The sequence below is a fragment of the Burkholderia sp. Ac-20392 genome (genome assembly GCF_017104585.1).
Classification (GTDB): domain Bacteria; phylum Pseudomonadota; class Gammaproteobacteria; order Burkholderiales; family Burkholderiaceae; genus Burkholderia; species Burkholderia lata.
Genome location: NZ_JAAGPB010000016.1, coordinates 1 through 52,693 on the forward strand (window position 1 = coordinate 1; position 52,693 = coordinate 52,693).

A 52,693-nucleotide genomic window follows, 5' to 3' on the forward strand; every position below is an offset into this window, starting at 1 on the left:
CCAGCGCTCGCGCGACCGCCGCCCAGCGCGCATCTTCCGGCCCGCCCGCCAACCCGACCGGCTCCCGCTCGAGCCCTTCGACGCATACCTCCGCACCGCGGCCGCGCCGGCTCAGCACGACCATCCTCACCTCGTCCGCACCGACGTCGATTCCCGTCGACCGGTTCCCGCCCTGCGCAAACCGCGCTCTCCATCGTCCCGCCATCCCAGCCTCCCGAAATCGTCGCGGCCCACGCCGCGTTTCGAGACCTGATTCTGCAAAGCGGAGCGTATGGCCGACAGTCAGCCTAATGGCCAGCACCCGCTCGCGACGGGCGCGCGCGGGCTATGCTGGAAAGACGCAAACCCGCGGCTTCGCGGCGGGTAGCCCCCGCGTCAGGACCGGTCTTACCGGGCAGCTATAATCGCGGGACTGTTTTCCGGTATGCCTATGCAATCCACGACTCCTACGTCCCCGCCTCCCGCCCCGGAGCCGAAGAAGCGGCCCTGGTGGCAAAAAGTCCTGCTCGGATTCGCCACGATGTGCGTGGCGCTCGTCGTGGCCGGCGGCCTCGTGCTCGGCTACGCGCTCGTCGTTGCGTGGCCGAACATGCCGTCGCTCGACGCGCTCACCGACTATCGGCCGAAGGTGCCGCTGCGCATCTATACGTCCGATCACGTGCTGATCGGTGAATTCGGCGAAGAGCGCCGCGACGTCGTCCATTTCAAGGACGTCCCCGACTCGCTGAAGAAGGCGATCCTCGCGATCGAGGACGCGCGCTTCTACGATCACGGCGGCGTCGACCTTACCGGCATCGTCCGCGCCGGCTTCGTCGCGCTGACAAACGGCCACGCGTCGCAGGGTGCGAGCACGATCACGATGCAGGTCGCGCGCAACTTCTTCCTGTCGAGCGAGAAGACCTACACGCGCAAGATCTACGAGATGCTGCTCGCGTACCGGATCGAGCGTGCGCTGACGAAGGATCAGATTCTCGAGGTCTACATGAATCAGATCTATCTCGGCCAGCGCGCGTACGGCTTCGCGAGCGCCGCGCGGGTCTACTTCGGCAAGGACCTGAAGGACATCACGCTCGCGGAAGCAGCGATGCTCGCGGGGCTGCCGAAGGCGCCGTCCGCGTACAACCCGGTCGTGAACCCGAAGCGCGCGAAGGTGCGCCAGGAATACATCCTGCAACGGATGCTCGAGCTGAACTTCATCTCGCGCGAGCAATACGACGAGGCCGTCGCACAGCCGCTCGTCGTCAAGGGTCCGGGCCGCGATTTCAGCGTGCACGCCGAGTACGTCGCGGAAATGGTCCGACAAATGATGTACGCACAGTACCGTGAGGAAACCTACACGCGCGGCTTCAACGTCGTCACGACGATCGACTCCGCGGACCAGCAGGTCGCGTACACCGCGCTGCGCAAGGGCATCATGGATTACGAACGCCGGCACGGCTATCGGGGGCCGGAAGGCTTCATCGAGCTGCCGGCCGGTGCCGACGACCGCGAACAGGCGATCGACGATGCGCTGCTCGAACACCCCGACAACGGCGAACTGATTGCCGCGGTCGTCACGGCCGCCAGCGCGCGCCAGATCACGGTTGCGTTCATCGACGGCAGCAATGCGACGATCGAAGGCGACAACCTGCGCTTCGCGTCGGGCGCGCTGTCGGCCAACGCGCAGCCGAATCGCCGCATCCGCCCGGGCGCGATCGTCCGCGTCGTGAAGAGCGACGCCGGCAAATGGTCGATCACGCAGTTGCCGCAGGTCGAGGGGGCGTTCCTGTCGATCGTCCCGCAGGACGGCGCGATCCGCTCGCTCGTCGGCGGCTTCGACTACAACAAGAACAAGTTCAACCACGTCACGCAGGCGTGGCGGCAGCCGGGTTCGTCGTTCAAGCCGTTCATCTATTCGGCGTCGCTCGACAAGGGCCTCGGGCCGGCAACCGTGATCAACGACGGCCCGCTGTATTTCAGCGCCGCCGAAACGGGCGGCCAGCCGTGGGAGCCGAAGAACTACGGCGGCGGCTTCGAAGGCCCGATGTCGATGCGCACCGCGCTGCAGCGCTCGCGCAACCTCGTGTCGATCCGGATCCTGAACCACATCGGCACGAAGTACGCGCAGCAGTACATCACGCGCTTCGGTTTCGACGCCGAACGCCATCCGGCCTACCTGCCGATGGCACTCGGCGCGGGCCAGGTCACGCCGCTGCAGATGGCGGGCGCGTACTCGGTCTTCGCGAACGGCGGCTACCGCGTCAATCCGTACCTGATCGCCGAAGTCACCGATCCGAACGGCGCGATCGTCGTGCGCGCGCAGCCGCTCGTTGCCGAGCAGAACGCGCCGCGTGCGATCGACGCGCGCAACGCGTACGTGATGAACAGCCTGCTGCAGAGCGTCGCGCAGCGCGGCACGGGCGCGCGGACCAACGTGCTGAAGCGCACCGACCTCGCGGGCAAGACCGGCACGACGAACGACTCGCACGACGCGTGGTTCGCCGGCTACCAGCACACGCTCGCCGCGATCGCGTGGATCGGCTACGACAACCCGCGCAGCCTCGGCGATCGCGAAACCGGTGGCGGCCTGTCGCTGCCGGTCTGGATCGAGTACATGGGCGCCGCGCTGAAGGGCGTGCCCGAGTTCAAGCCGACGGTGCCGGACGGCGTCGAATCGCTCGGCGGCGAGCTGTACTTCACCGAGTTCGCGCCGGGCCACGGCTTCGTGTCGACGGTTGGCGTACCGCAAGCACCGGCCGCGCAGAACGTCGACGCAACCGTGCCGCATGTCGACGAGCAGGAAAAGCAGGACATCATGAACCTGTTCGCGCACTGACCACCGGCCCGGCCATGAAAAAAGCGCCCCGCGGGGCGCTTTTTCTTTGGCACGACGCGTCGGAGCGCGGCCCCGGCTTCGGCCTGGGCGGTTACGGCGCGCTGAACGTGATCGGCAGGCCGGCCTGCTGCGTCGCGTATTCAGTGAGCGCCGAGAAAAACTCGGTGCCCGTGCGCGTATCGCGCCATTCGCCGTCGATGAAACGGTAGTGGAAGCCGCCCGCTTTCGCGGCGATCCACACTTCCTTCATCGGCGGCTGCAGGTTGACGATGATCTTCGAGCCGTTCTCGAACGTCAGCGTCAGGACGCTGCCGTTGCGCTCCAGATCGATGTCGTGATCGCCGTCGTTGGCGTCGTCGACGGTACGCTCGACGGCCGCCAGCACGGCCTCGGCACGGGTCAGGTATTCGGTATCGGACATGCTAAACTCTATCGGTTCAATTGTTCAGGGACGATCATGCGAGTCGTTTTCCGGATGAGCGCGATTGTAGCGGCTTTGGCGATTCTTGCCGGCTGCGGTCAAAGCGGCGCGCTCTATCTGCCCACCGTGCCTCCGATGCCCAAGCCACTCCAGCAGCAGGACACGCCGCCGTCGGACGTGAAGCCGACCGATGAAAACGCGTCGTCCGACAGTGTGCCCGATTCGTCCGGCACGCCGCTCACGCTGTCACCCGAATTGTCGTCGAGCGGGGCATCGACCACGCCCGCACCGGCGTCGAGCCCGGCTGTCGCGAAGTAACGACGCACCGCCTGCACGGCTCACGAAACAAGGCGATGACTTCCCGGTCATCGCCTTTTGTTTTTCAGGCTGCGCCGTCACGCGCGCACGCGCCGCCATCCCCATGCAATGAGCCGCCAGCCGAGTAGCACGGCCACGATTGCCGCATACACCTTCGGCTGCGCGAGATTGTGCTTGCCGGCTCTCATCCACCAGAAGTGCAGCACGCCGAACAGCGCGATCGCATAGATCGCGCTGTGCAGCGTCGCCCAGTGACGCCCGAGCCGGCGCACCATCGCGCGCGGTGACGTTGCCGCGAGCGGAATCAGCAGCACGAACGCGGCGAAACCGACCGTGATGAACGGGCGCTTGCCGACGTCCTTCAGGATCGCGACGACGTCGAACCACTTGTCGAACCACAGGTAGGTCGTGAAGTGCAGCGTCGCGTAGAAGAACGCGAACAGCCCGATCATCCGGCGAAAGCGCAGCAGCGTGGCGAAACCGGTCATGCGCCGAAGCGGCGTGACGGCAAGCGTCACGCACAGCAGCACGAGCGTCCAGAGGCCCGTCGAGCGCGTGATGAACTCGATCGGATTCGCGCCGAGCCGGTCGGTCAACCCGAACAGCACGAGACGGGCGAGCGGATAAAGGCCGGCCGCGAAAACCAGCACCTTGGCCGGCGCGAGCCAGCGCGGCGCAGCGGGACGGACCGTGCCGCCCCGTGCGGCACGTGCAGCGCCTTGGCCGGCGCCGGCTGTGCGCGCCGGAGTCAGCGTCGAAGAGGGCATATCGTTTCTCACCGTCGCCCTCAGAAATTCTTCTTCAGGTCCATGCCCTGATACATCGACGCGACGAGATCGCCGTAGCCGTTGAACATCAGCGTCTTGCGCTTCGGCGTGAAAAAGCCGTCCTCACCGATGCGCCGCTCGGTCGCCTGGCTCCAGCGCGGATGATCGACGTTCGGGTTCACGTTCGAATAAAAGCCGTACTCGTTCGACGCGTACGTGTTCCAGCTCGTCTTCGGCTGCCTGTCGACGAAGCGGATCTTCACGAGCGACTTCGCGCTCTTGAAGCCGTACTTCCACGGCACGACGATCCGCACCGGTGCGCCGTTCTGGTTCGGCAGCACCTGCCCGTAGACGCCCATCGTCAGAAGTGTCAGCGGATTCATCGCCTCGTCCATCCGCAGGCCTTCCGAGTACGGCCAGTCGAGCACCGGCGTCGAGAGGCCCGGCATCTGCGACGGATCGGCCAGCGTGATGAACTGCACGTACTTCGCGTTGCCGGTCGGCTGCACGCGCTTGATCAGCTCGGACAGCGGCACGCCGATCCACGGGATCACCATCGACCATCCCTCGACGCAGCGCAGCCGGTACACGCGCTCCTCGAGCGGCGCCAGCTTCAGCAGTTCGTCGAGATCGAACACCTTCGGATGCAGCACCTCGCCCTCGACGCTCACGCGCCACGGGCGCGGCCGCAGCGTGCCGGCGTTCTGCGCGGGGTCGCTCTTGTCGGTGCCGAATTCGTAGAAATTGTTGTAGGAGGTAATGTCCTTGAACGGCGTCACCTTGTCGGCCGCGACGAACTTCGGATTCGTCTTCGCCGCGAGCTTCGCGGCCCGCGCGTCGGGCGACGCATAGGCGGCGAATGCTGCGCCGCTACCGCCGAGCAACCCGCCCGCCGCCGCGAGGCCGGCCGCCTGCAATACGCGCCGCCGGTTCTCGAAGACCGCACGCGGCGTGATTTCGCCGGGCGCGATATCGCCGCCGGTCAGTACGTTCCGCAAAGGGCGTTTGATCCACATCGTGCTGCTCCTCCTGCATGCGCCGCGCGCAGCTTCATGAGCGTTCGACCCGACCCGTCTTGCGCCGTTCGACGCCCGGACCGCCCGCCCGTTACAAAAGAAAACCGCCGGGCACGCAGTGCACCGGCGGTCTCATAGTCGGACGAACAGCGGAAATCTTACAGCTTGCCGTAGCTGTGCAGCCCGGACAGGAACATGTTGACGCCGAGGAACGCAAAGGTCGTCACGAGCAGGCCCGTGAGCGCCCACCATGCGGCCACCGTGCCACGCAGGCCCTTCATCAGGCGCATGTGCAGCCACGCCGCGTAGTTGAGCCACACGATCAGCGCCCAGGTTTCCTTCGGGTCCCAGCTCCAGTAGCCGCCCCATGCTTCGGCGGCCCACAGCGCGCCGAGGATCGTCGCGATCGTGAAGAACGCGAAACCGACCGCGATCGACTTGTACATCACGTCGTCGAGCACTTCGAGCGTCGGCAGGCGATCCGCGAGCACGCCGCGCTCCTTCATCAGGTAGGCGACCGACACCATCGCCGACAGCGCGAAGCTGCCGTAGCCGATGAAGTTCGCCGGCACGTGAATCTTCATCCACCAGCTCTGCAGCGCCGGCACGAGCGGCTGGATCTGCTGCGCATCGCGCGCGACCGAGTACCACATCAGGAAGCCGACGGCCGCGCTGATCACCAGCAGCACGAACGCACCGAGCGCACGCGTGCCGTAGTGGCCTTCGTAATACAGATAGAGCAGCGCGGTGATCAGGCTGAACAGCACGAACACTTCATACAGGTTCGACACCGGGATGTGCCCGACGTCCGCACCGATCAGGTAGGACTCGTACCAGCGCACCATCAGGCCGGTGAAGCCCATCAGCACGGCGACCCACGTGAGCTTCTGGCCGATCGCGGAGCCCGACTCCGAGCGCGCGAGCAAACCGATCCAGTAGAAGATCGTCGCGAGCACGAACAGCGCGCTCATCCACAGGATCGCGGACTGGCTCGACAGGAAGTACTTGAGGAAGAACGCCGAATCGGCGCGCGCGAGATCGCCCTGGTAGATCTGGATCGACAGCAGCGCCAGCACGGCGATCGACGCCATCATCAGCCGCGCGGGCTTCCAGCGCCAGCCGAGCGTGACGAGCGCCGGCACGGTGCCGATCATCACTGCCTTGTCGTAGTAATCCATGTGCGCGTTGTAGTGCACGAGCGCATAGCCCGCGCCCACCACGAGCGCCAGTGCGAACAGCCAGTCGAGCAACGACAGGCGCGCGAGGAACGGACGGTCGTCGAACAGCGGCGCCACAACTGGAGCCTGGGCCGACGCCCGATGGGAAGAGGAAACTTGCGTGAGATCCATGATGTTACCGGGTGGAATTCTCGGAATCGGAACCGCCGCCGGCAGGCGGACGGGCCGTCGATGCCGCACCGGCCGGCGCGGCGTCGCGAGGTGAGGCGTGCAAGGCGGCACCGGCCGCGTCGCGCGTCTGCACGAATTCTTTCTCGAAATCGAAGGTCTTGCGGGCCGTGGACATTGCCATCACCACATCGACGCCCGAACCGGCGTCCTTCAGCCAGAACCAGAGGCGCCGCTCGCGCACGTAGAACATCGAGAAGATGCCGGCGACCAGCAGCAGGCTGCCAAGATACACCAGATTCTTGCCGGGTGCGCGCGTCAACTGAAATACCGAAGCTTGCACCTGCTTGAATGAGTCAAGCTGCAAATAGACCGGCGATCCATACAAAAAGCTGTCAGATAGCGCATTGATGGCGTTCTGCACGAAACGGATCGTGTCGGTGCCCTGCTGCGCCGCCGGCTCGCCCGCACGCTCGCGCGCGATCTGCCAGACCTCCCACATCGAGCCTTCGAGCATGCGCAGCAGCAGGCTCGCGGCCTTCTCCTGCTCGGCCTTGGGCACCGAGCGGTCGATGAACGTCGCGACGGCCTGGAAGCCGCCGATCGGCTGGCCATCGGCGCCACGGCCGACGCTGTCGTCGCTCGCTGCAAAAAGGGTCAGCACCTTCAATGCACTGTCCTGCAGGCGGCTGCGCAGCGATGCGTCGGTGCCCGGCAGCGAACGCTGCGCGAAGCGCGCGGCGGCTTCGGCGCGCGCGGACGGATCCTCGAGCGCGGCACGCAGGTGCATCCATTCGCCGATCGAATCCTGGCTGTCGGCCGGAATCCGCATGTAGCGGAACGGGTCGTTCGGGCTCGCACGCACGCCGGCGAGGAACACACGCTCGCCGTTCATGTCGACGGGCAGCATGTAGTTGTTGAATTCGCGCGCCTGGCCGTCCTTGCCGCGGATCTTGTACTGCACGGACGGGCCGATATTGTGGAGCTGTGTCGGCTTCGACGTCTTCGCGCCGGAGCCGAGGCGTTCGTCGAACACTTCCTTCAGCGAGTTCGTCGTCGCGACACCGCGCACGTCCGGCTTGCCGTTCGCGTCAGCCATGTTCTCGACGTTGATCGCGCGGAAATCGGAAAACTCGATCGTGTCGCCGTCGTTGCCCGGCATCTGCAGCGGCGCCGAACTGCCGATCGTTCCCTTCACGGGGAAGGTCTTCGCGTTGCCGCCCGTCATCGGGTAGGCCGTCATCTGCATCTGCGAACCGCCGTCCTGGAAGCTCGACTGGTAGATCGACACGCCCTTGTACGTGAACGGCTTGTTGACCTCGACGCGCGCCGGGATCTTCTGGCCCGTCTCGCGATCGATCACGACGATGTCGCTCGCGAACAGCTTCGGCATGCCCGTCGTGTAGTAGTCGACGATGAACTTGTTGAGCTGGATCGAGAACGGCAGGTCCTGGATCAGCGAGCCGCTCGGCTGGTTCAGGATCGCGGTCGACACGAACTGCCCCTCGGGCACCCACGCGTAGCCGCGGAACGTCGGATTCGACGCGGACAGGCGATGGTCGGGCGAGATCTCGCTGATCGTCGCGCTCGTGTTGACCGGGCTCTTGCCGAACATCCACATCTGGAATTTGATCGGCAGGTTGCTGTCGAGCAGGCCGCCGATACAGATCACGACGATCGCGATGTGCGCGGAGATGTAGCCCCACTTGGTCATCGCGCCGCGCTTCGCGGAGATCAGCGTCGCGCCGTCGTTCTCACGCACGATGTGCTTGTAGCCGGCCTTGGTGACGAACGTGGCAAGCGTCGCCGCGACCGTCGCGCGCGTGCCGGAAGCCGTGTATTCGGCCTTGTGGTGGAACGCGCGCAGGCTGCCTTCGCGAACCTTGTCCTTCCAGCTCTTCGCATCGGCGAGCATCTTCGGCGCGTTGCGGATCACGCACAGCGAGATCGAGATGACGAGGAAGATCAGGATCAGCATGAACCACCACGCGCTGTACACGTTGTACAGGCCGAGCGAGCGGAAGATGTCCGCCCAGAACGGCCCGAACTGGTTCACGTAGTTCGGATACGGATCGTCCTGGGTCAGGACCGTGCCGATGATGCTCGCGATCGACAGCACCACCAGCAGCGCGATTGCGAAGCGCATCGAGCTCAGCAGCTCGACCGCGCGCTTCGACGCACCCTGACCCGACTTCGACTGCAACCCCGACGTGGTAACGCTCATTCAAACTCCGACTTAGGGGAAACAGCCCCTCGCTTACTGTGTTCGCTTGGGGGGCGCAGCCCCCCATCTCGCGCAAGCCTCTCCATCCTGGCCAGGCCCGGCGCGTGCCGACAAAAAAGAAGGGCGAGGCAACCGCAACGATGCGGCGCCCCACCCTTTTCTTGTTCTGACTCCGGCCGCCCTTCGGGCGCCCGGTCATTCCATTCGCGGCTGACCGCTCAACGCAGGCCCGCGATGTAATCCGCGACGGCCTTGATCTCGTTGTCCGACAGCCGCGTCGCGATCTGATGCATCGCCTCGTTGTTGTTGCGCGCGCCGGCACCCTGCTGGAACGCGGTCAACTGCGCGACCGTGTAATCGGCCCATTGCCCCGACAGACGCGGGTACTGGACCGGAATCCCTTGCCCTGTCGGCCCGTGGCAACTCGCGCAGGCGGGTACGCCCTTCTCCGCGATGCCGCCGCGATAGATCTTCTGGCCGACCGGCACGGTTGCCGCATCGCGCGCGGTGCCGAGCTTCGTCGTCTGCGACCCGTAGTACGCGGCGACGTTGCGCATGTCGTCCGCGCTCAACGCGCTCGCGAATCCGACCATCACCGCATTGGTCCGCACCGGCCCCTTCGCGCCCGGCTGCGTCTTGAAGTCGTTCAACTGCTTGACCAGATATTCGGGATGCTGGCCGGCAAGCTTCGGGAAACTGCCCGACGCGCTATTGCCGTCGGCGCCGTGACACGACGCACAAACCTGCCCGGCAATTGCCTTGCCACGGTCGAGATCCGGCTTTGCCGCATCCGCCGCGTTTGCCTCCGCTACGAAACCTACGAACCCTGCTGCAACCTGAAGCACCATCAGAGACTTGCACAGTCGATTCATTCGCACACCCTGTTTCGTCTTGTGGGAATTTGAGGTTCTGCAAAAAACGACGGCGTTCAGTCTACCGCAGAAGCTACATAAAAGCGCGAGGCAGGCGCCCGGTAGCCTTCGGTAAAACCGCCGTATTGTACAATATCGTGTTGAAAGCTCCCGCGCCTATCGGGGCTACCCCGCCTCCACCAAGCGGCTCGCGCCGCCCGTCCTTCCGGTTCCCATGGCCTTTCTGCTCCATCAAGCCCGCTTCTACACGACCGTCAACCATCTGCGCGACCTGCCGCCGACGGTCCAGCCGGAAATCGCGTTCGCGGGCCGCTCGAATGCCGGCAAGTCGACGGCGATCAACGTGCTGTGCAACCAGAAGCGGCTCGCCTTCGCGTCGAAGACGCCTGGCCGCACGCAGCATATCAACTACTTCTCCGTCGGCCCGGCCGACGAGCCCGTCGCGAATCTCGTCGACCTGCCCGGCTACGGCTACGCGGAAGTGCCCGGTGCCGCCAAGGCCCACTGGGAAATGCTGCTGTCGTCCTACCTCGCGACCCGTTCGCAGCTTTGCGGCCTGATCCTGATGATGGATTCGCGCCGCCCGCTGACCGACCTCGATCGCCGCATGATCGAGTGGTTCGTGCCGACCGGCAAGCCGATCCACACGCTGCTGACGAAGTGCGACAAATTGACGCGGCAGGAAAGCATCAACGCGCTGCGGACCGCGCAAAAGGGTCTCGATGCGTATCGTGACCAGGGCGTCCAGGGCAAGCTGACGGTTCAGCTGTTCTCGGCGATGAAGCGCGTTGGGCTCGACGAGGCGCACGAATTGATCGAAAGCTGGGTGCGGCCGTCCGTCGCCGACGAAAAAAGCGAGCCTGTAGCACAATGATCGGGCAACGCGCGGCCGGGCTCGGCGGCGCGCACCTGACGGCGCCTGCGGTTTCGGCCGGCTCATAAAAAAACCCGCCGTTGAACGGCGGGTCAAACAGCCTAATCGAAAAACGACAGGCACCCGCTCAGGGAGGAGAAGCGGGGAGCTGCACGCGACGCGTGCCGCTCGATCGCTATCATATACCAACGCTCCCGAAAATGACCTAAGGGTTCCGTAAGGTCTTACTGCCCCGATTTCTACCCAATCGCCATGAGCTTCCATCCGCTTCATCGTCCGCGCCGGATGCGCCGCGACGACTTCTCCCGCCGCCTGATGCGCGAAAACCGCCTGACCACCGACGACCTGATCTATCCGGTGTTCGTCGTCGAAGGCACCAACGAACGGCAGCCGGTGCCGTCGATGCCCGGCGTCGAACGCGTGTCCGTCGATCTGCTGATGCAGGTCGCCGAGCAGTGCGTCGAACTCGGCGTGCCCGTGCTGTCGCTGTTCCCGGCCATTGATCCGTCGGTGAAAACGCCTGACGGCCGCGAGGCAGCCAATCCGGAAGGCCTGATCCCGCGCGCGGTGCGCGAGCTGAAGAAGCGCTTCCCCGAACTCGGCGTGCTGACCGACGTCGCACTCGATCCGTACACGAGCCACGGCCAGGACGGCGTCCTCGACGAAAACGGCTATGTGATCAACGACGACACGATCGAGATCCTGATCGACCAGGCGCGCGCGCAGGCGGAAGCCGGCGTCGACATCGTCGCCCCGTCGGACATGATGGACGGCCGCATCGGCGCGATCCGCGAAATGCTGGAAAGCGACGGCCATATCCACACGCGAATCATGGCCTATTCGGCCAAGTTCGCGTCGGCGTTCTATGGCCCGTTCCGCGACGCGGTCGGCTCGGCATCCAACCTGGGCAAGGGCAACAAGATGACCTACCAGATGGATCCGGCGAACAGCGACGAAGCGCTGCGCGAAGTGCGCCTGGACATCGACGAAGGCGCCGACATGGTGATGGTCAAGCCCGGCATGCCGTACCTCGACATCGTGCGCCGGGTGAAGGACGAGTTCCGCTTCCCGACCTACGTGTACCAGGTGAGCGGGGAATACGCGATGCTGAAGGCCGCCGCGATGAACGGCTGGCTCGACCACGACAAGGTCGTGCTCGAATCGCTGCTCGCGTTCAAGCGTGCGGGCGCCGATGGCGTGCTCACGTACTTCGCACTCGACGCCGCGCGTCTGCTGAAAGCACAACGCTGATTTCCCGCCGGCAGGCGGAATGAAAAACGGCGGGACACTTCGGTGTCCCGCCGTTTTTTGTTTGCCGCCGATCGCGGACTTATGCGTTGCCGATCGTCAATTCATGCCACGCAAGCACGCCGGTTCGCCACCGGCGCGCACCCGAGCGGCATGGTCATACCGTCGGGACCGCAGCCCGGTCGAGGCTGCGCAGGAACGTCTCAGCGGCCTGATAGCCGACCACGCGCCCGATCTCGTTGCCGTTGCGATCGAAGAAGATGATGCCCGGCGGCCCGAACAGGTTGAAACGCTTCAGCAGCGCCTGGTCGTCCGGGTTGTTCGCGGTGACGTCGGCGCGCACGAGGTGAAGCTGCGCGAGCCGCGCCTGCACACGTGCGTCGGTAAACGTCAGATGCTCCATCTCCTTGCAGCTCACGCACCAGTCGGCGTAGAAGTCGAGCATCACGGGCTGGCCGGACGTCTTCAGCAGCGTGTCGAGTTCGACACTCGAGCGCACCGACGCGAACGCAGGCCCGTCCTGCGTTGCGGCCGCACCTGCCGTCGCAGCGCCGCCCGACGCAACCGTGCGTGCCGCCAGCACCGCCAGCGGCTTGACCGGATCGGTCGATCCCGCGGCCAGGCCGACGAGCAGCGTCGCCGCCCAGATCGCGAGCGCAGCGCCGACACCACGGCCAAGACGACGCCAGATAGACGTGGCACCGGCATTCGGCGTGAACAGCCCGAGCGCCGCGGCCGCGATCAGCAGCCACAACGCAGCGAGCACCATCCTCAGGCCCCCGGCCAGCACCGGCCACACGATCCACAGGGCGGCTGCGAGCAGCACGATGCCGAAGAACACCTTCACGCCGTCCATCCATGCACCGGCGCGCGGCAGCACCGTCCCGGCGCCGACACCGACGACCAGCAACGGCACGCCCAGCCCCAGCCCCATTGCGAACAGCGCGGCACCGCCGAGCAACGCATTGCCCGTGTGCGCGATGAAGGCGAGCACCGCGAACAGCGGCGCCGTCATGCATGCGCCGACGACCAGCGCGGACAGCGCGCCCATCGCCGCGACCGCGATGAAATGGCCACCCTGACGCGCGCTCGATGCTTCCGCTGCACCGTTCTGCAAGCGCGCGGGCAGCGCGATGTCCTTGCCCGAGATCAGCGAGACGGCGAACGCAGTCAGCAGCACGCCGAACGCGCCGAGCACCCACGGGTTCTGCAGCCACGCGCCGAGACTCTGGCCGACCAGCGCCGCGGCGATGCCGAGCACCGTGTAGACCAGCGCCATGCCGACCACGTACGTCAGCGACAACGCGAAGCCACGCGCATGCGTCGCACGCGTGCCCTGGCCGATGATGATCGCCGACACGATCGGGATCATCGGGTACGAGCATGGCAGCAGGCTCAGCACGACACCCGCGACGAAATACAGGGCGACGATCGTGAAGAAGCCGTGCCCTTCGAGCAGCGACTGCGCGAAATCGGCGCTCGTGACCTTGTCGAACCAGTTGCCCCCGGCGGCCGTATCGCCGGACGACGACGCTGCGCCCAGCGCGGCGCCGTCGACCTTCACGACGTGCTCGGCCGGTGGATAGCAGATGCCTTCGTCCGCACACCCCTGCGATGTCACTGCGAGCTCGAACGGTCCCGACGCCTGCTTGACGGGCACGTGCACGACGACTTCGTCACGGTAGGTCTCGACGTTCTTCTGGAACGTCTGGTCGAACTTCACGTGGCCGGCCGGGAATTGCGGATCGCCGAGCGTCGCCTGCCCGCTCTTCACCGCGAACGCGAACCGCTCGCGGTACAGGTAGTAGCCGTTGGCGACCTTGAAGCGGACGTCCACCTGTCCCGGCGATTCGCTCGCACTGAACTTGAACGCAACCGACGGATCGAGGAAATCGTCGGCCGCGCGCGCGACCGACAGGCCGCCCAGCACGAGCATGAACGACATCAGGACTGCGAGAAACCGCAGCGCGCGCACGCGCACGGAAAGCGCCATACCGTTAAACATGAAATAGACGTTGAGTTTCGCTGGTCACCCACTGGCCGTACGCGGCCGATGCCGTCGTCTGCCACGAGACGATTTCGGGCGTCTCGTAAGGATGATGCGCGAGAATAAATCGCTCCAGTTCGAGCGCCCGCACGGGGCTCGTCTTGAACAGCAACTGGATCTCGTCGGCCGTTTCGACCTTGCCCTGCCAGTGATAGCGCGACTTGATCGCACCGAGCTCCGACACGCACGCGGCAAGCCGGGCATCGAGCGCACCGTCTGAAAGCACCTTGGCGGTCTCGGCATCGGGCACCGTCGTCAGCATCAGCACCACTATCATCCGCGCCCTCCTGGCTGGTCTATCGGCTCCTGCCGACGCGGATTGCCCATCTGGGGAGCGCGTCGGCTGCCCCGTATCGTAGCGCAGCCCGCGCAACGCTGCCGGCACCGCCCTGCGACAATCGATCGCAGCCGGCGCCGGAAAAACAAAAAGGGCCAAGCTATTGCTCGGCCCCTTTCAGATACTGCTGCGTACCGGAAGCTTACTCAGCTTCTTGCACGTTTTCCGTTTCGTCGACTTCCGGACGATCGAGCAGCTCGACCAGTGCCATCGGTGCGTTGTCGCCCACGCGGAAGCCGAACTTCAGCACGCGCAGGTAGCCGCCCGGACGGTTCGCGAAACGCGGACCGAGCACGTCGAACAGCTTCGCCACCGAATCACGATCGCGCAGGCGGTTGAACGCCAGGCGACGGTTTGCCAGCGACGGTTTCTTGCCGAGCGTGATCAGCGGCTCGACGACTTTACGGAGTTCCTTCGCCTTCGGCAGCGTCGTCTTGATGACTTCGTGCTCGATCAGCGAGTTGGACATGTTACGGAGCATAGCCAGACGGTGGCTGCTCGTGCGGTTCAGTTTCCGCAGACCATGACGATGGCGCATTTCAGTTTCCTTGATTCAAAGTTTTGATCCAGCTCTTCTATCGCACCTCGATGGGTGCACGGGCCGGTAGCGAAAAAAGCAAGATGCGGATTTTAAAGGAAAATCCGCATCTTTGCCAACTACAGCATCAACCAGGCTTACTTGTCGAGACCAGCCGGCGGCCAGTTCTCGAGCTTCATGCCCAGCGTGAGACCGCGCGAAGCGAGCACTTCCTTGATCTCGTTGAGCGACTTGCGACCGAGGTTCGGCGTCTTCAGCAGCTCGTTTTCCGTGCGCTGGATCAGGTCGCCGATGTAGTAGATGTTCTCGGCCTTCAGGCAGTTCGCCGAACGAACCGTCAGCTCGAGATCGTCCACCGGACGCAGCAGGATCGGATCGATCTGCGGTGCACGCGACGGCGCTTCGGCTGCCGTTTCCGTGCCTTCCAGTGCCGCGAACACGGACAGCTGGTCGACCAGGATGCGGGCCGATTGACGGATCGCTTCTTCCGGCGTGATCACACCGCTCGTCTCGATGTTCATCACGAGCTTGTCGAGGTCGGTACGCTGCTCGACACGTGCGCTTTCGACAGCGTAGCTCACGCGGCGAACCGGCGAGAACGATGCGTCGAGGACGATGCGGCCGATGATCTTGGCCGTGTCTTCGCCGTAGCGACGGACGTTGCCGGGCACATAGCCGCGACCCTTTTCGATCTTGATCTGAACGTCGAGCTTGCCACCCTTCGACAGGTGCGCAATCACGTGATTCGGGTTGATGACTTCGCAGTCGTGAGCCAGCTCGATATCGCCGGCCGTGACAACGCCTTCACCTTCCTTGCGCAGCGTAACCGTCACTTCGTCACGGTTATGCAGCTTGAACACCACGCCCTTCAGGTTCAGCAGCAGGTTGACGACGTCTTCCTGCACGCCATCCAGCGTCGAGTACTCGTGCACCACGCCCGCGATCGTCACTTCGGTCGGCGCGTAGCCAACCATCGACGACAGCAGCACGCGACGCAGCGCATTGCCCAAGGTATGGCCGTAACCGCGTTCGAACGGTTCCATGACCACCCTCGCGTGGTTCTCGCCCAGCGATTCCACGGCGATGATCTTGGGTTTCAGCAAACTGGTTTGCATGGGCTTTCCTTTTCAATACCCTCGGCTCGTTACACCGATAAGGCTGACCGGTAACAACCAGAAAATAAACAGCCGAGGCCCCTCCTTGCGCAACGCAATCGGGGTACCTCGGCCGTCAATCGGATTAACGCGAATACAATTCGACGATCAGGCTTTCGTTGATGTCGCCTGCGATTTCGACGCGTTCCGGCATTTGCTTGAACGTGCCTTCGAACTTCTTCGCATCGACTGCAACCCAGCTCGGCATGCCGCCTTGCTCGGCCAGCGACAGCGCTTCAACGATACGCGCCTGCTTCTTCGCCTTTTCGCGGATCGCGACGATGTCACCTGCCTTCACTTGCTGCGACGGGACGTTCGCGACGACGCCGTTCACCGTGATCGACTTGTGGCTCACCAGCTGACGCGCTTCAGCGCGGGTCGAGCCGAAGCCCATGCGATACACGACGTTGTCGAGGCGCGACTCGAGCAGTTGCAGCAGGTTTTCACCCGTGTTGCCCTTGCGGCGGTCGGCTTCAGCGAAGTAACGGCGGAACTGACGCTCCAGCACGCCGTAAATGCGCTTGACCTTCTGCTTTTCGCGCAGCTGCGTACCGTAGTCGGACGTACGTGCGCCCGAGGTACGGCCGTGCTGACCCGGCTTGCTGTCGAGCTTGCACTTGTCGGCGAGCGAGCGACGCGCGCTCTTCAGGAACAGGTCGGTGCCTTCACGGCGGGACAGCTTGGCCTTCGGGCCGATATAACGTGCCACTTTGCATTCCTCTATCAATCAGTCACGCAGATCTGAATCCGCGCTAGTTCGCGCCCTTTGGGGCGAACGGTGGGCTTAGTCAATCAAAAAAGCAACGCCCGTCGACGCTGAGCGGCGACAGGCAATGTGCTAGCACGAACGTGCCAGCACACCTTTAGATACGACGACGCTTCGGCGGACGGCAGCCGTTGTGCGGAATCGGGGTGACGTCCGAAATCGCGGTGATCTTGATGCCGAGGCCGTGCAGTGCGCGCACTGCCGACTCACGACCCGGGCCCGGGCCCTTGATCCGCACTTCCAGATTCTTCACGCCGTATTCCATCGCGACGCGGCCAGCCGACTCGGCTGCGACCTGGGCAGCGAACGGCGTCGATTTGCGCGAGCCCTTGAAGCCCTGACCGCCCGACGTCGCCCATGCCAGTGCATTGCCTTGGCGATCGGTGATCGTGATGATCGTGTTGTTGAACGACGCGTGAACGTGAACCACGCCTTCAGCGACGTTCTTCTTAACCTTCTTGCGAACGCGTTGCGCCGCGGTGTTCGAAGCCTTAGCCATTACGTTTTCCTGTAACTGTCAGTTCCGCTTACTTCTTCAGCGCTTGCGCTGCACGACGCGGACCCTTGCGAGTACGTGCGTTCGTACGCGTACGCTGACCGCGCATCGGCAGGCCCTTGCGATGACGAACACCACGGTAGCAACCGAGGTCCATCAGGCGCTTGATGTTCATCGTCACTTCACGGCGCAGATCGCCTTCAACGACAAACTTGCCCACTTCTTCACGCAGCTTTTCCAAGTCTGCGTCGGTCAAGTCCTTGACCTTCTTCGAAAAATCGACGCCAGCTGCCACGCAGATGCTGCGCGAACGGGTGCGGCCGACACCAAAGATTGCCGTCAGGCCGATCTCGGTGTGCTGGTGATTCGGGATGTTAACCCCTGCGATACGAGCCATTGTTTTTCCTCAAACAAAAAGCGCAAACAAACGCGCGGTCAGCCTTGGCGCTGCTTGTGGCGCGGATCCGAGCTGCAGATCACGCGAACGACGCCTTTGCGCTTGATGATCTTGCAATTGCGGCAAATGCGCTTAACCGATGCCATCACTTTCATGATAATACCCTTTTTTCAAATCACTTCGCCCGGAACACGATCCGCGCACGAGACAGATCGTAAGGCGTCAACTCAACCGTCACCTTGTCGCCCGGCAGGATGCGGATGTAGTGCATCCGCATCTTTCCGGAAATATGCCCCAACACGACATGGCCGTTTTCCAGCTTCACACGGAAGGTCGCATTCGGGAGGTTTTCGATCACCTCACCCTGCATCTGGATTACATCGTCTTTGGCCATAGTCCTTAACGCATCGGGATGTTGCCGCCCTTGAAGTTCGCCTTCTTGAGCAGTGACTCATACTGTTGCGACATAACGTACGACTGCACCTGCGCCATAAAGTCCATCGTGACGACGACAATGATCAGCAGCGACGTTCCACCAAAATAAAACGGCACGTTCCAGCGCAGCACCAGAAACTCCGGCAGCAGACACACGAAGACGATGTAGATCGCACCGGCCAGCGTCAGACGCGTGAGGATGCGGTCGATATATCGTGCGGTCTGATCGCCCGGACGGATGCCCGGAACAAACGCGCCGCTCTTCTTCAGGTTGTCTGCGGTTTCCCTGCTGTTGAACACCAGTGCGGTGTAGAAGAAGCAGAAAAACACGATCGCCAGCGTGTACAGCAGCACATAGACCGGCTGGCCCGGCTTCAGCGCTTCCGCAACGTTATGCAACGTATTGGAAATCCAGCTTCCCGTCGGCTGACCGGTACTGAACCAGCCGAGAATCGTTGCCGGGAACAGAATGATCGACGATGCGAAGATCGGCGGAATCACACCCGACATGTTCAACTTCAGCGGCAGATGCGACGACTGCCCACCGTAGATCTTGTTGCCGACCTGGCGCTTCGCGTAGTTCACGAGGATCTTGCGCTGACCGCGTTCGATGAACACGACCAGGTAAGTCACCGCGGCAATCAGGACGACGATGATGATCGCCGAAATGATGCTCATCGAACCCGTACGCACCAGCTCGAACAACCCACCGACGGCATTCGGGAACCCTGCTGCGATCCCGCCGAAGATGATGATCGAGATACCGTTGCCCAGACCACGCTCGGTAATTTGCTCGCCGAGCCACATCAGGAACATCGTGCCCGTAACCAGCGTCACGACCGTCGTCAGACGGAACAGCATGCCGGGGTCAGTAACGAGGCCCGGCTGGTTTTCCAGCGCAGCCGCGATACCGAACGCCTGGAAGGTCGCGAGCACCACGGTGAAATACCGCGTGTACTGCGTGATCTTCCGTTGCCCTGCCTGCCCTTCCTTCTTCAGCGCCTCGAGCTGCGGCGAGACGATCGCCAACAACTGCATGATGATCGACGCCGAGATGTACGGCATGATCCCCAGCGCGAAGATCGTGAAGCGGGAAAGCGCGCCACCCGAGAACATGTTGAACATGCCCAGGATGCCGCCCGCCTGGCTCTGGAACAGCTTTGCCAGTTGATCCGGATCGATGCCCGGCACGGGAATGTGCGCGCCGATGCGATAGACGATCAGCGCCAGGAGCAAGAACATTGCTCGCCGGCGCAGATCGCCGAATTTCGCCGTGCTTCGACCGGGTTTTGCAAGACTCGGGCTGTTAGCCAAGTACCTTCTCCGATGAATGCAAGTGACGACGCGCTACGCGTGTCACTCGGCGAACGAACCGCCAGCCGCTTCGATCGCAGCGCGCGCACCCTTGGTGGCACCGAGACCCTTCACGACGATCTTGCGCTTCAGTTCGCCCGTCGCGATGATCTTTGCGCTCTTCGTCAGCTCGCCGACCAGGCCGGCTTGCTTCAGTGCGAGCAGATCGATCTCATCGACCGGCAGCTTCTCGAGGTCGCTCAGGCGCACTTCACCGACGAATTCCTTCGTCAGCGACGTGAAGCCGCGCTTCGGCAGACGACGTTGCAGCGGCATCTGACCGCCTTCGAAACCGACTTTGTGGAAGCCGCCCGAACGCGATTTCTGACCCTTGTGACCACGGCCAGCCGTCTTGCCGAGGCCCGAACCGATGCCACGGCCGACGCGACGCTTGGCGTGCTTTGCGCCAGCTGCCGGCTTCAGGTTATTCAATTCCATATCAACTCCTTGATCCGTAGGGCCGCTTACGCGATGACCTTAACGAGGTACGAGACCTTGTTGATCATGCCGCGGACCGCCGGCGTGTCCTGAAGCTCGCTGACCGAGTTGAGTCGGCGCAGGCCCAGGCCACGCACGGTCGCGCGGTGCGATTCGCGGGTCCCGATCAGGCTCTTAACGAGCTGAACCTTGACAGTTTTTTCAGACATGGTGACCACCCGGGCTTAGCCCAAAATTTCTTCGACGGACTTGCCGCGCTTCGCCGCGATGTCTGCCGGGGTGGACTGCTTGCGCAGACCGTCCAGCGTGGCGCGAACGAGGTTGTACGGGTTCGTCGAACCGTGGCTCTTCGCCACGACGTTCTGAACGCCCATCACGTCGAACACTGCGCGCATCGGGCCGCCGGCGATCACGCCCGTACCTGCCTTCGCCGGAGCGAGGAGGACAGCGGATGCGCCATGCTTGCCGTGCACTTCGTGTTGCAGCGTGCCGTTCTTGAGCGGCACCTTGAACATGTTGCGGCGAGCTTGTTCCATTGCCTTCTGGACAGCGACCGGCACTTCCTTCGCCTTGCCCTTGCCCATACCGATGCGGCCATCACCATCGCCAACCACGGTCAGTGCGGCGAAGCCGAGAATACGGCCACCCTTCACGACCTTGGTCACGCGATTGACCGAAATCATCTTTTCACGAAGGCCGTCGTCGCGCTCGTCAGCCTGAACTTTCGCTTGCATCTTTGCCATGACGAATTCCTTCCTTAGAACTTGAGCCCAGCTTCGCGAGCTGCCTCAGCCAGCGCCTTGACGCGGCCGTGGTAGCGGAAGCCCGAGCGATCGAAGGCGACGGATTCGATGCCGGCAGCCTTTGCCTTCTCGGCAATACGCTTGCCGATCAGCGTCGCGGCATTAACGTTGCCGCCCTTGCCCGACTTGTCGGCCAGTTCAGCGCGCACTTCAGCTTCGAGCGTCGACGCGCTGGCGAGCACCTTGGTGCCGCAGGGCGAGAACACTTGAGCGTAGATGTGCGTGTTCGTGCGATGCACGGCGAGACGCGCGACCTGCAGCTCAGCGATCTTGATACGCGTCTGGCGAGCGCGGCGCAGGCGAGATTGAGTCTTATCCATGATTGCGCACCCTTACTTCTTCTTCGTTTCTTTGAGGATCACAACCTCGTCGGAATAGCGCACGCCCTTGCCCTTGTAGGGCTCCGGCGGACGGTAACCGCGGACTTCCGCAGCCACTTGACCGACTTGTTGCTTGTTGATCCCCTTGATCACGATTTCGGTTTGCGTCGGGGTTTCTGCCTTGACGCCTTCCGGCATCTGGTGCACCACCGGGTGCGAGAAACCCAGCGACAGGTTCAGCTTGTCGCCTTGCGCTTGCGCACGATAACCGACGCCAACCAGCGTCAGCTTGCGCTCGAAACCCTTGGTCACGCCGTGCACGGCATTCGCGATAATCGCGCGCATCGTGCCCGACAGTGCATTTGCTTCGCGGCTTTCGTTCACCGGCGACAGGTTCAGCGTGCCGTCGTTGTTCGCCACGTTCACGAGCGGATTGACCGCTTGCGTGATGGTGCCCAGCGGGCCCTTGACGGTGATCGCACCGTCGGCCAACTTGACTTCCGCGCCTTGCAGCGCGATCGGGCTCTTACCTACTCGAGACATGTTTCTCTCTCCTCGGCTTTAAGCGACGTAGCAGATGACTTCGCCGCCGACGCCGGTAGCGCGCGCCTTGCGGTCGGTCATCACGCCCTTGGGCGTCGACACGATTGCCACACCGAGGCCATTCATGACCTGCGGGATGTCGTTACGGCCGCGGTACACGCGCAGGCCAGGCTTCGAGACGCGTTCGATGCGTTCGATAACCGGACGGCCAGCGTAGTACTTCAGCGCGATATTCAGTTCGGACTTCGCACCTTCCGCCTTCACGGCGAAATCGTCGATATAGCCTTCGTCTTTCAGGACTTGCGCGATTGCAACCTTGACTTTCGACGAGGGCATCGACACCGATACCTTCTCGACCATCTGCCCGTTGCGGATGCGAGTCAGCATATCGGCGATAGGATCACTCATGCTCATTTACGTTTCTCCTATTACCAGCTCGCCTTGGTCAGGCCAGGAATCTCGCCACGGAATGCGATTTCACGAATCTTGTTACGCGCGAGGCCGAATTTACGGAACGTGCCACGCGGACGGCCCGTGATCGCGCAGCGGTTACGCTGGCGGGTCGGGTTTGCGTTGCGGGGCAGTTGCTGCAGCTCCAGGCGTGCTTCGTAGCGCTCTTCTTCCGACTTGCTTTGGTCTTCGACGATCGCCTTCAGCGCATCGCGCTTTGCTGCGAACTTCGCGACCAGGCGGGCGCGCTTCTTTTCACGTTCGATCAGTGCCAGTTTAGCCACGGTAACCTCAGTTTCTGAACGGGAACTTGAAGCTGGCGAGCAGAGCCTTTGCTTCGTCGTCGGTCTTCGCAGTCGTCGTGATGCTGATGTTCAGCCCACGCAGTGCGTCGATCTTGTCGTAGTCGATTTCGGGGAAAATGATCTGCTCTTTCACACCGATGTTGTAGTTGCCACGGCCATCGAAAGCACGACCCGACACACCGCGGAAGTCACGCACGCGGGGCAGGGCAACCGTCACGAAACGGTCGAGGAATTCGTACATTGCTTGGCCACGCAGCGTCACCATCGCGCCGATCGGGTAACCCTGGCGGATCTTGAAGCCTGCGATTGCCTTGCGTGCCTTCGTCACGACCGGCTTCTGACCAGCGATCTTCGTGAGGTCGCCAACGGCGTTCTCGATGATCTTCTTGTCAGCGATCGCTTCGCCAAGACCCATGTTCAGCGTGATCTTGGTGATGCGCGGCACTTCCATGACCGACTTGTAACCGAACTTCTCGATCAGGCCGGGCACAACCTTTTCTTTGTAAAACTCTTGAAAACGAGCCATTTTTTACTCCGCTGCGTCAGGCGCTCAGTACAGCACCGGTCGTCTTCAGGAAGCGAACCTTCTTGCCTTCCTCGACCTTGATGCCAACACGCGACGCCTTGCCATTCGCGTCGACCAGTGCGACGTTCGAAATATGCAGGGGCATCGTCTTCGCTTCCACGCCACCCGTCGTACCCTTCATCGGGTTCGGCTTCACATGCTTCTTGACGAGGTTGATACCTTCAACCGTCACATGCTCTGCACCGACAGCCAGCACGACGCCGCGCTTGCCCTTGTCCTTGCCAGTGACGACGATGACTTCGTCACCTTTGCGAATCTTGTTCATCGCGACTCCTTACAGCACTTCCGGCGCCAGCGAAACGATCTTCATGAATCGTTCGCTACGCAGCTCACGCGTGACCGGCCCGAAAATGCGGGTGCCGATCGGCTCGAGCTTGTTATTCAAAAGCACAGCGGCGTTGCCGTCGAACTTGATCAGCGAGCCGTCTTGACGGCGCACGCCCTTGGCGGTGCGGACCACCACGGCGTTGTAAATTTCGCCTTTCTTCACGCGCCCGCGCGGCGTTGCCTCTTTGACGCTCACCTTGATGATGTCGCCAATGCCGGCATAACGACGCTTCGAGCCGCCGAGCACCTTGATGCACAGGACTTCACGTGCACCCGTGTTGTCGGCTACTTCGAGCCGAGATTCGGTCTGGATCATGGTTTGTCTTTCCCAACTTAATCCGGATGCACCACCATGATGCATTCGGTCAGTCTTGGTCCCGTCAGCCAATCGGCTGCTTGGGTTGGAACAGCAGCGACGGCAAACGAAACCCGCCATCGCAATTCGGTGAATCTTTCGGACAGGCAGGCGCCAGTCCGCTTCCCCCACCAACTTCGCCCGCGACGGGGCTCCCATAAAGAGGGAAGACCAGGATTATAACAAATAATCCTGGTCACGCAAGCAAATACTTTGCGATTTCAAGCACTTCGCGGAGAAGTGCCTGTTACTGCCTACTGCACAGCCCGCTTAGATGACGCGAGCTGCTTCGACGAGGCGCGACACCGTCCAGGCCTTCGTCTTCGAAACAGGACGAGTTTCCTGGATTTCGACGAGATCGCCTTCGTTGTAGGTGTTCGCTTCATCGTGCGCGTGGTACTTCTTCGAACGCACGACATACTTGCCGTAGATCGGATGCTTGACGCGGTGCTCGATCAGCACGGTGACGGTCTTGTCCATCTTGTTGCTGACGACCCGACCGACCAGCGTCCGCTTCAGCGAGGTTTTCACGCTATCGTTCATTTCTGGTTCGCCTTCTGAGTCATGACGGTCCGCACACGTGCGATGTCGCGACGAACCTTCTTCAGCTGGCTCGTGTTCGTGAGCTGCTGGGTCGCGAGTTGCATGCGCAGGCCGAATTGCGCCTTCAGCAGGTCCGCCAGCTCCTTGTTGAGCGCGGCCTGGTCTTTCTGGAGAAGTTCGGAAGCCTTCATATTTTCTCCTTAGGCGCCGAGCTGGCGCACGATGAACGCCGTCTTCAGCGGCAGCTTGGCTGCAGCCAGACGGAACGCTTCGCGCGCCAGTTCTTCGGTTACGCCGTCCATTTCATAGAGCATCTTGCCCGGCTGAATCTCGGCGACGTAGTACTCAGGGTTACCCTTACCGTTACCCATACGCACTTCGGCCGGCTTCTGCGAAATCGGCTTGTCCGGGAAGATCCGGATCCAGATGCGGCCGCCACGCTTGATGTGACGCGTCATTGCACGACGCGCCGCTTCAATCTGGCGTGCGGTCAAACGACCGCGACCGATAGCCTTCAGGCCGAACTCACCGAACGACACTGCGTTGCCGCGCGTCGCCTTGCCGGTGTTACGACCCTTCTGCTCTTTACGATACTTCCTGCGTTTCGGTTGCAGCATCGTTATTCTCCAGTCTTGCCGTCTTCCGGCTTGCCGGCGCCACGGCGCGGTGCGCCACGACGAGCACCCGGAGCGCCGCCTTCGCCATCACGGCGCGGACGACGGTCGCCCGGACGCGCATTGCGACGCGGACGCTTGTCTTCGGCTACTTCTTCCACCACCGGTGCGTCGTTGCGGCCGAGCGTGTCGCCCTTGTAAACCCACACCTTGACGCCGATGATCCCGTAGGTCGTCTTCGCTTCCGAGGTCGCGTAGTCGATATCAGCACGCAGCGTGTGAAGGGGCACGCGACCTTCGCGATACCACTCCGTACGAGCGATTTCGATACCGTTCAGACGGCCGGCGCTCATGATCTTGATGCCTTGAGCACCCAGACGCATCGCGTTCTGCATCGCACGCTTCATCGCGCGACGGAACATGATCCGGCGCTCGAGCTGTTGCGTGATCGAGTCAGCGATCAGCTGAGCATCGGTTTCCGGCTTGCGGATTTCTTCGATGTTGACGTGGACCGGAACGCCCATGCGGCGTTGCAGTTCCGTCTTCAGCTGTTCGATATCCTCGCCCTTCTTGCCGATGACCACACCCGGACGCGAGCTGTAAATCGTGATGCGCGCGTTCTTCGCCGGACGCTCGATGACGACCCGACCGACCGAAGCGTTCTTCAGCTTCTTCTTCAGGTATTCACGAACACCGATGTCTTCCTGCAGCATCGCCGCGAAATTGTTGTTGTTCGCGTACCAACGCGAAGCCCAATTGCGGCTGACAGCCAAGCGGAAGCCAGTCGGATGAATTTTCTGTCCCATCGTATGGCTCCTTAATTCCCGACCGTCACAGTGATGTGACAGGATTGCTTCTCGATGCGGTTACCGCGGCCCTTGGCGCGCGCGGTGAAACGCTTGAGCGATGCAGCCTTGTCGACGTAGATGCTCTTGATCTTGAGCTCGTCGATATCGGCGCCTTCGTTGTGCTCCGCATTCGCGATTGCCGACAGCACAACCTTCTTCACGATGCCAGCCGCCTTCTTCGGCGAGAACGTCAGAACGTTCAGCGCCTTGTCGACCGGCAAACCGCGGATCTGGTCAGCCACAAGGCGCGTTTTTTGCGCCGAGATGCGGGCACCGCGATGAATTGCTTTCACTTCCATCTTGATTGCCCCTTATTTCTTGGCCTTCTTGTCGGCTGCGTGACCCTTGAACGTACGGGTCAGTGCGAACTCGCCAAGCTTGTGGCCGACCATGTTTTCCGAGATGTACACCGGAACGTGTTGACGGCCGTTGTGAACAGCGATCGTCAGGCCGATGAAATCCGGCAGAATCGTCGAGCGACGCGACCAGGTCTTGATCGGCTTTTTGTCGCGCGAAGCTGCAGCCGCCTCAACTTTCTTCAGCAAATGGGCGTCGCAGAACGGACCTTTTTTAACAGAACGTGCCATTGCCTACTCCTTAACGCTTGTGACGGCGCTGGACGATCATCGTCGTCGTGCGCTTGTTGCTACGGGTGCGATAACCCTTAGCCGGCGTACCCCACGGGCTAACCGGATCGCGACCTGCAGCCGTCTTGCCCTCACCACCACCGTGCGGGTGATCAACCGGGTTCATCGCAACGCCACGCACCGTCGGGCGGATACCGCGCCAGCGGTTCGCGCCAGCCTTGCCGATCTGGCGCAGGCTATGCTCTTCGTTGCCGACTTCACCGATCGTTGCACGGCACTCGATGTGCACGCGGCGGATTTCGCCCGAACGCAGACGAACCTGCGCGTAGACGCCTTCACGTGCGAGCAGCATGGCCGACGTACCAGCCGAACGCGCCATTTGCGCGCCCTTGCCCGGCAGCATCTCGATGCAGTGGATCGTCGTACCGACCGGAATGTTGCGGATCGGCAGCGTGTTGCCTGCACGGATCGGCGCTTCCGAACCCGACATCAGCTGTTGGCCGACGGTCAGGCCCTTCGGGGCGATGATGTAGCGACGTTCGCCGTCTGCGTAGAGCACCAGCGCGATGTTCGCGCTACGGTTCGGGTCGTACTCGAGACGCTCGACCTTTGCCGGAATGCCATCCTTCGTGCGACGGAAATCGACGATACGATAGTGCTGCTTGTGACCACCACCCTTGTGACGCGTGGTGATTCGGCCGTTGTTGTTACGGCCGGCGGTCGAGCTCTGCGAGTCGAGCAGTGCCGCGAACGGCTTGCCCTGGTGCAGGTTCTTGTTGACCACCTTGACCATCGCGCGGCGACCCGGCGATGTCGGCTTAACTTTAACGATTGCCATGATTACTTGGCCTCCGCTTCAAAGTTGATTTCCTGGCCGGGCTTCAGGCAAACGTACGCCTTCTTCACGTCCTTGCGGCGGCCCATCGAACGGCCAAAGCGCTTTTGCTTGCCCTTCTGAACCAGCACGTTGACGGAATCAACTTCAACCTTGAACAGCAGCTCGACGGCCGCCTTCACTTCCTGCTTCGTGGCATCCGGTGCGACTTCGAACACGACTTGCTCGTTCTTGTCGGCAACCAGCGTCGCCTTTTCCGAGATCACCGGTGCGAGCAGGACCTGCATCAAACGATGATCGTTCTTGCGAATCTCGCTCATGACAGCAACTCCTCGATCTGGGCGACCGCAGCCTTCGTGACCAGCACTTTCTTGAAGTAGATCAGCGAGAGCGGGTCAGCGTAGCGCGGCTCGACAATTGCCACGTGCGGCAGGTTGCGCGATGCCAGGTACAGGTTTTCGTCAACCGTATCCGTAATGATCAGAACGGAGTCGAGACCCATGGTCTTGAATTTTTCGGCCAGCAGCTTGGTCTTCGGCGCTTCGAGGATGATGTCCTCGACGACCGACAGACGGCCTTCACGGGCCAGCTGCGAGAAGATCGAGCAGAGACCTGCACGATGCATCTTCTTGTTGACCTTGTGCGAGAAGTTTTCTTCCGGCGAATTCGGGAAGATACGACCACCGCCACGCCACAACGGGCTCGACGACATACCGGCACGAGCGCGGCCCGTACCCTTCTGGCGCCACGGCTTCTTCGTCGTGTGCTTGACTTGCTCACGGTCCTTCTGTGCGCGGTTACCCTGGCGAGCATTCGCCTGGTAAGCGACGACGACCTGGTGGATCAGCGCTTCGTTGTAGTCACGACCGAACACGACGTCCGATGCGTTGACCACTGCACCTTCCTGACCATTTTCGTTCAGGAGCTTGAGTTCCATTATTTCGCCCCCTTGGTCTTGACGGCCGGCGTCACGAAGACCTTGCCGCCCTTCGCGCCCGGAATCGCACCCTTCACGAGCAGCAGCTTGCGCTCTGCGTCGATACGAGCGATTTCGAGGTTCTGCACCGTCACCGTCACGTCACCCATGTGACCCGTCATGCGTTTACCCGGGAAAACACGACCCGGATCCTGCGCCATACCGATCGAGCCCGGCACGTTGTGCGAGCGCGAGTTACCGTGCGTAGCACGGCCGGAGGAGAAGTTGTAACGCTTGATCGTACCGGCGTAGCCCTTACCGATCGACACGCCTTGCACGTCGACCTTCTGGCCCACTTCGAAAAGATCAGCACCGACCACGGCGCCATTCGACAGCTCAGCTGCCTTGGCCGCGTCAATGCGGAATTCCTTGAGGATTTCACCGGCTTCGACACCGGCTTTGGCGAGATGACCTGCCAGCGGCTTCGTCACGCGCGAGGCACGACGGGAGCCGAATGCAACCTGCACGGCCGTGTAGCCGTCGGTTTCAACAGTCTTGATCTGCGTCACGCGGTTGTCCGACACGTCCAGCACGGTGACGGGAATCGAATCCCCTTCCGCCGTGAAGATACGGGTCATGCCAACCTTGCGACCTACGAGTCCAAGGCTCATCATTTTCTCCATTCCCGACTGCGATTGGTCGGGGCTGATTTACAAAATGCCGGGCACGCAAGGCCCAACTTTTTTACGCGAATACGCGAAAAGCCAAGCATTATAGCCCGACTTCGCGTTTTCCGCAAGCAATCAAAGACTTAGCACCACCCGGCAAGCCGAACGGCGCTGGAAGCCTTACTGCAGCTTGATTTCCACGTCGACGCCAGCCGGCAGGTCGAGCTTCATCAGCGCGTCAACCGTCTTGTCGGTCGGATCGACGATGTCCATCAGGCGCTGGTGGGTACGGATTTCGAGCTGATCGCGCGACGTCTTGTTGACGTGCGGCGAACGCAGGATGTCAAAACGCTGAATGCGCGTCGGCAGCGGCACCGGGCCACGGACGATTGCGCCAGTCCGCTTCGCGGTATCGACGATCTCGGCAGCCGATTGATCGATCAGACGATAGTCGAATGCCTTCAGGCGAATGCGGATTTTCTGTTGCTGCATGACGATTCCTTGGAAAGAGCGAGGCGATGTTGCATCGCCGGACACTAAAAGAACGTGAAACTTGACGCCTGCGGGGAGCGAGACATCAGGTTCCTTGCGGTACTTCCACTGCTAAGCCCGCGATTCTACACGAAATTCTGGAGCGATGGTGCGAGTTTCTCGTCCCGCGCTTCAGGCGTGACGGAAAAACAAAACCGGGTGCCAGCGCAAGCTGGACACCCGGTTTCGACGGTACGAACTGCATACCGCGGGAATCGCGGACCCCGTCGGGATCCGCGGATCGTCGATATTACTCGATGATCTTGGCGACGACGCCGGCGCCGACCGTACGGCCGCCTTCGCGGATTGCGAAGCGCAGACCTTCTTCCATCGCGATCGGAGCGATCAGCTTCACCGTGATCGACACGTTGTCGCCCGGCATCACCATTTCCTTGTCCTTCGGCAGCTCGATCGAGCCCGTCACGTCCGTCGTACGGAAGTAGAACTGCGGACGGTAGTTGTTGAAGAACGGCGTGTGACGGCCGCCTTCGTCCTTGCTCAGCACGTACACTTCAGCCGTGAAGTGCGTGTGCGGCGTGATCGAACCCGGCTTCGCCAGAACCTGGCCACGCTCCACGTCTTCACGCTTCGTGCCGCGCAGCAGGATACCAACGTTGTCGCCTGCTTGACCTTGGTCCAGCAGCTTGCGGAACATTTCAACGCCCGTGCAGGTCGTCTTCACCGTCGGCTTGATACCGACGATTTCGATTTCTTCGCCGACCTTCACGATGCCGCGCTCAACGCGACCCGTCACAACCGTACCACGGCCCGAGATCGAGAACACGTCTTCAACCGGCATCAGGAACGCGCCGTCAACTGCACGCTCCGGCGTCGGGATGTACGTGTCCAGCGCGTCGGCCAGGCTCATGATCGCCACTTCGCCCAGCTCGCCCGTGTCGCCTTCCAGCGCCAGCTTTGCCGAACCCTTCACGATCGGCGTGTCGTCGCCCGGGAAGTCGTACTTCGACAGGAGTTCGCGAACTTCCATCTCGACCAGCTCGAGCAGTTCAGCGTCGTCCACCATGTCGCACTTGTTCAGGAACACGATGATGTACGGAACGCCAACCTGACGTGCCAGCAGGATGTGCTCACGCGTCTGCGGCATCGGGCCGTCAGCTGCCGAGCAAACCAGGATCGCGCCGTCCATCTGCGCTGCGCCCGTGATCATGTTCTTCACATAGTCAGCGTGGCCCGGGCAGTCGACGTGTGCGTAGTGGCGGTTAGCCGTTTCGTACTCGACGTGTGCCGTGTTGATCGTGATGCCGCGCGCCTTTTCTTCCGGTGCCGCGTCGATCTGGTCGTATGCCTTCGCTTCGCCGCCGAACTTCTTCGTCAGAACCGTCGTGATCGCTGCCGTCAGCGTCGTCTTGCCGTGGTCAACGTGACCAATCGTACCAACGTTCACGTGCGGCTTGGTCCGCTCGAATTTACCTTTTGCCATGATTCTCTTCTTTCAAAAATAATCGATTGTGATAACGAATTACTTCGTCTTCGCGCTGATGATCGCTTCTGCAACGTTCTTCGGAGCTTCAGCGTAGTGCTTGAACTCCATCGTGTACGTTGCGCGACCCTGCGTCAGCGAACGCAGCGACGTGGAATAGCCGAACATCTCCGACAACGGCACTTCGGCGCGCACGATCTTGCCGCCGCCGACCATGTCATCCATACCCTGGATGATGCCGCGACGACCCGACAGGTCGCCCATCACGTTGCCCATGAAGTCTTCCGGCGTTTCCACTTCCACGGCCATCATCGGCTCGAGCAGAACCGGATCCGCACGACGCATCGCTTCCTTGAACGCCATCGAACCGGCCATGCGGAACGCATTTTCGTTCGAGTCGACGTCGTGGTACGAACCGAACGTCAGCGTGACCTTCACGTCGACAACCGGGAAGCCTGCCAGCACGCCGCTCTTCAGCGTTTCCTGGATACCCTTGTCAACCGACGGGATGTATTCGCGCGGAATCACGCCGCCCTTGATCGCGTCGACGAACTCGTAGCCCTTGCCCAGTTCGCTGCGCTCGAGCGTGATGACCGCATGGCCGTACTGACCACGACCACCCGACTGCTTGACGAACTTGCCTTCGACGTCCGCGGCCGACTTGCGAATGGTTTCGCGGTACGCCACCTGCGGCTTGCCGACGGTCGCTTCCACGCCGAATTCGCGCTTCATCCGGTCGACCAGAATTTCGAGGTGGAGCTCGCCCATACCCGAAATGATGGTTTGACCCGATTCTTCGTCGGTCTGCACGCGGAACGACGGATCTTCCTGAGCGAGACGGTTCAGCGCCAGGCCCATCTTCTCCTGGTCAGCCTTCGTCTTCGGCTCGACGGCCTGCGAAATCACCGGCTCCGGGAAAATCATGCGTTCGAGCACGATCGGATGTGCCGGATCGCACAGCGTGTCGCCCGTGGTCGCTTCCTTCAGGCCGACCGCAGCAGCGATGTCGCCTGCACGAACTTCCTTGATTTCTTCGCGCTGGTTCGCGTGCATCTGCAGAATACGGCCGAGACGCTCTTTCTTGTCCTTGGTCGCATTGAGCAGCGTGTCGCCCGAATTGACGACGCCCGAGTAGACGCGGAAGAAGATCAGCTGGCCGACGAACGGGTCGGTCATGATCTTGAACGCGAGTGCCGAGAACTTCTCGTCGTCGGACGCACGGCGTTCCGTCTTCTCGCCATTTTCGAGTTCACCCGTAACCGGCGGGATGTCGACCGGCGACGGCAGGAAATCGATCACGGCGTCGAGCATACGCTGCACGCCCTTGTTCTTGAACGCGGTACCGCACAGCATCGGCTGGATTTCGCACGCGATCGTACGGTCGCGCAGACCCTTGACGATCTCGGCTTCCGACAGCTCGCCTGCTTCGAGGTACTTGTTCATCAGGTCTTCGTTCGACTCGGCAGCCGCTTCGACCATCTTTTCACGCCATTCATTGCACGTGTCGACGAGTTCAGCCGGGATGTCGACGTAGTCGAACTTGGTACCTTGCGATGCCTCGTCCCAAATGATCGCCTTCATCTTGATCAGGTCGACGACACCCTTGAAGCCTTCTTCCGCACCGATCGGCACCACGACCGGAACCGGGTTCGCCTTCAGGCGCAGACGGAGCTGGTCGTAGACCTTGAAGAAGTTCGCGCCGGTACGGTCCATCTTGTTGACGAACGCGAGACGCGGCACCTTGTACTTGTTCGCCTGGCGCCACACCGTTTCCGACTGCGGCTGCACGCCGCCCACTGCGCAGTACACCATGCACGCGCCGTCGAGCACGCGCATCGAGCGCTCGACTTCAATCGTGAAGTCGACGTGGCCCGGGGTGTCGATGATGTTGATGCGGTGTTCCGGATAGTTGCCGCCCATGCCCTTCCAGAAGGCGGTGGTAGCAGCGGACGTGATCGTGATGCCACGCTCCTGTTCCTGCTCCATCCAGTCCATCGTGGCCGCGCCGTCGTGGACTTCACCGATCTTGTGGTTCACACCGGTGTAAAACAGAATGCGCTCGGTCGTCGTCGTTTTGCCGGCGTCGATGTGAGCGCTAATACCGATATTGCGGTAGCGCTCGATAGGAGTCTTGCGAGCCACTTTGATCCTCTACTGGGATGACACGATGCAGCGCTGCTGCATCATGCTTCAACACAAACGGGCGAGGCGCCTGAAAAGCGCACCCGCCCGGAATTTATTTCCGCTAAAAGCCCAGCCAGGCGCTTAGAAACGGAAATGCGAGAACGCGCGGTTGGCTTCTGCCATGCGGTGAACTTCGTCGCGCTTCTTCATCGCGCCGCCACGGCCTTCGGCCGCTTCGGAGAGTTCACCTGCCAGGCGCAGGGCCATCGACTTCTCGCTACGCTTCTTCGCAGCCTCACGCAGCCAGCGCATCGCCAATGCCATACGACGCGACGGGCGCACTTCGACCGGAACTTGATAGTTGGCACCACCAACGCGACGGCTCTTAACTTCGACCACCGGCTTGACGTTGTTGAGCGCAACCGTGAACACTTCCAGCGGGTCCTTGCCACCCTTGGTCTGGATTTGTTCGAATGCGCCATAAACGATGCGCTCTGCGACCGACTTCTTGCCGGACAGCATCAGCATGTTCATGAACTTGGCTACATCAACGTTACCGAACTTCGGATCCGGCAACACTTCCCGCTTGGGGACTTCGCGACGACGCGGCATGATTCTTCCTTTACTTGTTCAGTTGGAGCTGGTTCCAGCTCCGCGGCCACCAACAAACCCGATCACATCTTCACGACTAACCAGCTTGGCCGGGTGACCACTTACTCGACAGCACCGGCAATCCGGCACTCCCGCCTTGACCGCCCTACGGCGATCCCTGATCAAAAACTGCTTACTTGGCAGCCTTTGCACGCTTCGCGCCGTACTTCGAGCGCGCTTGCTTACGGTCCTTGACGCCCTGGGTATCCAGCGAGCCGCGAACCATGTGGTAACGCACACCCGGCAAGTCCTTCACACGGCCGCCGCGGATCAGCACAACCGAGTGTTCCTGCAGGTTGTGGCCTTCACCGCCGATGTACGAGATCACTTCGAAGCCGTTCGTCAGACGAACCTTGGCGACCTTACGGAGTGCCGAGTTCGGCTTCTTCGGCGTCGTCGTGTACACACGGGTGCACACGCCGCGACGCTGGGGGCAGTCCTGCAGGGCCGGGCTCTTGCTCTTCGTCGTTTCCGACTGACGGCCTTTGCGAACCAGTTGGTTGATGGTTGGCATTGTTTATTCCTGAAATTGAACAAAATCTGCGCATCGATTTCGGGCAAAGCGAGAATCGACGCACAGTTGACTTCCGAACCGGCGAAACGGGTGCGAACCTTGGAACGCGACTCGGCCCACCGAATACCGGAACCCAGCATGATATTCCGGAAATACCAACTAAGTCAACGGCTTGCGTGATTCGCTTGCCGAACGTGTGGTTTACCGGAAGGGTCGGAACGCCAGTGTCAGGCCGACTCGACGACGTCGATGATCTCGTCACCGAAGCGCTCCAGCTTGCGCACGCCCATGCCGGGGATATGGCGCAGGTCGTCGATCGACTCCGGCGCGTTGCGCGCGATCTCGGCAAGCGTCGCATCGTGGAAGATCACGTAGGCCGGCACGCCGTCCGTTTTCGCCGTTTCCGCACGCCACGCGCGCAGCGCATCCCACCGTGCGCGCTCACGCGCGCCCATGCCGGCCGTCGGATCGACGCGCGTACCGCTGCGGCTCGACGACTGGCGTGTGCGCTGCGGCTTCACGTAGCGACGCAGCGTGACCTTCTCTTCGTTCTTCAGCACGGGCTTCGCAGCCTCGGTCAGCACGAGCGCGCCGAAGCCGCCGTGATCGACGGCCAGGTAGCCGTACGCGACGAGCTGACGGAAAATCGCGCGCCATTCGGGCTCCGACAGCGACGCGCCGATCCCGAACGTCGTGAGCTGGTCGTGGCCGCGCTGCAACACCTTCTCGGTGCGCCCGCCGCGCAGGATCTCGATCAGGTGGCTCGAGCCGAAATTGAAGCCGCTTGCGCGCTGCGCGCGAAACACGCAGGACAGCGCCATCTGCGCTTCACGCGTGGCGTCCCACGAAGCCGGCGGCTCGATACACGTGTCGCAGTTGCCGCACGGCTTGCTCTCCTCGCCGAAGTAGTTCAGCAGCCGCACGCGGCGGCACGAGATCGTCTCGCACAGCCCGAGCAGCGCGTCGAGCTTCGACGTCTGGACGCGCTTGTGCGCGTCGTCCGCATCGGACTCGTCGATCATCTTGCGCTGCTGGACGACGTCGCCGAGACCGTACGCCATCCACGCATTCGCGGGCATCCCGTCGCGGCCGGCGCGGCCCGTTTCCTGATAGTAGCCTTCGACGCTCTTCGGCAGATCCAGGTGCGCAACGAAGCGCACGTCCGGCTTGTCGATGCCCATGCCGAACGCGATCGTCGCGCACATCACGATGCCTTCCTCGCGCTGGAACATTTCCTGGTGCTTCTGCCGCACCTCGAACTCCATCCCCGCGTGATACGGCAGCGCACGCACACCCTGCGCCTTCAGCCATTCGGCCGTTTCCTCGACCTTGCGGCGCGACAGGCAATAGACGACGCCCGCATCCGTCGTGCCGTCGGCATTCGTGTGTTCGGCACGGATGAAATCGAGCAGCTGCGAACGCGCGTTGTCCTTTTCGACGATCCGGTAGCGGATGTTCGGGCGGTCGAAGCTCGACACGAACACGCGTGCGTCGTCGAGCGCGAGGCGATGGATGATCTCGTCGCGCGTGATCGCATCGGCCGTGGCGGTCAGCGCGATGCGCGGCACCGACGGGAATCGCTCGTGCAGCACCGACAGCTGGATGTATTCCGGGCGGAAATCGTGCCCCCATTGCGACACGCAGTGCGCTTCGTCGATCGCGAACAGGCCGATCTTCGCGCGCTCGATCAGGTCGAGGAAGCGCCCCGTCATCAGGCGTTCCGGCGCAACGTACAGCAGGTCGATTTCGCCTTCGCGCAGCGCGCGCTCGGTCGCCGCGGCCTCGGCGCCCGACAGCGTCGAATTCAGGTAAGCCGCACGCACGCCCACTTCCCTCAGTGCGGCGACCTGGTCCTGCATCAGCGCGATCAACGGCGACACGACGATGCCGGCGCCCTGCCCGGCCTCGCGGCGCAGCAGCGCCGGAATCTGATAGCACAGCGACTTGCCGCCGCCGGTCGGCATCAGCACGAGGCAATCGCCGCCGCCGGCGACGTGCTCGACGATCTCGCCCTGCTGGCCGCGAAATGCGGGATAACCAAATACTTCGTCGAGGATTTCGAGGGCGCGGGACATGAATGAGGACAGGGACGGCTAAACGATGACCGCAATTTTAACAACCCGCTCGCGCGACGCGTGGCGAATCGTGCGGTTTTGGCCAATCGGCCAGTAATCGTTCGCGCGCATGACGGGCCTGCCGCAGCTACGCTGCAGTCAGCACAATGGCTGCGGCGGCGCCAGCAGTCAGGCGACACATCGCTCGCAAGCGACCTTCGCCGGCGCTGCGCAGGCCCGTCATGCGCGTAAACAACGGACGAAAAAAAACCGCCCGGCAGAACCGGGCGGTTTCGGTGACAGCGAGGTAAGGCAAGGCGGCTCGCGCCGCCCGCACTTACTCGGCTGCCGGGTGTTGCTGCGGCTCTTCTGCCGGCGCGCTCGGCGTGCCGAAGTCGAAGGACTCTTCCGCTGCGATCTGGTCGAAACGCTCGCGATCCGACGATTCCTTCGCCTTGCGTGCCTTGTGGAACGCGAGACCCGTACCGGCCGGAATCAGACGGCCGACGATCACGTTTTCCTTCAGGCCACGCAGATCGTCGCGCTTGCCCATGATCGCCGCTTCGGTCAGCACGCGGGTCGTTTCCTGGAACGATGCCGCGGAGATGAACGAGTCGGTCGACAGCGATGCCTTCGTGATACCGAGCAGCACGTTGTCGTACGAAGCCGGACGCTTGTCCTCGGCGATCATGCGATCGTTCTCGTCCAGCATGTCGGAACGCTCGACCTGTTCGCCCGGGATGAAGCGCGTATCACCGTTGTCGGTGATCTGCACACGACGCAGCATCTGGCGAACGATCACCTCGATGTGCTTGTCGTTGATCTTCACGCCCTGCAGACGATACACGTCCTGCACTTCGTCAACGATGTAGCGCGACAGCGCCTCGATACCCTGCAGACGCAGGATGTCGTGCGGATCGGCCGGACCGTCCACGATCATTTCGCCCTTGTTGACGACCTGAGCATCGTGAACCAGAACCTGCTTTTCCTTCGCGATCAGGAACTCGTGCTGGTTGCCCTCGAGGTCCGTGATGACGAGACGCTGCTTGCCCTTCGTGTCCTTACCGAACGACGTCGTACCGGTGACTTCCGCGAGAATGCCGGCATCCTTCGGCGAACGCGCTTCGAACAGTTCCGCCACCCGCGGCAGACCGCCGGTAATGTCACGCGTCTTCTGCGCTTCCGTCGGGATACGTGCGAGCACTTCACCGACCTGCACCTGCTGGCCATCCTTCACGGTGATCAGTGCGCCGACCTGGAAGCCGATCTGCACTGCGTGCTCCGTGCCCGGAATCTTCACTTCGTCGCCGTTCGCGTCGAGCAGCTTGACCTGCGGACGCACGCTCTTCGAAGCTTGCGAGCCACGACGCTTCACGTCGATCACGACCAGCGTCGACAGGCCGGTCACGTCGTCGATCTGCTTCGCGACGGTCACGCCTTCCTCGACGTTCTCGAACTTCACCGTACCACCGTACTCGGTGATGATCGGACGGGTCAGCGGATCCCACGTGGCGAGCTGCGTGCCTGCCTTGATCGTCACGCCGTCGAGCTGCAGCAGCGTCGCGCCGTACGGCACTTTGTGACGCTCGCGCTCGCGACCGAAGTCGTCGGTGATCATCGCTTCGCCCGAACGGGAAATGACGATCTGCTCGCCCTTCGCGTTCGTAACGTAGCGCATCGTCGCCGTGAAGCGGACGATACCGTTGCTCTTCGCTTCGACCGACGAAGCCACTGCCGCACGCGATGCCGCACCACCGATGTGGAACGTACGCATCGTCAGCTGCGTGCCCGGTTCACCGATCGACTGTGCCGCGATCACGCCGACTGCTTCGCCGACGTTCACGAGCGAGCCGCGGCCGAGGTCACGGCCGTAGCAGGCTGCGCACAGGCCGTAACGCGTTTCGCAGGTCAGCGGCGTGCGCACGCGCACTTCGTCGATGCCGAGACGTTCGATTTCCTCGACCGCCGTTTCGTCGAGCAGCGTGCCCGATTCGTACACCGTTTCCTGCGTTTCCGGGTTCACGACGTCCGCAACCGCAACGCGGCCGAGGATACGGTCACGCAGCGCTTCGACGACTTCACCGCCTTCGACGAGTGCCTTCATCGCGACGCCGTTCGACGTGCCGCAATCGTCTTCCACCACCACCAGATCCTGCGTGACGTCGACGAGACGACGCGTCAGGTAACCCGAGTTCGCGGTCTTCAGTGCCGTATCAGCCAGACCCTTACGTGCACCGTGGGTCGAGATGAAGTACTGCAACACGTTCAGACCTTCGCGGAAGTTCGCGGTAATCGGCGTCTCGATAATCGAGCCGTCCGGCTTCGCCATCAGGCCACGCATACCGGCCAGCTGACGAATCTGAACCGCCGAACCCCGGGCGCCCGAGTCGGCCATCATGTAGATCGAGTTGAACGACTCCTGGCGCGTCTCGTTGCCGTCGCGGTCCGTCACCGGCTCCGTCGACAGCTGCTCCATCATCGCCTTGCCGACCGCTTCCGACGTTGCCGACCAGATGTCGACCACGTTGTTGTAGCGTTCCTGCGCGGTGACGAGACCCGACATGTACTGGCGGTCGTACTCCTTCACCTTCTTCGCGGCGTCGCCGACGATCGTTTCCTTCTGCGGCGGCACGAGCATGTCGTCCACGCAGATCGAGATGCCGGCACGCGTCGCGAGACGGAAACCCGACTGCATCAGCTGGTCGGCGAACACCACCGTCGCACGCAGACCGCACTTGCGGAACGCCGTGTTGATCAGGCGCGAGATTTCCTTCTTCTTCAGCGGCTTGTTCAGCACCGAGAACGGCAGGCCGTGCGGCAGGATCTCCGACAGGATCGCGCGACCGACGGTCGTCGCGTACAGCGAGATCTTCGGCACGAACGGCGGCGCGCCTTCCGACGTGTCTTCGTTGTGGACCATTTCGGTGATCCGCACGTTGACGCGCGATGCGAGCTCGACTTCCTTGTTCTCGTACGCGCGGATCACTTCCGACACGCCCGTGAACGACAGGCCTTCGCCCTTGCCGTTGACCGCTTCGCGGGTCGCGTAGTACAGACCCAGCACGATATCCTGCGACGGCACGATCGACGGATCGCCGTTGGCCGGGAACAGCACGTTGTTCGACGCCAGCATCAGCGTACGCGCTTCCATCTGCGCTTCGAGCGACAGCGGCACGTGAACGGCCATCTGGTCACCGTCGAAGTCGGCGTTGAACGCCGCGCAGACGAGCGGGTGCAGCTGAATTGCCTTGCCTTCGATCAGCACCGGCTCAAATGCCTGGATACCGAGACGGTGCAGCGTCGGCGCACGGTTCAGCATCACCGGGTGCTCGCGGATCACCTCTTCGAGGATGTCCCACACCACCGGCGTCTGGTTCTCGACTTCCTTCTTCGCAGCCTTGATGGTCGTCGCAACGCCCATCACTTCCAGCTTGTTGAAGATGAACGGCTTGAACAGTTCGAGCGCCATCAGCTTCGGCAGACCGCACTGGTGCAGCTTCAGCGTCGGGCCGACCACGATGACCGAACGGCCCGAGTAGTCGACGCGCTTGCCCAGCAGGTTCTGACGGAAACGACCGCCCTTACCCTTGATCATGTCGGCGAGCGACTTCAGCGGACGCTTGTTCGCGCCCGTCATCGCCTTGCCGCGACGACCGTTGTCGAGCAGCGAGTCGACGGCTTCCTGCAGCATCCGCTTTTCGTTGCGGACGATGATTTCAGGCGCCTTCAGCTCGAGCAGACGCTTCAACCGGTTGTTACGGTTGATCACGCGGCGATACAGGTCGTTCAGGTCCGACGTCGCGAAACGGCCGCCGTCCAGCGGCACGAGCGGACGCAGTTCCGGCGGCAGCACCGGCAGCACTTCGAGGATCATCCACTCGGGCTTGATGCCCGAGCGCTGGAATGCCTCGAGGACCTTCAGGCGCTTCGCGTACTTCTTGATCTTCGCTTCCGAGCCGGTGTTCTTCAGCTCGGTGCGCAGCGTCTCGACCTGCTCGTCGATGTTGATCGCGCGCAGCAGTTCACGCACGCCTTCCGCGCCCATTTCGGCACGGAATTCGTCGCCGTATTCCTCGACCTTGTTGTAGTAATCCTCTTCGGTCATGATCTGCCGCGCCTTCAGCGGCGTCATGCCCGGTTCAATGACCACATATGCTTCGAAGTACAGCACGCGTTCGATGTCGCGCAGCGTCATGTCGAGCACCATGCCCAGACGCGACGGCAGCGACTTCAGGAACCAGATGTGAGCGACCGGCGAGGCCAGCTCGATGTGGCCCATCCGTTCACGACGCACCTTCGCCAGCGTCACTTCGACGCCGCACTTCTCGCAGATCACGCCGCGGTGCTTCAGACGCTTGTACTTGCCGCACAGGCACTCGTAGTCCTTGATCGGCCCGAAGATCTTCGCGCAGAAGAGACCATCGCGTTCCGGCTTGAACGTACGGTAGTTGATGGTCTCCGGCTTCTTCACTTCGCCGAACGACCACGAACGGATCTTGTCCGGCGAGGCCAGACCGATCTTGATCGCGTCGAAAACTTCTTCCTGTTGGACTTGCTTGAATAGATCGAGCAGAGCTTTCATTGCTTTCTCTCCGTAGTCCGATTAATTGCGGTCGAGATCGATATCGATACCGAGCGAGCGGATTTCCTTCACGAGCACGTTGAAGGATTCCGGCATGCCTGCATCGATCACGTGATCGCCCTTGACCAGGTTTTCATAAACCTTGGTACGGCCGTTCACGTCGTCCGACTTCACCGTCAGCATTTCCTGCAGCACGTAGGACGCGCCGTACGCTTCGAGTGCCCACACTTCCATTTCACCGAAACGCTGGCCACCGAACTGCGCCTTACCACCCAGCGGCTGCTGCGTGACGAGCGAGTACGGGCCGGTCGAACGCGCGTGCATCTTGTCGTCGACCAAGTGGTGCAGCTTCAGGTAGTGCATGTAGCCAAGCGTCACGCGACGTTCGAACATTTCACCCGTGCGGCCGTCGTACAGACGGACCTGGTTCTTCGACGGGTTCATGCCGAGCTGTTCAGCGATGTCGTCCGGGAACGCGAGGTCGAGCATCTTGCCCATTTCTTCCTCGGTCGCACCGTCGAACACCGGCGTTGCGAACGGCACGCCTTCGCGCAGGTTCTTCGCGAGTTCGAGGATCTCTTCGTCGGTGAAGCTTTCCAGGTCTTCCTGGCGGCCCGAGTCGTTGTAGATCTTCGTCAGGAACACGCGCATTTCCTCGATCTTCGCCTGACGCTGCAGCATTTCGCCGATACGCCAGCCGAGACCCTTCGCGGCCCAGCCGAGGTGCACTTCCAGAACCTGACCCACGTTCATCCGCGACGGAACGCCCAGCGGGTTCAGCACGACGTCTGCCGGACGGCCATCGGCCATGTACGGCATGTCTTCGATCGGGACGATCTTCGACACGACACCCTTGTTACCGTGACGGCCTGCCATCTTGTCGCCAGGCTGCAGGCGACGCTTGACCGCGAGGTACACCTTGACCATCTTCAGCACGCCCGGCGGCAGTTCGTCGCCTTGCGTGAGCTTCTTGCGCTTCTCTTCGAACGCGAGGTCGAACTGGTGACGCTTTTCTTCGATCGAGTTCTTGATCGCTTCGAGCTGCGCCGCTGCTTCGTCGTCCGCAAGGCGGATGTCGAACCAGTGGTAGTGGTCGAGGTCTTCCAGGTAAGCCTGGTCGATCTTCGTGCCCTTCGCGAGCTTCTTCGGACCGCCGTTCGCGACCTTGCCCACGAGCATGCGTGCGAGACGCTGGAACGCGTCGCCTTCCACGATGCGCAGCTGGTCGTTCAGGTCGAGACGGTAACGCTTCAGTTCATCGTCGATGATCTGTTGCGCACGCTTGTCGCGCTGGATGCCTTCACGCGTGAACACCTGGACGTCGATCACGGTGCCGCTCATGCCCGACGGCACGCGCAGCGACGTGTCCTTCACGTCCGAAGCCTTCTCGCCGAAGATCGCGCGCAGCAGCTTCTCTTCCGGCGTCAGCTGGGTCTCGCCCTTCGGCGTGACCTTGCCGACCAGCACGTCGCCTGCTTCGACTTCAGCACCGATGTACACGATGCCCGATTCGTCGAGACGGCCGAGCTGGACTTCTGCCAGGTTCGAGATGTCGCGCGTGATTTCTTCCGGCCCGAGCTTCGTGTCGCGTGCAACGACGTTCAACTCTTCGATGTGGATCGACGTGTAGCGATCGTCCGCAACGACCTTCTCCGAGATCAGGATCGAATCCTCGAAGTTGTAGCCGTTCCACGGCATGAACGCGATCAGCATGTTCTGGCCGAGCGCGAGCTCGCCCAGGTCCGTCGAGGCGCCGTCGGCCAGCACGTCGCCGCGCGAGACCTTGTCGCCCATCTTCACGATCGGACGCTGGTTGATGTTCGTGTTCTGGTTCGAACGCGTGTACTTGATCAGGTTGTAGATGTCGACACCGACTTCACCTGCGACTGCTTCGTCGTCGTTCACGCGAATCACGATACGGCCTGCGTCGACATAGTCGACGACGCCGCCGCGGAACGCCTGAACCGTCGTACCCGAGTCGACCGCGCAGGTGCGCTCGATGCCCGTACCGACGACCGGCTTTTCCGGACGCAGACACGGCACGGCCTGACGCTGCATGTTCGAACCCATCAGTGCACGGTTCGCGTCATCGTGCTCGAGGAACGGAATCAGCGAAGCTGCGACCGACACGATCTGCGACGGTGCGACGTCCATGTACTGGATACGGTCCGGCGTGACCATCATCGTTTCGCCGGCTTCACGCGACGACACGAGTTCGTCGATCAGCTGGCCGTTCTCGTCGATCGCGGCGTTCGCCTGAGCGATCATGTAGCGGCCTTCTTCGATCGCCGACAGGTAATCGATCTGGTCGGTCACCTTGCTGTCCACGACCTTGCGGTACGGCGTCTCGAGGAAGCCATACTCGTTCAGGTGCGCATACAGTGCGAGCGAGTTGATCAGGCCGATGTTCGGACCTTCCGGCGTTTCGATCGGGCACACGCGGCCATAGTGGGTCGGGTGCACGTCGCGAACTTCAAAGCCTGCGCGCTCGCGCGTCAGACCGCCCGGGCCCAGTGCTGAAACACGGCGCTTGTGCGTGATTTCCGACAGCGGGTTGGTCTGGTCCATGAACTGCGACAGCTGCGACGAACCGAAGAACTCGCGAATCGCCGACGAAATCGGCTTCGAGTTGATCAGGTCGTGCGGCATCAAGTTTTCGCTTTCGGCCTGGCCGAGGCGTTCCTTGACCGCGCGCTCGACACGCACGAGACCTGCGCGGAACTGGTTTTCCGCCAGTTCGCCGACGCAACGCACACGACGGTTGCCGAGGTGGTCGATGTCGTCCACTTCGCCCTTGCCGTTACGCAGCTCGACCAGGATCTTGATCGTCGCGAGGATGTCGTCGTCCTGCAGCGTCATCGGGCCGGTGATCTCGTCACGGCTGACGCGGCGGTTGAACTTCATACGGCCGACCTTCGACAGGTCGTACGCTTCTTCGCTGTAGAACAGACGGTTGAACAGAGCCTCGACCGCTTCTTCGGTCGGCGGCTCGCCCGGACGCATCATGCGGTAGATCGCGATGCGCGCGGCAGTCCTGTCGGTCGTTTCGTCGACACGCAGCGTCGACGAAATGTACGGGCCCTGGTCCAGGTCGTTCGTGTAGAGCGTCTGGATGTCCTTGATGCCCGCTTCGCGCAGCTTCTCGAGCACGCTTTCCGTGACTTCGTCGTTCGCGCTCGCGATCACTTCGCCGGTGTCGCCGTCGACGACGTTCTTCGCCAGCACGCGGCCGAGCAGATAGTCTTCTGGCACCGAGATGAACTTGGTCTTCGCGGCTTCGAGGTCGCGAATGTGCTTCGCGTTGATCCGCTTGTCCTTCTGGACGATGACCTTGCCATCACGATCCGTGATGTCGAAACGCGCGACTTCACCACGCAGGCGCTCGGGCACGAACTCGAGTTGTGCGCCTTCGTCCATCAGCGTGAAGTTGTCGAACACGAAGAAGTTCGCGAGGATCTGTTCCGGCGTCAGGCCGATGGCCTTCAGCAGGATCGTGACCGGCATCTTGCGGCGACGGTCGACGCGGAAGTACAGGATGTCCTTCGGATCGAATTCGAAGTCGAGCCACGAGCCGCGGTACGGAATGATCCGTGCCGAGAACAGCAGCTTGCCCGAGCTGTGCGTCTTGCCCTTGTCGTGCTCGAAGAACACGCCCGGCGAACGATGCAGCTGCGAGACGATGACACGCTCGGTGCCGTTGATGACGAACGAGCCCGTCGGCGTCATGAGCGGCATTTCGCCCATGTACACTTCCTGCTCTTTCACTTCCTTGACGACCGGCTTGTTCGGCGATTCCTTGTCGAGGATGACAAGGCGGACCTTCGCGCGCAGTGCGGAGCAGTACGTCAGGCCGCGCTGCTGGCATTCCTTGATGTTGAATGCCGGCGCGGACAGCGCGTAGCTCACGAACTCGAGGCGCGCGAAGCCGTTGTGCGAAACAATGGGAAATACCGATGTGAACGCGGCCTGCAAACCTTCAGGCTTGCGTTGCGCCGCGAGCACATCGGCTTGCAGAAACGTGCTGAATGATTCAAGCTGGGTAGCCAGCAAGAAAGGAACTTGGTGAACGATGGGGCGCTTCGCGAAACTCTTGCGAATGCGCTTCTTCTCGGTGAAGGAATATTGCATACGATCTCCGAATCACGGCGGGTGCTATCGAGGCGGAATACCTGGACGTTTCAAACCCGAGTGTTCACCGACTGAGACCCGATGGCCGTCCGACGGCTTGAACGAGCCGAGAAGCTTGGTGGTTGGCCGCTACCAACCGCTGGCTGACGGCAGCGGATGCCTGTGTTGCCCGCTACCCGACCAAACTTGCCTTCTGCAGTCGCTTCAGAAGACAAAGAGAACCGCCATTCGTGATCAATCGCAACGATCAGACGGTTTTCTTTGGCTTCTGGGGCCGATTATTCGGGCTCCCGAATGAGTGCCAGAATAACGACCCCACAAAGCACAAAAAGGCCGGCGGTGAAAATACCGCCAGCCTTCGCACAGCGCGTCGAAACTTACTTGATTTCGGCCTTCGCGCCTGCGTCTTCCAGCTTCTTCTTGGCTTCGTCAGCAGCAGCCTTCGGCACTGCTTCCTTGACCGGCTTCGGTGCGCCGTCAACCAGGTCCTTCGCTTCCTTCAGGCCCAGGCCCGTCAGTTCGCGAACTGCCTTGATGACTGCAACCTTGTTGCCGCCTGCTTCGAGCAGCATGACCGTGAATTCGGTCTGCTCTTCAGCAGCAGCAGCAGCGCCGCCGCCTGCCGGGCCAGCGACTGCAACTGCAGCTGCCGACACGCCAAACTTCTCTTCGAATGCCTTGACCAGTTCGTTCAGTTCCAGAACGGTCATCCCTTCGACTGCTGCCAGGATGTCTTCTTTTGCGATTGCCATTTGAAATACTCCTAAATTGAATTCGGATACAGCCAGCGATCAATGACGCTGATGCACGTTCGATTACGCAGCTTCCGCTTGCTTCTTCTCGGCCAGCGCGGCAAGAGCGCGCGCGAAGCTCGAAACAGGCGATTGCATAACGAACAGCAGCTTCGAGAGCAGTTCTTCGCGGCTCGGGATGCTTGCCAGCGCTTGCACGCCAGCCTTGTCCATCACCTTGCCATCGAACGAACCAGCCTTGATGACCAACTTGTCATTGCTCTTGCTGAAGTCGTTGACGACCTTAGCAGCAGCAATTGCATCTTCCGAGATGCCGTAGATCAACGGGCCAGTCATCTGCTCTGCCAGCGGAGCAAACGGCGTACCTTCGACAGCGCGACGCGCCAGCGTGTTCTTCAACACGCGCAGGTAAACCTTTTGCTCACGCGCTTGCGCGCGCAGCTTGGTCAGATCGCCAACCGCAATTCCACGATACTCAGCCAGCACAACGGTCTGGGCCTTCGCGACTTGCGCGGAAACCTCAGCGACGACGGCTTGCTTGTCTTCTCTATTAAGCGGCACGGTTAGCCTCCAGAAACGATACGTTCGGCACGAAACCTCACGTACCTCGTTCAACAACGGCGTCCGACCTCGTTAGGAGTATTTCCACCTCACGCCGGGAATCGCTTCACGGCCTGCGGCTTCACCACTGCAAAACTTTTTCGGGTTCGCCATCTGCGTTGGCTTGAATTAAGGGTTCGCCTGACTGCTGCGCCCCACCAACGGTCTTTGATAACCGGTTGCCCGCCTTGCTGCACGAACAACCGCCCAAAGCCCATGTAGGCCGCTTCGCGAACGAAGCAGCCCGAATACTTGCTTACTGCGCTGCCAGCGTAGCCTGGTCAACACGCACGCCGACGCCCATCGTGCTCGACAGTGCGATCTTGCGCAGGTAGATGCCCTTGCTCGTTGCCGGCTTTGCCTTCTGCAGCGCTTCGATCAGCGCCGACAGGTTCGAACGCAGTGCGGTCGGTTCGAACGATGCACGGCCGATGGTCGCGTGGATGATACCGGCCTTGTCGACACGGAATTGCACCTGACCAGCCTTCGCGTTCTTGACGGCGGTTGCGACGTCCGGCGTGACCGTACCGACCTTCGGGTTCGGCATCAGGCCGCGCGGGCCGAGGATCTGGCCGAGCGTACCGACGATACGCATCGTGTCCGGCGAAGCGATCACGATGTCGAAGTCCATCTGGCCAGCCTTGATCTGCTCTGCCAGGTCTTCCATACCGACGATTTCCGCGCCTGCTGCACGCGCTTGCTCGGCCTTCTCGCCTTGCGCGAACACTGCAACGCGAACCGACTTGCCCGTACCTGCCGGCAGAACGACCGAACCACGAACGACCTGGTCCGACTTCTTCGCATCGATGCCGAGCTGGACTGCGACGTCGATCGACTCGTCGAACTTCGCGCTCGCGCATTCCTTCACGAGGCTCAGTGCGTCTTCGATCGCGTACAGCTTCTGACGATCAACCTTGGCAGCAAATGCCTGACGGCGCTTGGAGATCTTAGCCATTTACACGCCCTCCACAGTGATGCCCATCGAGCGTGCGCTACCAGCGATGGTGCGAACGGCTGCGTCCAGATCAGCTGCCGTAAGGTCCGGCATCTTGGTCTTAGCGATTTCTTCAGCTTGAGCGCGCGTGATCGAACCGACCTTGTCGGTGTGCGGCTTGCTCGAGCCCTTGTCCACCTTCGCCGCCTTCTTGATCAGGACGGTCGCCGGCGGCGTCTTCATCACGAACGTGAAGCTCTTGTCAGCGAATGCCGTGATGACCACCGGCACCGGCAGACCCGGCTCCATGCCTTGAGTCTGCGCGTTGAACGCCTTGCAGAACTCCATGATGTTCAGGCCGCGCTGGCCCAGTGCCGGACCGACCGGCGGCGACGGGTTGGCTTTACCTGCAGGGATCTGCAGCTTGATAAAGCCGATAATCTTCTTTGCCATTTGTGAACCTCATTGGAACGCCTGAGAAGGCGTTCGGTGAGTAATAACGCGCTTTCGCCACGGGCTACTGACGCTCCTCAACGGCCATGACGCGGGCCGTAAGCGCGAAGGTGGGCAGCCGAGGCTGCCCACCGAATCGGGATCAAACTTTTTCGACCTGGCCGAACTCGAGTTCGACCGGGGTGGATCGGCCAAAGATGGTGACCGACACACGCACGCGCGATTTTTCGTAGTTGACTTCTTCGACGGTGCCATTGAAGTCCGTGAACGGGCCTTCCTTGACACGCACCATCTCGCCGACTTCGAACAGGGTCTTCGGGCGCGGCTTCTCAACGCCTTCCTGCATCTGCGACATGATCTTCTCGACTTCCTTCGGGGAAATCGGGGTCGGGCGGTTGCGTGCACCGCCGACGAAACCGGTGACCTTCGCGGTGTTCTTCACGAGGTGCCACGTTTCGTCCGTCATTTCCATCTCAACCAGCACGTAGCCGGGGAAGAAACGACGCTCGGTTACTGCCTTGTGACCGCCTTTGACTTCGACCACTTCTTCGGTCGGGACCAGGATCTGACCGAATTTGTCCTGCATGCCAGCACGTTCAATGCGCTCCTGAAGCGCACGTTGCACGCTCTTCTCCATACCGGAGTAGGCGTGCACGACGTACCAACGCTTTCCGCTCGGGGATGCCGGAGTATCGCTCATATCATTTCCAACCCAGAATCGCCGAGAAAATCACCCATTCGATCGATTTGTCACTCAACCAGAGGAAAATCGCCATCACGAGCACGAAACCGAACACGACGAGTGTGGTTTGCGTTGCTTCCTTGCGGGTGGGCCAAACGACCTTGCGGACTTCCTTGTACGAATCCTTGGCAAAGGCGATGAGGCTCTTGCCAGGTGCGGACATCAGCCCGACAGCCACGCCGGCGATGATACCTACCGCCAACGCGGCACCGCGGACATACCACTGCTGATTGGCCAGCCAGAAGAAGCCCACGAATCCGGCCAAGACCAACAATACGCCCAGGGCCAGCATCAGCTTATCGCCGGAGGTATTTACAGTTTCGACGGATGGATTCGCCATAACACCTTAAAACAAATGCCACGTAGAACACGTGGCTATTTTTTGGCAGGGGCAGAGGGAATCGAACCCCCAACCTTCGGTTTTGGAGACCGACGCTCTGCCAGTTGAGCTATACCCCTAAACCATGCTGGGGCCGGCTGTTGCCAGCCCCAAAACTGTCGATCAACGAATAACTGGCTTACTCGATGATCTTGGCGACGACACCGGCGCCGACCGTACGGCCGCCTTCGCGGATTGCGAAGCGCAGACCTTCTTCCATCGCGATCGGAGCGATCAGCTTCACCGTGATCGACACGTTGTCGCCCGGCATCACCATTTCCTTGTCCTTCGGCAGCTCGATCGAGCCCGTCACGTCCGTCGTACGGAAGTAGAACTGCGGACGGTAGTTGTTGAAGAACGGCGTGTGACGGCCGCCTTCGTCCTTGCTCAGCACGTACACTTCAGCCGTGAAGTGCGTGTGCGGCGTGATCGAACCCGGCTTCGCCAGAACCTGGCCACGCTCCACGTCTTCACGCTTCGTGCCGCGCAGCAGGATACCAACGTTGTCGCCTGCTTGACCTTGGTCCAGCAGCTTGCGGAACATTTCAACGCCCGTGCAGGTCGTCTTCACCGTCGGCTTGATACCGACGATTTCGATTTCTTCGCCGACCTTCACGATGCCGCGCTCAACGCGACCCGTCACAACCGTACCACGGCCCGAGATCGAGAACACGTCTTCAACCGGCATCAGGAACGCGCCGTCAACTGCACGCTCCGGCGTCGGGATGTACGTGTCCAGCGCGTCGGCCAGGCTCATGATCGCCACTTCGCCCAGCTCGCCCGTGTCGCCTTCCAGCGCCAGCTTTGCCGAACCCTTCACGATCGGCGTGTCGTCGCCCGGGAAGTCGTACTTCGACAGGAGTTCGCGAACTTCCATCTCGACCAGCTCGAGCAGTTCAGCGTCGTCCACCATGTCGCACTTGTTCAGGAACACGATGATGTACGGAACGCCAACCTGACGTGCCAGCAGGATGTGCTCACGCGTCTGCGGCATCGGGCCGTCAGCTGCCGAGCAAACCAGGATCGCGCCGTCCATCTGCGCTGCGCCCGTGATCATGTTCTTCACATAGTCAGCGTGGCCCGGGCAGTCGACGTGTGCGTAGTGGCGGTTAGCCGTTTCGTACTCGACGTGTGCCGTGTTGATCGTGATGCCGCGCGCCTTTTCTTCCGGTGCCGCGTCGATCTGGTCGTATGCCTTCGCTTCGCCGCCGAACTTCTTCGTCAGAACCGTCGTGATCGCTGCCGTCAGCGTCGTCTTGCCGTGGTCAACGTGACCAATCGTACCAACGTTCACGTGCGGCTTGGTCCGCTCGAATTTACCCTTGGCCATTTTCGACTCCCAAAAGGAATTTCACAGGTTGCGCCGCGCGCAAACAAGACACTGACTTTGTACTGCTGGTGCCCATGGGCAGGATCGAACTGCCGACCTCTCCCTTACCAAGGGAGTGCTCTACCACTGAGCCACATGGGCGCTTTACGCTTCAACTTCGCGGTCTGGAGCGGGTGAAGGGAATCGAACCCTCGTCGTAAGCTTGGAAGGCTTCTGCTCTACCATTGAGCTACACCCGCACGGGCCACAAACGATTCCTTACCGCTCACTGCGCTGATAATCTTGGTGGAGGAGGTTGGATTCGAACCAACGTAGGCGTAAGCCAACAGATTTACAGTCTGCCCCCTTTAGCCACTCGGGCACCCCTCCGTAGAGAACTGACGATTATGGGGGTGCATCGCACATCTGTCAAGCACATCCGGAAGATTATTTTCACTCTCTTCCCGACACCTGCTTGACCACCAACCTCCCGCCCTTGCCCGGCTAAGGCAAGCATGGGTACCACCGATCAGTGCCACATCTTCGTCAGACTCCGCCCTCAACGTCGATCTGCATCTACGCTGAAAACGAAAGACCGCCATCATACGACCTCTTTCGCACTCTGCCAAGCGGGTAAACGAAAAATTTCCGCAAATTTCGTGCCGGGCGGATTCGTTGATCAATCCCCGATATTTTGAAGGATGCCGCTTCGGATCTCACGGGTTGTCAAATTCGACCTGCAGGCGATGTACGTGACAAGGCTTTCGGGTGTTTTCCGGCAACTGCCTCGGGCCCGCCGGCCGGCTGCAGACGGGAAGTCATGGGCGCGGCACCGACCTTTGCCGGCTTCAGCGACAGGCGCGATACCATCGCGGGTCAACTGCCCGCCTCCGGTTCGGATCCCCATGCGCCTGCTTGCCGTTGTGATGACCTTCATGGCTTTGACCGCGCATGCCGCGGGTCCGTCGGACGACCGGTGTCGCTCGAGCACGATCACCAGGATCCGCCAGCTGGCGCTCGCTGACAGCCACGCTCCAGGACGCCCGGCGGCAGCCTCAATGCTCGCCGCATATGACCGACTGGAACCCGCGCTCGATGCCGGGTGTCTCGATTCGCAACACGGCGGTTCCGCCGGGACGCCCCCGTTGAGCCAAGATGCGATCGCCTATGCGTGGCTGCTCAACGATGCGTCCATGTACCTCGTCGGCGCCGGCGACAATGCGCCAGAACGTGAGTCCGGCGGCCCGGCGTGCATCGACCCATTGCAGCCATTACTCGGCGACGATATGCGTCCCCGCCCGGGCCTGCCCCGCAGGCTTGTCGAAGCGATCTCGGCGAACATCCGGCAATGTGCCGCCCACTGCATCTCGCCATCGTGCAAGCCGATGAACGTCAGTATCTGGTCGGCCTATCGCAGCGAATCCTCGGCATACACGCGACATCCCGCGTGCCCGTTCGATACTCGCCTCGTGCAACTGAACGTCAATACCTGCGTTGGATTCGACGCCGGCGCGTTTTCCGCTTCGCATCCATCCGACGACGCGGGAAAGTTGGCGTGCGACATCCAGTCTTCAGCACCTACTGCTCGCTGCCCTGCGTTGGTCGTGCTAACGCGAGATCAAGGCCGGAACACGACGCTCCGGTTTTCGCCGGGCGATGGCTCCGCACTCCGGGATCCGAGTACCGCATGCACGGTGCGATCGACCGGCGTCGACGCTGGCGGCACACACTTCGCGTTAATGGGCGAAGGGCGAGACTGCTTTGGCGGCACGGCCTATTCGCTCATCGAAGAAATCTATGTGTTGCGCGACGGGCAGCCCGTGCTCGTCAAAAGGAACAGCGCGGATTTCTGATGCCATCCGGTCGATGAGCTCGCGGACATGCAGTTCGCGCTGCACACCGATTCTTTCGATCCGACTGGTTACGCATGCCCGTTTTTTGTGTGGGTCAACTTGAGCGAAGATGCGACGAATTAAGAGACCAAAAGCTCAGGATGACTACACGATGTCATCCTGGGCGCAATCCGTCTTCACCCGCTCGATGGGTAACAGTCGTTCAGTGCTCGTGGCAAGAACACGCCAAAACGTCCGATTGAGGCGACCCGTTGCCCGGGTCATGCCGACGGTTCACGCGGTGACGGAGGCCGCGAAACATGCTCGATAGGCACGGAATTGCGATGATGGCCTTAGCCCGCGGATAAGCTCAATACGCCCATGAACGACGCCAGATAGACGGCAATCAAAGGATTGGTAATGCTGCACCGGACCACGACCCGCGACGCTCGAATCTACGTCGAGAGATAGTCAGGTATGCGATGGAGTCGCTACTCGACCTGGTCGTCGTCGTGAACAGCGGGAGGATGGATGTTTGAATGTGGATTTCGGCCAGCGCCAGCCACCCGTGCAGAGCCAGCTCGATCGGTTTGATCAGGGGGCGCAGAGCGGCGGGTCGTTCGAGGGCGGCAGGTCCCTAAATCGGCGCATTCGGCGCCCCAGCTCCAGCCAGGCCGCCCATCCCGATCCCCTGCGCATTTCCGTCGCACCAATGCAAAAACCCCCGCCTTTCGGGCGGGGGTTCTCGGCTTAGGGAGCCTGACGATTACCTACTTTCACACGGGAATCCGCACTATCATCGGCGTAGAGTCGTTTCACGGTCCTGTTCGGGATGGGAAGGGGTGGGACCGACTCGCTATGGTCATCAGGCAAAAGGGGTTGTTGTGCTGGCTTCGCAGCACAACCAATCTTGGAAGAAGCAGTAATTTTGAGTTGTGTGTATCACACACGAGAATCAACCAGTCCGACGCGCTGTAATCAGCGCGAGACAGACTTGTTATAGGATCAAGCCTTACGGGCAATTAGTATCAGTTAGCTGAACGCATTACTGCGCTTACACACCTGACCTATCAACGTCCTGGTCTCGAACGACCCTTCAAGGGGA

At 61.7% G+C, this 52,693-nt stretch carries 56 protein-coding genes, 4 tRNA genes, 2 rRNA genes and 1 pseudogene; 5 read left to right on the forward strand and 58 right to left on the reverse strand.

Going from position 1 to position 52,693, the window contains the following annotated elements:
* Positions 1–205, reverse strand: a pseudogene (locus G3N99_RS41760) (competence protein ComA); the annotation flags it as partial.
* A gap of 219 nt (positions 206–424) precedes the next feature.
* Here G3N99_RS41760 and G3N99_RS04120 point away from each other — a divergent pair.
* Positions 425–2,815, forward strand: coding sequence for a penicillin-binding protein 1A (locus G3N99_RS04120; RefSeq protein ID WP_174939845.1), 2,391 nt, complete (start codon positions 425–427; stop codon positions 2,813–2,815).
* A gap of 91 nt (positions 2,816–2,906) precedes the next feature.
* On the opposite strand, the gene cyaY is transcribed toward G3N99_RS04120, so the two are convergent.
* A complete protein-coding gene (cyaY, locus tag G3N99_RS04125) occupies positions 2,907–3,236 on the reverse strand; it encodes an iron donor protein CyaY (RefSeq protein ID WP_039366759.1) in 330 nt (109 codons plus the stop codon).
* Between the two features lie 36 nt (positions 3,237–3,272).
* On the opposite strand from cyaY, the gene G3N99_RS04130 reads away from it, so the two are divergent.
* The gene (locus G3N99_RS04130; RefSeq protein WP_206121734.1) at positions 3,273–3,554 is read left to right on the forward strand and encodes a lipoprotein; all 282 of its coding nucleotides are present in this window, start codon (positions 3,273–3,275) and stop codon (positions 3,552–3,554) included.
* A 77-nt stretch (positions 3,555–3,631) separates the two neighbouring features.
* Here G3N99_RS04130 and msrQ read toward each other — a convergent pair whose 3' ends face one another.
* The 5 genes from msrQ to G3N99_RS04155 form a co-directional block, all read right to left on the reverse strand.
* On the reverse strand, positions 3,632–4,321 hold the full coding sequence (msrQ, locus tag G3N99_RS04135; RefSeq protein ID WP_206121735.1) for a protein-methionine-sulfoxide reductase heme-binding subunit MsrQ: 690 nt from the start codon (positions 4,319–4,321) through the stop codon (positions 3,632–3,634).
* Between the two features lie 20 nt (positions 4,322–4,341).
* Positions 4,342–5,337, reverse strand: a complete 996-nt coding sequence (gene msrP / locus G3N99_RS04140; RefSeq protein ID WP_206121736.1) for a protein-methionine-sulfoxide reductase catalytic subunit MsrP — start codon at positions 5,335–5,337, stop codon at positions 4,342–4,344.
* A gap of 158 nt (positions 5,338–5,495) precedes the next feature.
* Complete coding sequence (gene ccsB, locus G3N99_RS04145) at positions 5,496–6,686, reverse strand: c-type cytochrome biogenesis protein CcsB (protein ID WP_206121737.1); 1,191 nt, start codon at positions 6,684–6,686, stop codon at positions 5,496–5,498.
* Between the two features lie 4 nt (positions 6,687–6,690).
* A complete protein-coding gene (locus tag G3N99_RS04150) occupies positions 6,691–8,907 on the reverse strand; it encodes a cytochrome c biogenesis protein ResB (RefSeq protein WP_174939853.1) in 2,217 nt (738 codons plus the stop codon).
* Between the two features lie 218 nt (positions 8,908–9,125).
* Complete coding sequence (locus G3N99_RS04155; protein ID WP_206121738.1) at positions 9,126–9,779, reverse strand: c-type cytochrome; 654 nt, start codon at positions 9,777–9,779, stop codon at positions 9,126–9,128.
* A 214-nt stretch (positions 9,780–9,993) separates the two neighbouring features.
* Between G3N99_RS04155 and yihA the strand changes: the two genes are divergently transcribed.
* Together yihA and hemB are read left to right on the forward strand one after the other, a co-directional pair.
* A complete protein-coding gene (gene yihA / locus G3N99_RS04160) occupies positions 9,994–10,653 on the forward strand; it encodes a ribosome biogenesis GTP-binding protein YihA/YsxC (protein ID WP_011350683.1) in 660 nt (219 codons plus the stop codon).
* 252 nt (positions 10,654–10,905) lie between these two features.
* The gene (gene hemB, locus G3N99_RS04165) at positions 10,906–11,904 is read left to right on the forward strand and encodes a porphobilinogen synthase (protein WP_174939857.1); all 999 of its coding nucleotides are present in this window, start codon (positions 10,906–10,908) and stop codon (positions 11,902–11,904) included.
* 154 nt (positions 11,905–12,058) lie between these two features.
* Here hemB and dsbD read toward each other — a convergent pair whose 3' ends face one another.
* From dsbD to G3N99_RS04410, 49 genes are all read right to left on the reverse strand, one after another.
* Positions 12,059–13,906, reverse strand: coding sequence for a protein-disulfide reductase DsbD (gene dsbD / locus G3N99_RS04170; protein WP_206121739.1), 1,848 nt, complete (start codon positions 13,904–13,906; stop codon positions 12,059–12,061).
* Complete coding sequence (gene cutA, locus G3N99_RS04175) at positions 13,899–14,225, reverse strand: divalent-cation tolerance protein CutA (protein WP_011350680.1); 327 nt, start codon at positions 14,223–14,225, stop codon at positions 13,899–13,901. The genes dsbD and cutA overlap by 8 nt, the downstream gene beginning before the upstream one ends.
* Positions 14,226–14,427: 202 nt before the next feature.
* The gene (rplQ, locus tag G3N99_RS04180; RefSeq protein WP_006477175.1) at positions 14,428–14,823 is read right to left on the reverse strand and encodes a 50S ribosomal protein L17; all 396 of its coding nucleotides are present in this window, start codon (positions 14,821–14,823) and stop codon (positions 14,428–14,430) included.
* Positions 14,824–14,960: 137 nt separating this feature from the next.
* Positions 14,961–15,938, reverse strand: a complete 978-nt coding sequence (gene rpoA / locus G3N99_RS04185; RefSeq protein ID WP_006477176.1) for a DNA-directed RNA polymerase subunit alpha — start codon at positions 15,936–15,938, stop codon at positions 14,961–14,963.
* Positions 15,939–16,062: 124 nt separating this feature from the next.
* A complete protein-coding gene (gene rpsD, locus G3N99_RS04190) occupies positions 16,063–16,686 on the reverse strand; it encodes a 30S ribosomal protein S4 (RefSeq protein ID WP_174939863.1) in 624 nt (207 codons plus the stop codon).
* A 154-nt stretch (positions 16,687–16,840) separates the two neighbouring features.
* Positions 16,841–17,242: a 30S ribosomal protein S11 gene (rpsK, locus tag G3N99_RS04195; protein ID WP_004197937.1), complete on the reverse strand. Its 402-nt coding sequence runs from the start codon at positions 17,240–17,242 to the stop codon at positions 16,841–16,843.
* A 28-nt stretch (positions 17,243–17,270) separates the two neighbouring features.
* Entirely contained in the window at positions 17,271–17,636 is a 366-nt protein-coding gene (gene rpsM, locus G3N99_RS04200; RefSeq protein ID WP_006477178.1) for a 30S ribosomal protein S13, read from the reverse strand.
* Positions 17,637–17,674: 38 nt separating this feature from the next.
* Complete coding sequence (rpmJ, locus tag G3N99_RS04205) at positions 17,675–17,791, reverse strand: 50S ribosomal protein L36 (RefSeq protein WP_004199844.1); 117 nt, start codon at positions 17,789–17,791, stop codon at positions 17,675–17,677.
* A gap of 20 nt (positions 17,792–17,811) precedes the next feature.
* Positions 17,812–18,030 carry a translation initiation factor IF-1 gene (gene infA / locus G3N99_RS04210; RefSeq protein ID WP_004521905.1) on the reverse strand — a complete coding sequence of 73 codons (219 nt, stop codon included), beginning with the start codon at positions 18,028–18,030 and terminating at the stop codon, positions 17,812–17,814.
* A gap of 5 nt (positions 18,031–18,035) precedes the next feature.
* Positions 18,036–19,385 (reverse strand): preprotein translocase subunit SecY, encoded by a 1,350-nt coding sequence (secY, locus tag G3N99_RS04215; protein WP_006482915.1) that lies wholly within the window; start codon positions 19,383–19,385, stop codon positions 18,036–18,038.
* Positions 19,386–19,427: 42 nt separating this feature from the next.
* On the reverse strand, positions 19,428–19,862 hold the full coding sequence (gene rplO, locus G3N99_RS04220; RefSeq protein WP_006477180.1) for a 50S ribosomal protein L15: 435 nt from the start codon (positions 19,860–19,862) through the stop codon (positions 19,428–19,430).
* A gap of 26 nt (positions 19,863–19,888) precedes the next feature.
* Positions 19,889–20,071, reverse strand: coding sequence for a 50S ribosomal protein L30 (gene rpmD / locus G3N99_RS04225; RefSeq protein ID WP_006400644.1), 183 nt, complete (start codon positions 20,069–20,071; stop codon positions 19,889–19,891).
* Positions 20,072–20,086: 15 nt separating this feature from the next.
* Complete coding sequence (gene rpsE / locus G3N99_RS04230) at positions 20,087–20,605, reverse strand: 30S ribosomal protein S5 (protein ID WP_006482895.1); 519 nt, start codon at positions 20,603–20,605, stop codon at positions 20,087–20,089.
* Positions 20,606–20,619: 14 nt separating this feature from the next.
* Positions 20,620–20,985: a 50S ribosomal protein L18 gene (gene rplR / locus G3N99_RS04235; protein WP_006477183.1), complete on the reverse strand. Its 366-nt coding sequence runs from the start codon at positions 20,983–20,985 to the stop codon at positions 20,620–20,622.
* Positions 20,986–20,997: 12 nt separating this feature from the next.
* Positions 20,998–21,528 (reverse strand): 50S ribosomal protein L6, encoded by a 531-nt coding sequence (gene rplF / locus G3N99_RS04240; protein ID WP_174939865.1) that lies wholly within the window; start codon positions 21,526–21,528, stop codon positions 20,998–21,000.
* A gap of 18 nt (positions 21,529–21,546) precedes the next feature.
* Positions 21,547–21,942 carry a 30S ribosomal protein S8 gene (gene rpsH, locus G3N99_RS04245; RefSeq protein ID WP_011350677.1) on the reverse strand — a complete coding sequence of 132 codons (396 nt, stop codon included), beginning with the start codon at positions 21,940–21,942 and terminating at the stop codon, positions 21,547–21,549.
* 14 nt (positions 21,943–21,956) lie between these two features.
* Complete coding sequence (gene rpsN / locus G3N99_RS04250) at positions 21,957–22,262, reverse strand: 30S ribosomal protein S14 (protein ID WP_011350676.1); 306 nt, start codon at positions 22,260–22,262, stop codon at positions 21,957–21,959.
* A gap of 7 nt (positions 22,263–22,269) precedes the next feature.
* Entirely contained in the window at positions 22,270–22,809 is a 540-nt protein-coding gene (gene rplE, locus G3N99_RS04255) for a 50S ribosomal protein L5 (RefSeq protein ID WP_006477186.1), read from the reverse strand.
* Between the two features lie 16 nt (positions 22,810–22,825).
* Positions 22,826–23,134 (reverse strand): 50S ribosomal protein L24, encoded by a 309-nt coding sequence (gene rplX, locus G3N99_RS04260; RefSeq protein WP_006477187.1) that lies wholly within the window; start codon positions 23,132–23,134, stop codon positions 22,826–22,828.
* A gap of 9 nt (positions 23,135–23,143) precedes the next feature.
* The gene (gene rplN / locus G3N99_RS04265; RefSeq protein WP_006482918.1) at positions 23,144–23,512 is read right to left on the reverse strand and encodes a 50S ribosomal protein L14; all 369 of its coding nucleotides are present in this window, start codon (positions 23,510–23,512) and stop codon (positions 23,144–23,146) included.
* Positions 23,513–23,821: 309 nt separating this feature from the next.
* Positions 23,822–24,094 (reverse strand): 30S ribosomal protein S17, encoded by a 273-nt coding sequence (gene rpsQ / locus G3N99_RS04270; protein WP_006477189.1) that lies wholly within the window; start codon positions 24,092–24,094, stop codon positions 23,822–23,824.
* Positions 24,091–24,285 carry a 50S ribosomal protein L29 gene (gene rpmC, locus G3N99_RS04275; protein ID WP_006400652.1) on the reverse strand — a complete coding sequence of 65 codons (195 nt, stop codon included), beginning with the start codon at positions 24,283–24,285 and terminating at the stop codon, positions 24,091–24,093. The genes rpsQ and rpmC overlap by 4 nt, the downstream gene beginning before the upstream one ends.
* A 9-nt stretch (positions 24,286–24,294) precedes the next feature.
* On the reverse strand, positions 24,295–24,711 hold the full coding sequence (gene rplP / locus G3N99_RS04280; protein ID WP_006482873.1) for a 50S ribosomal protein L16: 417 nt from the start codon (positions 24,709–24,711) through the stop codon (positions 24,295–24,297).
* Between the two features lie 2 nt (positions 24,712–24,713).
* Entirely contained in the window at positions 24,714–25,514 is an 801-nt protein-coding gene (gene rpsC, locus G3N99_RS04285) for a 30S ribosomal protein S3 (RefSeq protein WP_006482899.1), read from the reverse strand.
* Positions 25,515–25,525: 11 nt separating this feature from the next.
* Entirely contained in the window at positions 25,526–25,855 is a 330-nt protein-coding gene (gene rplV / locus G3N99_RS04290; RefSeq protein WP_004199272.1) for a 50S ribosomal protein L22, read from the reverse strand.
* 12 nt (positions 25,856–25,867) lie between these two features.
* A complete protein-coding gene (rpsS, locus tag G3N99_RS04295; RefSeq protein WP_004199273.1) occupies positions 25,868–26,143 on the reverse strand; it encodes a 30S ribosomal protein S19 in 276 nt (91 codons plus the stop codon).
* A 10-nt stretch (positions 26,144–26,153) separates the two neighbouring features.
* Positions 26,154–26,981, reverse strand: coding sequence for a 50S ribosomal protein L2 (gene rplB / locus G3N99_RS04300; protein WP_006482900.1), 828 nt, complete (start codon positions 26,979–26,981; stop codon positions 26,154–26,156).
* A gap of 2 nt (positions 26,982–26,983) precedes the next feature.
* On the reverse strand, positions 26,984–27,298 hold the full coding sequence (gene rplW / locus G3N99_RS04305; RefSeq protein ID WP_004199275.1) for a 50S ribosomal protein L23: 315 nt from the start codon (positions 27,296–27,298) through the stop codon (positions 26,984–26,986).
* Positions 27,295–27,915: a 50S ribosomal protein L4 gene (gene rplD, locus G3N99_RS04310; RefSeq protein ID WP_011350675.1), complete on the reverse strand. Its 621-nt coding sequence runs from the start codon at positions 27,913–27,915 to the stop codon at positions 27,295–27,297. Before rplD ends, rplW begins: the two co-directional genes overlap by 4 nt.
* The gene (rplC, locus tag G3N99_RS04315; protein WP_006482922.1) at positions 27,915–28,565 is read right to left on the reverse strand and encodes a 50S ribosomal protein L3; all 651 of its coding nucleotides are present in this window, start codon (positions 28,563–28,565) and stop codon (positions 27,915–27,917) included. The genes rplD and rplC overlap by 1 nt, the downstream gene beginning before the upstream one ends.
* Positions 28,566–28,742: 177 nt before the next feature.
* Positions 28,743–29,054: a 30S ribosomal protein S10 gene (gene rpsJ / locus G3N99_RS04320; RefSeq protein WP_004199280.1), complete on the reverse strand. Its 312-nt coding sequence runs from the start codon at positions 29,052–29,054 to the stop codon at positions 28,743–28,745.
* 289 nt (positions 29,055–29,343) lie between these two features.
* A complete protein-coding gene (gene tuf / locus G3N99_RS04325) occupies positions 29,344–30,534 on the reverse strand; it encodes an elongation factor Tu (RefSeq protein ID WP_011350666.1) in 1,191 nt (396 codons plus the stop codon).
* 39 nt (positions 30,535–30,573) lie between these two features.
* Positions 30,574–32,676 (reverse strand): elongation factor G, encoded by a 2,103-nt coding sequence (fusA, locus tag G3N99_RS04330; RefSeq protein WP_011350673.1) that lies wholly within the window; start codon positions 32,674–32,676, stop codon positions 30,574–30,576.
* Between the two features lie 123 nt (positions 32,677–32,799).
* Positions 32,800–33,270 (reverse strand): 30S ribosomal protein S7, encoded by a 471-nt coding sequence (gene rpsG / locus G3N99_RS04335; RefSeq protein WP_006477195.1) that lies wholly within the window; start codon positions 33,268–33,270, stop codon positions 32,800–32,802.
* A gap of 172 nt (positions 33,271–33,442) precedes the next feature.
* A complete protein-coding gene (gene rpsL, locus G3N99_RS04340) occupies positions 33,443–33,823 on the reverse strand; it encodes a 30S ribosomal protein S12 (protein ID WP_006400662.1) in 381 nt (126 codons plus the stop codon).
* A 227-nt stretch (positions 33,824–34,050) separates the two neighbouring features.
* Positions 34,051–35,898, reverse strand: coding sequence for a DNA helicase RecQ (gene recQ, locus G3N99_RS04345; RefSeq protein ID WP_174944918.1), 1,848 nt, complete (start codon positions 35,896–35,898; stop codon positions 34,051–34,053).
* 316 nt (positions 35,899–36,214) lie between these two features.
* The gene (gene rpoC, locus G3N99_RS04350) at positions 36,215–40,459 is read right to left on the reverse strand and encodes a DNA-directed RNA polymerase subunit beta' (RefSeq protein ID WP_174939869.1); all 4,245 of its coding nucleotides are present in this window, start codon (positions 40,457–40,459) and stop codon (positions 36,215–36,217) included.
* Positions 40,460–40,480: 21 nt separating this feature from the next.
* Positions 40,481–44,587 (reverse strand): DNA-directed RNA polymerase subunit beta, encoded by a 4,107-nt coding sequence (gene rpoB / locus G3N99_RS04355; protein WP_011350670.1) that lies wholly within the window; start codon positions 44,585–44,587, stop codon positions 40,481–40,483.
* Between the two features lie 377 nt (positions 44,588–44,964).
* The gene (gene rplL / locus G3N99_RS04360) at positions 44,965–45,339 is read right to left on the reverse strand and encodes a 50S ribosomal protein L7/L12 (RefSeq protein WP_011350669.1); all 375 of its coding nucleotides are present in this window, start codon (positions 45,337–45,339) and stop codon (positions 44,965–44,967) included.
* A 63-nt stretch (positions 45,340–45,402) separates the two neighbouring features.
* Entirely contained in the window at positions 45,403–45,900 is a 498-nt protein-coding gene (gene rplJ, locus G3N99_RS04365) for a 50S ribosomal protein L10 (protein WP_174939871.1), read from the reverse strand.
* Between the two features lie 295 nt (positions 45,901–46,195).
* Complete coding sequence (gene rplA / locus G3N99_RS04370) at positions 46,196–46,894, reverse strand: 50S ribosomal protein L1 (RefSeq protein ID WP_174939873.1); 699 nt, start codon at positions 46,892–46,894, stop codon at positions 46,196–46,198.
* Positions 46,895–47,326, reverse strand: a complete 432-nt coding sequence (gene rplK / locus G3N99_RS04375; protein WP_006477201.1) for a 50S ribosomal protein L11 — start codon at positions 47,324–47,326, stop codon at positions 46,895–46,897. It abuts the gene before it with no gap.
* Between the two features lie 142 nt (positions 47,327–47,468).
* Positions 47,469–48,026: a transcription termination/antitermination protein NusG gene (gene nusG, locus G3N99_RS04380; RefSeq protein WP_006400672.1), complete on the reverse strand. Its 558-nt coding sequence runs from the start codon at positions 48,024–48,026 to the stop codon at positions 47,469–47,471.
* A gap of 1 nt (position 48,027) precedes the next feature.
* Entirely contained in the window at positions 48,028–48,408 is a 381-nt protein-coding gene (gene secE / locus G3N99_RS04385) for a preprotein translocase subunit SecE (RefSeq protein WP_006482892.1), read from the reverse strand.
* A 43-nt stretch (positions 48,409–48,451) separates the two neighbouring features.
* Positions 48,452–48,527 (reverse strand) — tRNA-Trp (locus G3N99_RS04390).
* A gap of 59 nt (positions 48,528–48,586) precedes the next feature.
* The gene (gene tuf / locus G3N99_RS04395; protein WP_011350666.1) at positions 48,587–49,777 is read right to left on the reverse strand and encodes an elongation factor Tu; all 1,191 of its coding nucleotides are present in this window, start codon (positions 49,775–49,777) and stop codon (positions 48,587–48,589) included.
* 66 nt (positions 49,778–49,843) lie between these two features.
* Positions 49,844–49,918, reverse strand: a tRNA-Thr gene (locus G3N99_RS04400).
* Between the two features lie 24 nt (positions 49,919–49,942).
* A tRNA-Gly gene (locus tag G3N99_RS04405) sits at positions 49,943–50,016 on the reverse strand.
* Between the two features lie 44 nt (positions 50,017–50,060).
* Positions 50,061–50,146: transfer RNA gene (locus G3N99_RS04410), tRNA-Tyr, on the reverse strand.
* A gap of 515 nt (positions 50,147–50,661) precedes the next feature.
* Between G3N99_RS04410 and G3N99_RS04415 the strand changes: the two genes are divergently transcribed.
* Entirely contained in the window at positions 50,662–51,609 is a 948-nt protein-coding gene (locus tag G3N99_RS04415) for a hypothetical protein (protein WP_206121740.1), read from the forward strand.
* 736 nt (positions 51,610–52,345) lie between these two features.
* Here G3N99_RS04415 and rrf read toward each other — a convergent pair.
* Both rrf and G3N99_RS04425 read right to left on the reverse strand, forming a co-directional pair.
* Positions 52,346–52,458, reverse strand: a 5S ribosomal RNA gene (gene rrf, locus G3N99_RS04420).
* A gap of 131 nt (positions 52,459–52,589) precedes the next feature.
* Positions 52,590–52,693, reverse strand: a 23S ribosomal RNA gene (locus G3N99_RS04425); the annotation flags it as partial.

Excerpts from the sequence above, each read along its gene's own strand:
- G3N99_RS04120 (WP_174939845.1), top strand. The coding sequence starts at position 425 with ATGCCTATGCAATCCACGACTCCTACGTCCCCGCCTCCCGCCCCGGAG.
- cyaY (WP_039366759.1), bottom strand. The coding sequence starts at position 3,236 with ATGTCCGATACCGAATACCTGACCCGTGCCGAGGCCGTGCTGGCGGCC.
- G3N99_RS04130 (WP_206121734.1), top strand. The coding sequence starts at position 3,273 with ATGCGAGTCGTTTTCCGGATGAGCGCGATTGTAGCGGCTTTGGCGATT.
- msrQ (WP_206121735.1), bottom strand. The coding sequence starts at position 4,321 with ATGCCCTCTTCGACGCTGACTCCGGCGCGCACAGCCGGCGCCGGCCAA.
- msrP (WP_206121736.1), bottom strand. The coding sequence starts at position 5,337 with ATGTGGATCAAACGCCCTTTGCGGAACGTACTGACCGGCGGCGATATC.
- ccsB (WP_206121737.1), bottom strand. The coding sequence starts at position 6,686 with ATGGATCTCACGCAAGTTTCCTCTTCCCATCGGGCGTCGGCCCAGGCT.
- G3N99_RS04150 (WP_174939853.1), bottom strand. The coding sequence starts at position 8,907 with ATGAGCGTTACCACGTCGGGGTTGCAGTCGAAGTCGGGTCAGGGTGCG.
- G3N99_RS04155 (WP_206121738.1), bottom strand. The coding sequence starts at position 9,779 with ATGAATCGACTGTGCAAGTCTCTGATGGTGCTTCAGGTTGCAGCAGGG.
- yihA (WP_011350683.1), top strand. The coding sequence starts at position 9,994 with ATGGCCTTTCTGCTCCATCAAGCCCGCTTCTACACGACCGTCAACCAT.
- hemB (WP_174939857.1), top strand. The coding sequence starts at position 10,906 with ATGAGCTTCCATCCGCTTCATCGTCCGCGCCGGATGCGCCGCGACGAC.
- dsbD (WP_206121739.1), bottom strand. The coding sequence starts at position 13,906 with ATGTTTAACGGTATGGCGCTTTCCGTGCGCGTGCGCGCGCTGCGGTTT.
- cutA (WP_011350680.1), bottom strand. The coding sequence starts at position 14,225 with ATGATAGTGGTGCTGATGCTGACGACGGTGCCCGATGCCGAGACCGCC.
- rplQ (WP_006477175.1), bottom strand. The coding sequence starts at position 14,823 with ATGCGCCATCGTCATGGTCTGCGGAAACTGAACCGCACGAGCAGCCAC.
- rpoA (WP_006477176.1), bottom strand. The coding sequence starts at position 15,938 with ATGCAAACCAGTTTGCTGAAACCCAAGATCATCGCCGTGGAATCGCTG.
- rpsK (WP_004197937.1), bottom strand. The coding sequence starts at position 17,242 with ATGGCTAAGGCTTCGAACACCGCGGCGCAACGCGTTCGCAAGAAGGTT.
- rpsM (WP_006477178.1), bottom strand. The coding sequence starts at position 17,636 with ATGGCTCGTATCGCAGGGGTTAACATCCCGAATCACCAGCACACCGAG.
- rpmJ (WP_004199844.1), bottom strand. The coding sequence starts at position 17,791 with ATGAAAGTGATGGCATCGGTTAAGCGCATTTGCCGCAATTGCAAGATC.
- infA (WP_004521905.1), bottom strand. The coding sequence starts at position 18,030 with ATGGCCAAAGACGATGTAATCCAGATGCAGGGTGAGGTGATCGAAAAC.
- rplO (WP_006477180.1), bottom strand. The coding sequence starts at position 19,862 with ATGGAATTGAATAACCTGAAGCCGGCAGCTGGCGCAAAGCACGCCAAG.
- rpmD (WP_006400644.1), bottom strand. The coding sequence starts at position 20,071 with ATGTCTGAAAAAACTGTCAAGGTTCAGCTCGTTAAGAGCCTGATCGGG.
- rpsE (WP_006482895.1), bottom strand. The coding sequence starts at position 20,605 with ATGGCAAAGATGCAAGCGAAAGTTCAGGCTGACGAGCGCGACGACGGC.
- rplR (WP_006477183.1), bottom strand. The coding sequence starts at position 20,985 with ATGGATAAGACTCAATCTCGCCTGCGCCGCGCTCGCCAGACGCGTATC.
- rplF (WP_174939865.1), bottom strand. The coding sequence starts at position 21,528 with ATGTCTCGAGTAGGTAAGAGCCCGATCGCGCTGCAAGGCGCGGAAGTC.
- rpsH (WP_011350677.1), bottom strand. The coding sequence starts at position 21,942 with ATGAGCATGAGTGATCCTATCGCCGATATGCTGACTCGCATCCGCAAC.
- rplE (WP_006477186.1), bottom strand. The coding sequence starts at position 22,809 with ATGGCTCGTTTTCAAGAGTTTTACAAAGAAAAGGTTGTGCCCGGCCTG.
- rplX (WP_006477187.1), bottom strand. The coding sequence starts at position 23,134 with ATGAACAAGATTCGCAAAGGTGACGAAGTCATCGTCGTCACTGGCAAG.
- rplN (WP_006482918.1), bottom strand. The coding sequence starts at position 23,512 with ATGATCCAGACCGAATCTCGGCTCGAAGTAGCCGACAACACGGGTGCA.
- rpsQ (WP_006477189.1), bottom strand. The coding sequence starts at position 24,094 with ATGAACGATAGCGTGAAAACCTCGCTGAAGCGGACGCTGGTCGGTCGG.
- rpmC (WP_006400652.1), bottom strand. The coding sequence starts at position 24,285 with ATGAAGGCTTCCGAACTTCTCCAGAAAGACCAGGCCGCGCTCAACAAG.
- rplP (WP_006482873.1), bottom strand. The coding sequence starts at position 24,711 with ATGCTGCAACCGAAACGCAGGAAGTATCGTAAAGAGCAGAAGGGTCGT.
- rpsC (WP_006482899.1), bottom strand. The coding sequence starts at position 25,514 with ATGGGACAGAAAATTCATCCGACTGGCTTCCGCTTGGCTGTCAGCCGC.
- rplV (WP_004199272.1), bottom strand. The coding sequence starts at position 25,855 with ATGGAAGTGAAAGCAATTCATCGCGGTGCCCGCATCTCGGCGCAAAAA.
- rpsS (WP_004199273.1), bottom strand. The coding sequence starts at position 26,143 with ATGGCACGTTCTGTTAAAAAAGGTCCGTTCTGCGACGCCCATTTGCTG.
- rplB (WP_006482900.1), bottom strand. The coding sequence starts at position 26,981 with ATGGCAATCGTTAAAGTTAAGCCGACATCGCCGGGTCGCCGCGCGATG.
- rplW (WP_004199275.1), bottom strand. The coding sequence starts at position 27,298 with ATGAGCGAGATTCGCAAGAACGATCATCGTTTGATGCAGGTCCTGCTC.
- rplD (WP_011350675.1), bottom strand. The coding sequence starts at position 27,915 with ATGGAACTCAAGCTCCTGAACGAAAATGGTCAGGAAGGTGCAGTGGTC.
- rplC (WP_006482922.1), bottom strand. The coding sequence starts at position 28,565 with ATGAGCCTTGGACTCGTAGGTCGCAAGGTTGGCATGACCCGTATCTTC.
- rpsJ (WP_004199280.1), bottom strand. The coding sequence starts at position 29,054 with ATGCAGCAACAGAAAATCCGCATTCGCCTGAAGGCATTCGACTATCGT.
- tuf (WP_011350666.1), bottom strand. The coding sequence starts at position 30,534 with ATGGCAAAAGGTAAATTCGAGCGGACCAAGCCGCACGTGAACGTTGGT.
- rpsG (WP_006477195.1), bottom strand. The coding sequence starts at position 33,270 with ATGCCGCGTCGTCGCGAAGTCCCCAAGCGGGAAGTGTTGCCGGATCCG.
- rpsL (WP_006400662.1), bottom strand. The coding sequence starts at position 33,823 with ATGCCAACCATCAACCAACTGGTTCGCAAAGGCCGTCAGTCGGAAACG.
- recQ (WP_174944918.1), bottom strand. The coding sequence starts at position 35,898 with ATGTCCCGCGCCCTCGAAATCCTCGACGAAGTATTTGGTTATCCCGCA.
- rpoC (WP_174939869.1), bottom strand. The coding sequence starts at position 40,459 with ATGAAAGCTCTGCTCGATCTATTCAAGCAAGTCCAACAGGAAGAAGTT.
- rpoB (WP_011350670.1), bottom strand. The coding sequence starts at position 44,587 with ATGCAATATTCCTTCACCGAGAAGAAGCGCATTCGCAAGAGTTTCGCG.
- rplL (WP_011350669.1), bottom strand. The coding sequence starts at position 45,339 with ATGGCAATCGCAAAAGAAGACATCCTGGCAGCAGTCGAAGGGATGACC.
- rplA (WP_174939873.1), bottom strand. The coding sequence starts at position 46,894 with ATGGCTAAGATCTCCAAGCGCCGTCAGGCATTTGCTGCCAAGGTTGAT.
- rplK (WP_006477201.1), bottom strand. The coding sequence starts at position 47,326 with ATGGCAAAGAAGATTATCGGCTTTATCAAGCTGCAGATCCCTGCAGGT.
- nusG (WP_006400672.1), bottom strand. The coding sequence starts at position 48,026 with ATGAGCGATACTCCGGCATCCCCGAGCGGAAAGCGTTGGTACGTCGTG.
- secE (WP_006482892.1), bottom strand. The coding sequence starts at position 48,408 with ATGGCGAATCCATCCGTCGAAACTGTAAATACCTCCGGCGATAAGCTG.
- tuf (WP_011350666.1), bottom strand. The coding sequence starts at position 49,777 with ATGGCCAAGGGTAAATTCGAGCGGACCAAGCCGCACGTGAACGTTGGT.
- G3N99_RS04415 (WP_206121740.1), top strand. The coding sequence starts at position 50,662 with ATGCGCCTGCTTGCCGTTGTGATGACCTTCATGGCTTTGACCGCGCAT.